Below are 53,778 nucleotides of genomic sequence, written 5' to 3' on the forward strand. Positions count from 1 at the left end.
AAGAAGCGTCTTCCGGCACGTATAAAAGCACCTTTAATCTGCCCTATTGGACCGAATATCACTTGGAGTCTTGATTTCATGCACGACACACTGGCCAGTGGAAAAACGATACGTACATTAAACGTTATAGACGATTTCAGCAGGGAGGCTCTTTCCATTACAGTGGATACTAGCCTACCTGCACAACGGGTAATCCGTGAACTGGAAAAACTGCTGGAGTGGCGTGGCAAACCCGAAAAGATCCGTTCGGACAATGGACCAGAGTTTATTGCTGAGTCCGTTCGGAGCTGGTGTGAAAAGCACAACATACAGTGGGAATATATCCAACCGGGCAAGCCTACGCAAAACAGCTTGATAGAACGGTTTAACAGAACTTTCAGACAGGATGTACTTGATAGCTATATGTTTGACAGTTTGCCTGATATAAGAAAATACGCAGATGCCTGGGCATGGATGTACAACAATGAAAGACCCCATTCTTCCTTGGGGCAGTTAACGCCGACAGAGTTCCTGTTGAAATATGGAAAACTCTCCGAGTTCCCCACATTCCAACAGGATAGCAATAGCAATTCTGATTGGAATTCTTTAGTTTTGGGTGTAGCTAGCTAAGGGAAGATTACATATGGACATAATGTTTTCTAGTTTATGTTTTAACCAAAGGAAAGGGTTCACTAGTGGGATATTTTTTGGTTAATTATAACCATTGGCAATATTTGCTGAATTAGGATAAATTTGCGCTAAATAAAAAGTCACGCTGCAATCATCAAATATAGGCGTAAGCACAAGGAAAGGACAAATTAATGGCCTAACCTAATACCTGTTAAATAATATGTTTTATAAATTACAACAAAATAAATTTATCCAATGGACGATTATTCATATCAGATACCTTGTTGCATTGGCATTCGTCCCTTCCGGATTTACAAAAGTAGTTGGTGAAAGATTTACTCAATTACCTACAACCAGTACCATAGGGCAGTTTTTTGAAGTACTTTATCTTTCCGGTATCTATTATAACTTTCTAGGTGTCATGCAGATAATTACTGCAATCCTTCTTATGACGCAGCGCTTCGCATTAATTGGAACATTTCTCTTTTTGGCCATAACAGCCAATATCTGGATGATTACAATTTCAATGCACTTTAAGGGTACTTGGATAATCACTAGTTTGATGATGCTTGCGGGTTTAATTCTCCTTTATTGGGATAAAAATAGAATCTCAGAATTGAATTCGGATTATGATTCACCAAAAAAAATGTATTCTCCAAAGGTATCAAGAATTTGGGTTAATGCAGGTATAATTTATATAAGCAGCCTACTCATCCTTTGCTTTGTTGGTTCGAAAAACGATATGCTATCTAAAACCATTTATGTCATCGCACTATTTATTTTAGTAGCCACTACGCTTTACTCCAATTTTGTTTTCTGGAAAAAATCAAATTAAATAGAATTAATCCTTTTGAATGACTTTCTGAAACCCAACGGAGTCATATTGGTCTTGAATGATCTGCTGGGGCGTTGGCTCTCTTTCATTACTAAGTAATCCTGATTGGCCCGCCTACAACTATGCTAAATACGGAGTTTACGAAATATCAAAAGCGGCTCTAAAAAGGTACACAATCCAGCTAGCATATGAACTCCGTGATACAAATATTAAAGTAAATGCCGTTTGTCTCGGACTTACGAAAACCGATTTTACATACTTTAATGGCGGCGAAGTCAATTAAAACATAAAATCCTCTTTACTGAATGTAAAGAGGATTTTTGTACCCGGAGCCGGAGTCGAACCGGCACGGTTTCCCACTGGTGTTTGAGACCAGCGCGTCTACCAATTCCGCCATCCGGGCATATCCGTTTGGGATGATGCAAAAGTAAGCAAAGTTTTTATTATTCCAAATTACCCTACCAATCATTTTTAAAACCCACTGATAATGAATAAGAAAATTTAAAAAAAACTTTTAACTGCCCTATCAATAGATTTAAAACGGCCTTTTTTACCTAATTTTAATTAGGAAACAATCAAATGATCATGGAAAAAGTAAAACTCGGAAATAGTGAAATTGAATTCAAACCACTTGTCTTTGGTGGAAATGTATTTGGGTGGACCATAGATGAGAAGCAATCCTTCGCTCTTTTGGATGCCTTTGTCGATATGGGATTCAGCCTGATCGATACATCTAATAATTACTCGCATTGGGTGCCGGGGCACAGCGGATCTGAATCAGAAACAATCATTGGCAAATGGATCAAAAAAAGAGATACGCGTGATAAAATTCAGATTGCTACAAAAGTCGGTGGACGCCGAATAGATAATAGCAAACCTAATCTGAAAAAAGAATATATCATTAAATCTGTGGAAGATTCGCTCTTGCGCCTGAATGTAGATACAATTGATCTTTATCAATCGCATCACGATGATCTGACAACACAAATCGATGAAACACTGGAGGCTTACCATCACCTGATCCAGACTGGAAAAATAAAATGGATCGGTGCATCTAATCTCAGTCCGGAACGTATTTCGGAATCCCTCCGGATTGCTGAAGAGCACAATTTGCCCGCTTATATTGCTATCCAACCGGAATACAACCTTTACGACCGAGTGAAGTATGAAGAACAGTACGAACAATTGGCCATTGACAATCACTTGGGTGTAATCAGCTACTATTCACTCGCCAGTGGCTTCCTCTCGGGTAAATACCGCTCTTTGGATGATATAAAAGAGGTAAAGCGCTACGATGCATTAAAAAACAGGTTTAATGCCCGCGGTCTACGTATTCTAGATGCCCTGGCTGAAATAGCCCATAGCCAACAAGCAAGCATGTCAGCCATTGCATTAGCCTGGATTTTACATAGACCTTCGGTCACAGCGCCTATTGTAAGTGCAACCAGTATCAAGCAGCTCGAAGAACTCAGCATAGCTGTCGAAATCAAACTTACACCTGAAGAGTGTTACCTATTGGACAAAGCAAGCTCTTAGTAAACTAAAATACAGGTAAATCAGGTTAATAACTTGAAAACAAATACATTAAACATTAAACAATCGCATTACCAAATAATATTTGGCCCAAAAGCATAGCGGACAATCAGACTGATTTAAATAGTACAACATATTATTCACATAAAACACATAAAACCCTGTCTAACAAGAATAAAAAAAGTGAAGCAAAATAATATTTTGCTGCACTTTTTGATTCAATCGGGCTTTATTGATTTTGCTTATTTATCTTTTGCATTCAACAGCGACAGGACGGCAACGGGCACCATTGCACTGATATCGCCTCCATTAAACCAGACATCCCTAACAATGGACGAAGAAATATGAGCTGTTCCGGATCTACTCATCAAGAAATAACTTTCCACCTCATTATTGAGCAGCAGATTATTCTGAGCAATGGCATTTTCAAATTCGAAATCACTGGTATTCCGGAGCCCACGTAATATAAAACGGGCTTCAACCTGCCTACAGAACTCCACGGTTAAGCCTTTATATTTATGCACTTCAACCCCACTTACGTTGTTAAAAACACGACTAATTGAATCTACCCGTTCGTCGTGATCTAACATTCCTTTTTTATTGGCGTTATAACCTACCGCAATAATAATTTTATCAAATAGCGGCATTGCTCTTTCAACAAGATCTTGATGAGCTAAAGTAAAAGGGTCAAATGATCCCGGAAAAACAGCAATTTTCATATTAGTTAGTCTTAGCGTAAAAAGAAAATGATGAATACCCGTATTTTCTAGTTTCTATAAAATTTGGATGATCTTCCATCTGCCTTGTTGACGGATGCTCAACAACAAGGAGCCCACCTTCACGCAGTAATTGTTGGTCAAAAATTAGTTTTGGCAATTGTGGCAATTTAGGAATATCATAAGGTGGATCGGCAAAAATAAAATCATAAGTATGCTTACAGCTAGCAATGAATTTAAACACATCGGCTTTCCTAGCTTTAATCTGCTCCAATTTCATCTTCTCCGCTGTATCATTGATGTATTGCACGCATTTGAAATGAAGGTCTATCGCATCTACATGCTCCACATCCCGCGATGCGAGCTCAAAACTAATATTCCCTGTTCCTGCAAAAAGATCCAGACATGCTAAACCATCAAAGTCCAGCCTGTTCTGTAAAATATTAAACAGCGCTTCTTTGGCGATATCCGTGGTTGGTCGCACAGGTAAATTTGATGGTGGATTGAGCCTTAAGCCACCTAAACGACCTCCGATTATTCGCATAGTATAGAATCAAATAATACATTATATGGCGCCAAATTTGATTCGACTTCCCTATCTGCCAATACAACTTTTGTTTTTAAATCCAATATTTCAATATCAGCAGTATAAGTCGAGATACGCTTATAATAAGATTCATTTGGGATTTCTCCTGAAAGAAGCACTTTGTTAATGGAATCGCCAAGGTTGAATTGCGTTAAAATATTAAGCACATAATAGCTGATATCATCCAGGGTATGAATTTCAAAACTATTATAGAGCTGGAAAACACCGTTTTTAAATAGGTAAAAATCAACCGTATTTTCAGCCACAAAATGAAGCCCTAAGACACTACCTCGAATCGAAACGCGCTCCTGTGCGCGGTCAAGCACAACAGCGAATTCGGGAAGTATCACAGCATCAGGAAACAACCTCCTCCATCTATTTAATAACAATCCATCAAACTGATATACAGCAATTAAATTAAGGTTATCTAAAGAATAGCTAAATGTATTTTCAAGATCAGATGTGCCTAAAAACTTCAGGTAATCGCCCATCTTTTCACTCAGAAAAAACTCTTTCGGAATAAATGTAAAAGTTTGATGCGGTATCACCACACGGACAAATCGAAACGGAAGACTCATAATTCGCGTGGCATCTAAAATCGGCTCCTCTGAAGGATACTCGATCAAAATCGGCGCAACCGCCTTTTTATCAACCACTGCCAAGACATCTTTCTGAAAGCCAGCCTTGACCAAAAGATTGTACTCTGGTAAATAATGAATATTGAATTGCTTTGAAATATAATTCATTCGCTGAATTGTAAAAATTAAAATTTCTTAAAGCAAAAATAGCTTTTTCTAGAGGATAAGACAAACCTTTTAAATAACTTTGAAGGTGTTCATCAAAAATCTGTTAATACAGCAATTTCCATGGCAGGCCACCGATCAGCAGTTGGAGGCCTTCGAATTACTGGAAGAATTTCTACTCGCTTTTGACAAGCAATCCTGCTTTGTCCTTCGAGGATACGCCGGTACGGGAAAGACAACGTTAATTTCGGCGCTGGTCAAAGTACTGCCAGCATTACGCAAAAAAGCTGTTCTGCTAGCTCCAACGGGTAGGGCTGCAAAAGTGATTACCTATTATTCTGGTCGCAAAGCACTGACAATCCACAAGAAAATCTATCGAAAAAAATCTGCTGTCTCATTTCAGCTGGATTTCACTTTAGCAGAGAATCTTCATGAAGATACGCTATTTATTATCGATGAAGCGTCAATGATATCCAATGCTCCTGTCAATGCCTTTTCGGGAAGTCTTTTGGATGACCTGATCCGCTATGTGCAATCCGGGAAGAACTGTACCCTACTGTTTGTCGGAGATACCGCCCAGTTACCACCTGTAGGACTCCTGGACAGCCCCGCATTAAACCCAAGTTATCTTGAAAGTGAATTTCATCTCTGCGTTTATCCGTTTGAGCTGACCTCCGTTGTCCGGCAGTCCAGAGATTCCGGTATACTGTATAATGCGACAAAAATACGCGAAGAGATAACCTCTGCAGAAGAAGATCAAGATGACTTTCCTTTTCCAAAATTCATAACTAAAGGATTTAAAGACCTTTACAGAATGACAGGTGAACGGTTAATAGAGGGTATAAATTATGCCTATGACAAATATGGACTCGAAAATACAATGATTATCTGCCGTTCAAATCGCTCAGCAAATTTGTACAACCAAAACATAAGGAACAGGATTTTGTTTCGGGACGAAGAACTGACCGGCGGAGATTATATTATGGTGGTGAAGAACAACTACTTCTGGCTGCAGGAAAACAACATGGGCGATGGGTTTATTGCCAATGGCGATATGGCCAAAGTACGAAAAGTAAGTAACATCCACGATCAGCATGGTTTTCGATTTGCAGATGTCACACTTGAATTTGTTGATATTGACGAAATAGAACCGATCACCTGCCGCGTGATCCTAGACAGCCTCTATACGGACAGTCCCAATCTGCCTTATGAGACCCAGAAGACACTCTACGAAGAGATTGCTTTGGATTATGCCGACATTATGGATAAAAAAGACCGCCTAGAAGCGATCAAAAAGGATCCCTATTATAATGCGCTTCAGATTAAATTTGCTTTTGCAATTACCTGCCATAAAGCGCAAGGGGGCCAGTGGCCAATTGTCTTTGTCGACCAGGGGTATATAAACGATGAGATGTTGGATCTTGAATTTTTAAGATGGCTGTATACCGGAGTGACACGGGCAACAAAGGAGCTTTTTTTGGTTAATTTCAGTGAAAACTTCTATCCATCATAGGATTATTACACGAATCATTCGCAAAAGAACCCCATTATAGATATTTTTACATCCAAAACCATTATTACACGATTATCTATATCATTATTTAATGCATAAGTTCTACTTTATCTTAGCAGCCAGCTTATTACCCTATATTGGCACTGCTCAACAGGCGAAAGAGGCACCTATAAAAGCCAACTATCAGTTGGCGGCAAAATTTTCCCCTGAAAAATTAAAGAAAATGATTTTTTCAACGAGTATCAAACCAAACTGGATCAATTTTTCTGATCGATTTTGGTATGATTATGCAAGCCCGCAGGGAAAAAACTGGTACATTGTTAACCCTGCCCTGAAAAAGAAAGAACTCCTTTTCAATAATGACGACATCGCCGCTCAAATTACTAAAATCGTAAAAAACCCTGTAGATGCGCAACATTTGGAATTACAAGGGCTTCGATTTACCAAAGATGAAAAGAAATTAAGATTTCAGGTTCAGAGTACGCAAGATACCGTCAAATCCAAAGATGAAATACAAAAACTCAAGAATAAGTCCGATACCACCAAAAAGAAACTATTTTATCTGGAATACGATCTGGCAACAAAGTCTGTGTTAGAAATCAGTGACTCGACAAAAGTAAAACCACCTTTGGGTTGGGCGAGCTTCTCCCCCGATACCAATACAGTTTACTTTGCAAAAGACTACAATTTGTATTGGATGGACAGATCCAATTACCTTAAAGCGGTAAAAAATGAAAAGGACAGCACCATTGTAGAACACCAGATTACAAAAGACGGTGTACAATATTATGCTTGGGGCGGCGATGAATACAGTACAACTACCGGTGACGAAAAAGATAAAGATAAAGAAAATGAACCTAAACGTAAGCGGGTATGGATCAGCTGGTCGCCAGATGGGCGTTATTTTACCTTGAGCAGAAAGGACAACCGTTCATTAAAACCTTTGTGGGTAATCAATAATGTTGGCTCATCCCGCCCAACACTTGAAACGTATAAATACCAAATGCCAGGTGAGGTCGATTCGACGGAAACTGAACTTTATATCTTTGATGCAGGAGCAAAAACTCCACGCCGCATCAATGTTTCCGCGTTTAAAAATCAGACCCTCTCAACCTGGACAAAAACTCCGGATAAAAATTCGTATAAGGAAGATTACTTTATCAACTACTGGTTAGGCACTAATGAAGAGTTTTACATTTCACGTTCTAGCCGCGACCTCAAACGGATTGACCTCCTAAAAGTCAATATAAATGGTACGGTAAACACCATTATCCAGGAGCGTTCCAATGTATATCTGGATGCTCAAAAACCATTCTTGATTGAAAATAAAAAGCAATTAGTCCACTGGTCAGAAAGAGATGGCTGGGGCCACTACTACCTTTACGACACGAATGGAAAATTGATCAATCAAATTACAAAAGGTGCCTTTCACACGGAGGAAATTACCGGTTTAGACCCTGCTTCAGGAACACTATACTTTACCGCATCGGGCCGTGAGAAAAACGAAGACCCTTATTATTTACATCAATACAGTATAAATACAAATGGCGCTGGCATGAAACTTTTAAACCCGGGGAATTTTGATCACCAGGTGGAAATGAGTGAATCTTCAAAGTATTTTGTCAATAATTCCTCCAGGGTAAACACAACGCCCGAATCTGTCTTATACAATAGCAATGGACAAAAAGTAATGACATTGGAAAAGGCCGATCTGTCGTTACTTTTTGCTGCTGATTACAAATTTCCGGAACCTTTTAAAGTGAAAGCTGGGGATGGAACCACGGATCTCTATGGGGTGATGTATAAACCATTTGATTTTGACAGTACCAGGACGTACCCCATTGTCGAATATGTTTACCCTGGACCTCAGACCGAAGCAGTCAATAAATCCTTTGGAAGAAGCATGGACCGAATCGACAGGCTAGCGCAGTTCGGTTTTATCGTCATCACGGTGGGTAACCGCGGTGGACATCCTTCACGTTCGCAGTGGTACCACACCTATGGTTACGGTAATCTACGCGACTATGGTTTGGAAGATAAAAAAGTAGCGGCAGAACAGCTTGCTGACCGCTATAAATATATTGACATTAACCGTGTGGGTATAACTGGCCACTCCGGCGGTGGATTTATGTCTACGGCCGCGATGCTTGTTTATCCTGACTTCTTTAAAGTTGCGGTGTCTGGTGCTGGAAACCATGAAAATCAGATCTACAACCGCTGGTGGAGTGAGCGTCATCATGGCGTCACAGAAAAAGTATCCGCAAAGGGCGATACCACATTCTCGTACCAGATCAATAAAAATACAGAGCTCGCAAAAAACCTAAAAGGTAGATTACTTATCGCTACCGGAGATATTGACAACAATGTACACCCGGCTAACTCCATTCGAATGGTCGATGCACTCATTAAAGCAAACAAAAGATTTGATTTCCTGCTGTTACCCGGACAAAGACATGGTTTTGGCGATATGACAGAATATTTCTTTTGGAAAATGGGCGATTACTTTAGCCAGTATCTGTTGGGCGATTCCAAAATGAACGAGGTTGACATGACCGAAATAAATCGAGAAAAACCACAAAAATAACGGTTGCATGACCTACGATGAAAAATTGGCATTTTTATCCGTTACCTTGAGATCTTTCGAGGTAACGGATTTTTCTTTGGATATTCTTCAAGGGATAACCCTGGCCGATCTGTTGAAAATCTCCTTAGAGAAAGATAAAAAGATAGCCTTTCGCGCCGCATGGGTTTTTGAAACCATCGTTTTAAAAAATACGGCACTGCTAAAACCGGTTCTTCCACAATTCCTGGATAATTTAAAAAAACAAAAGAATTGGAGCTGTCTTAGAAGTTACACGAAGGTTCTGCTATTTTTGACGTCGAATAAGAATAAAGAATATTCACTTGGGAATGAGGCAGAAGAAGAAATCATCGAGTACTCCTTCCAATGGATGATCGACCCTCCCTGTCCTGTCGCTGTACTGGTCAACTGCCTGGACATTTTAAATAACCTACGGAAAAAGCATCCTTGGATACAGGAGGAGTTACAGGCGCAGATAAGCTATTTTCAACGAACAAAACCTAGTCCGGCTTTAATGAGCCGGACCAATAAAATTATGCAGCAAAAAAACTAAAATATACTTTTCATTCGTTCTTAAAACAGTGTGTTTCCTTTCGAATGATTCACTCGGCCCAAGTGCTTATAAGCAGCTTCTGTACATTCGCGACCCCGCGAGGTCCGCATGATGTATCCTTCTTGAATCAGAAAGGGTTCATAGACTTCCTCAATCGTACCTTCATCCTCCCCAACTGCTGTCGCTACAGTTTTTAGTCCGACAGGTCCACCCTTGAATTTGTCAATAATGGTTGTTAAGATTTTATTGTCCATCTCGTCTAAACCATTCTCATCCACATTAAGCGCATGTAAAGCGTACTTTGCTATTTCTTTATCGATGCTTCCGTTACCCTTTATCTGCGCAAAATCCCGTGTACGGCGCAGTAAAGCATTGGCTATCCGGGGTGTCCCCCTGCTCCTCCGCGCAATCTCGTAGGCCCCTTCCTCAGATATCGGTGTGTTTAAGATATGAGCCGAGCGCAGCACGATAGTAGTCAGCAGTTTTGCATCATAATATTGTAGACGTGAATTAATTCCAAAGCGTGCGCGCAGGGGGGCTGTCAACAGACCCGAGCGCGTGGTGGCACCAATCAAAGTAAACGGATTCAGCGAAATCTGCACAGACCGTGCGTTTGGCCCTGTCTCCAGCATGATGTCAATTTTGAAATCTTCCATTGCCGAATAGAGATATTCCTCCACCAAAGGACTTAAGCGGTGGATCTCATCGATAAACAAGACATCTCCTTCTTCCAGATTTGTCAATAACCCCGCTAGATCACCCGGTTTGTCCAATACAGGTCCTGAAGTAATTTTGATACCAACTCCCATCTCATTCGCAATAATATGCGACAAAGTCGTTTTTCCTAAGCCCGGAGGGCCATGCAGCAAAACGTGATCCAGCGCCTCGCCTCTCAGCCTGGCCGCTTTCACAAAAATATTGAGGTTTTCTAAAATTTTAGCCTGTCCCGTAAAATCTTCAAAAGCCTGAGGCCGCAATGCCCGTTCAATATCACGGTCGGTATTACTGAGACGTTCTGCATTTGGATCTAAATTCTCATTCATGGTGGCAATATTTTTAATTTCTCTTATAGCGTTTCCCGATACTACCTAATTTTAATTGGATAACTCCGAAAAAAGCTTCCTTAAAGATACTGGTGCTCATCTTTGATGTACCTTCGGTCCGATCTGTAAATATAATGGGTACTTCAACCACTTTAAAGCCATATTTTATGGCGGTGAATTTCATTTCAATCTGAAAGGCATAACCCACAAACTTAATCTTTTCGAGTGGGATTGTACGGAGGACTTCTCTAGTAAAACACACAAACCCCGCGGTAGCATCCTGGATATTTATCCCCGTTATAAAACGAACATATACCGAAGCGAAATACGACATCAGCACCCGGCTCATCGGCCAATTGACTACATTCACGCCCTTGATATAGCGCGAACCTATACTCATATCAGCACCATCCACACAAGCCTGCCGTAAGCGAAGCAGATCCTCCGGATTGTGACTAAAATCTGCATCCATTTCAAAAATATAGTGGTAATGTTCGCGCGATAGCGCCCATTTAAATCCATGGATATATGCCGTTCCCAACCCCAGCTTCCCGATCCGCTCTTCAATAAACAAACGGCCGTCAAATTCATTAAGCTGTAAATTCTTGATGATGGTCGCCGTTCCATCCGGGGAACCATCGTCTACAATTAAAATATCAAATGCATGTGATAAGGAAAAAACTTTGCGAATGATTTTTTCAATATTTTCCTTTTCATTATATGTTGGAATGATAACTAAACTATCCGTCACTTTTTTATATTTAAGACCAGTAAAGGTAATCATTTGCGTTAAATTCTAGTGCAGGAATTCGATGAAATATACAGGATAATCAACATTGCTCCGATGAAAAAGCAGTAAACCCTTCAAGCTCAAACCAACACACAGGCATCATAAATAAACGACATCTAGTAGGTTGCTCGCCATAAAAAGAAAAGCCCGTTACTTTGGGAGTAACGAGCTTTCATTAACCAATTATAAACTTAAATTATGAGACTGCAAATATGATTAAAATTGCGCTCATTTACAAATTTATTTGCGTTTTCATGCAACATTTTCAATACAATACACCTTTTAAATGTGCTAAATCGTTAATAAAACACGCATACTACCGCAGATTAGCGATCTACTTCACCCAGAACAATATCAATAGACCCCAGAATCGCAATCAAATCAGCTATCAGCACGCCTTTTCCGAGTTCCGAAATCACCGATAGGTTATTAAAACTCGGTCCCCGCGACTTTACACGCAATGGAATATCTGATTTATCTTTTGTGACAAAGTAAAAACCCAATTCTCCTTTCGGATTTTCAGCACGGACGTAATAATCCTGCGCTTTCAAATTTACTTTTTTCGGAACCAGCGCTCTCGGATCAAATTCAGCTGTACGTTTAAAGTCTTTCTGTAATCGTTCAAGACATTGCTCAACAATGCGAACAGATTCTTTGACTTCGTCTACCCTAACTTTATAACGGTCCCAGCAATCGCCGATTGCGCCCATTTCACCTTTTCCGACAGGAATCTCAAAATCAATTTCTGGGTAAACCGAATAGCCATCTATGCGTCGCAAATCCCATTTTATTCCTGAAGCCCGAAGCATAGGTCCCGATACACCATAATTTATCGCAACGTCAGCAGGAAGTATACCTATTTTAGCCGTACGGGAGATAAAGATTTGATTCTGAGTTAAAATTTCATCCAGTTCGACCAATTTAGGTTTGAAGTAGGTAATAAATTCTGCACAGCGCTCTTCAAAGCCGACAGGCAAATCATAAAACAAACCGCCTACCCAGATATAGTTGTACAACATCCTGGAGCCAGAAGCCCACTCGAGCATATTCATAATGTGTTCACGGTCACGGAAGCACCAAAGAAACGGCGTTGTTGCACCGATATCAATACCATATGTTCCAATAGCAATCAGGTGCGACGCAATTCGGTTGAGTTCACAGACCAGTACCCGGATATACTCTATCCTTTTAGGTATTTTACGATCAAGACCAAGCATGCGTTCGACACCCATCACGAAAGCATGACTATTATTCATCGAGGCGAGGTAATCCAGGCGATCAGTAAAAGGAATTGTCTTTGCGTAATTTAACGATTCGGCATGCTTGTCAAAACAGCGGTGCAGATAACCCAAATGTGGAACAACCTCTTTCACAATCTCTCCGTCGGTAATCAGCTGAAGCCGGAGCACGCCATGCGTTGATGGATGCTGAGGCCCCATATTTAAGACCATTTCCTGGCTGGATATCGCTGTAAGGTGTTTTTCATACCGCACTAATGCCTCTTTATATTTTGGATTCGCCATTTCGATCATTTAATATGGATGCCATGATATGTTTCTGCCTCTTCATAATCCTTCCGCAGAGGATAACCTTCCCAATCGTCAGGTAACAGAATCCTTCTAAGGTCCGGATGTCCCTCAAAATAGATACCCATCAGGTCAAATGCTTCGCGCTCATGCCAGTCTGCCGTACGCCATACCGAATTAAGCGAAGGAATCTCAGGTAATTCGTCCAGCGAACGATGACCAGACAGCTCAACTTTTAAGACCAAACTGTGTTGATAAGGCAATGAATTGAGATGGTACACAACAGTAAAATGCGTTTGATAGTCCACCGCAGTAAGATTGCTCAAAAAATCAAAATACAAACCCTCCGTATCCCGCAGGAATAAACAGACGGCTACGATATCTTCCTTATCAATAAATAATGCAGGCTGCAGCCCATTGCGATCTTCTTTAAGAATAACTTGAGTTCCAAATCTGGAAACCAACATCGATTTAATTTCGTCAAATGTCATATTTACGGAGCTATACGCGTAATCTTCCAGGAATCAGACACTTTTTTATAAACGATACGATCATGCAGCCGGCTTGCACGTCCCTGCCAGAACTCGAAATAAATCGGTTTCAGTAGATAGCCGCCCCAATGTGAAGGTCTAGGTACAGCGTCGCTTCCAGTATATTGGTGTTCGAGTTGTTCCACCCTATTTTCCAAGAAACTGCGGTCGGGAATTTCGTGGCTCTGTGGGGAAGCCAGTGCCCCGATACGGCTCCCTTTAGGCCGTGATTGAAAATATTCATCCGAATCGGCCTCACTTACAAAATCAATAACACCTTCGATCCGGACCTGCCGTTGCAATTCAGGCCAGAAAAACAATAATGCAGCATGCGGATTAGCTTTCATGTCCTCCCCTTTACGACTCTCATAATTTGTAAAAAAGACTAAACCTTCTGCGACAATATCCTTCAATAGAACAACTCGCGAGGACGGCAAATGATGGGAAGATACGGTTGAAAGCACCATCGCATTGGGTTCGTTCACCTCGCTGTGGATAGCCGCATCAAACCATTTTTTAAACTGGTGGACTGGATCACGATCCACATCCGATTCAGATAGGCTACCTAATACGTAATCCTGTCTGATTGCTGCAATATCTTTATGTTGAATGGACATAGAAACCTATATTTATGTCCTACAAACTTACTAAAATCATTGCTTTTTCTCTATAAAGTTAGTAGAAATTGACAAAATCCCAATTTTGGCACAAATCTCGCATAGTTCTAATTAAAAAAGATTAGATCAACAACTCATTAAAATACGCGCTATATGTTTACCGAACTCGACCCACAAAAAGGAAGTCTGTTAATTTCCGAACCGTTTATGTTAGACCCAAGATTCCTCAGATCCGTGATATTGCTATGTGAATATAATACGGAAGGATCTCTCGGTTTTGTTTTAAATAATCAAACCAATGTGCGCATAGGCCAATTATTGGAATCTATACCGGATTGTAATTTCCCCATCTACATGGGTGGCCCCGTGGCTCAGGAAAGTCTTTTTTTTGTACATAACCGTTTTGATTTGTTGCTGAGTGGCGAAGAAGTTGCTCCTGGAATCTATTTCGGGGGCGATGAAGAGAAGCTTATCGAAGCCATCCAGACGGATAGCATTAAAGCTGACGAATTAAAATTCTTTATTGGCTATTCCGGATGGTCTGCAGGTCAACTTGACGCTGAAATTAAAGAAAATAGCTGGGCAGTACAGAACAAATACCACCATCAGCTTATTTTTGAAGGTAACGGTGAATTGCTGTGGAAGGATGCCATTATTGGACTTGGACCCAAATATGCACATGTTGCCAACTTTCCACAGAGCCCTAGCCTGAATTAGGCTAAGGGGCTTTCGCTTGCTGACAGTCTACATTAAGATACATTCAACGCAACACATGGACTTATGACAAAATAGGACGTTTCCTGCCATCATGTCTTATAGGAGCGATTTGGAACATAGATTGTATGTTGTAAACAAATCATAAAATTAAAAAATAGCGACATACAAATTATGAATCCAGAAAAAGGTAGTATTTCAATTCACACGGAGAACATATTTCCCGTAATCAAAAAGTTCTTATATTCCGATAATGAAATTTTCTTGCGTGAACTGGTATCTAATGCCGTTGATGCTTCTCAAAAAATCAAACGCCTGGCTTCTTTAGGTCAATATCAAGGTGAAACAGGTGAATTGATTGTAGACGTAAAATTTGATGAAGCTGCCAAAACCATCACTATTTCCGACAATGGTATTGGTATGACAGCAGAGGAAATAAAAAAATACATCAACCAGATCGCTTTCTCCGGAGCGACAGAGTTTATGGAAAAATTTAAAGAAGCAAATGATGCAAACGAAATCATTGGCCGTTTTGGTTTGGGCTTCTATTCCGCATTTATGGTGGCCGATACGGTGGAAATCGAATCCTTATCCTATCAGGATGGAGCAGAACCAGCCCATTGGACTTGCGATGGTAGTACATCTTACGAAATCTCTACAGGCACAAGAACCACTCGTGGTACTGATGTCATTCTACATATTAACGAAGAATCCACTGAATTTTTAAGCCAGGCACGTTTACAGACGATTTTAGATAAGTATGCTAAATTCCTTCCCGTTCCAATCCGTTTTGGTACAAAAACAAATTCTGAGCCGGATGGTGAAGACGAAGAAGGAAAACCAAAATACAAATCTGTTGCGGTAGACAATATTATCAATAATACTAATCCAGCATGGACAAAGTCACCGTCTGAATTAAAAGATGAAGATTATTTGGCATTCTACCGCGAGTTATATCCTTACTCCATGGATGAGCCTTTGTTTTGGATTCACCTCAACGTAGATTATCCATTCAACCTGACCGGTATCCTTTACTTTCCTAAAGTTAAAAATGAACTGGAGATCCAGCGTAATAAAATCAAACTGTACTCGAGACAAGTGTTCATTACCGACGAAGTGAAAGATATTGTTCCAGAGTTCTTGATGTTACTTCACGGTGTAATCGATTCTCCAGACATTCCGTTGAACGTTTCCCGTTCATTTTTGCAGGCGGACAGCAACGTTAAGAAAATCAATAGCTATATCACCAAAAAGGTGGCTGACAAATTGAACGAAATATTTAAGACTGACCGCAAAGGCTTTGAGGAGAAATGGACGGATATCGGCTTATTTATCAAATATGGTATGCTAAGCGATGAGAAATTTGCTGAAAAAGCAAATGACTTCTGTCTGGTAAAAAATACGAAAAACGAAAGTTTTACCATCAAAGAATATTATGAGAAAGTCAAAGATATCCAGGTAGATAAAGATGGAAACATTATCTACTTATATACGCATGATGCTGCCCAACAAGATGGATTTATCCAAACTGCATTAAACAAAGGTTATGATGTACTGACACTCGATGGTCCACTAGATACGCACTTTGCGGCTTATTTGGAGGAAAAGGGTGGCGAAAAGGTGCAACTGAAACGTGTAGATGCTGACGTTATCGATAAATTGATTCAGAAAGATGAAAAGGTCGACCTGGCTCTTTCGGAAGAAGAATCTAAAAAAGCGCTGGAAGTTTTCGAAAAAGCAATTTCACGCCAAGATATGAAAGTTGAAATTGATGCGTTAAATGAGGGTGATCTGCCTGTATCGGTAACAATTGATGAATTTATGCGTCGGATGAAAGAGATGGCTAAGACAGGTGGTGGTATGAATTTCTATGGTTCATTGCCCGACAATTATAAGGTAACTGTCAACGGTAACCATCCACTGATCAAAAGAATTTTATCAGCATCGGACGAAGAGGGCTCAAAACTAGCAAAACAGGCTTTTGATTTAGCACTTTTATCCAGAGGTTTATTGTCTGGGGCCGATCTAACATCTTTTGTGAAGAGAAGTGTAGAAATGATATAAGGGCATTCCTTTTACAAAAAAAGGCGGTTTCTTTCATAAGAACCGCCTTTTTTAATAAAAATTGGAAGTAAAATGTGGCTTTGGGCGTAGCGAAATGCTTATCCGCACCGCTATGCACGCATTTCGACGTTTTTTATCAAAATTTAATAAACTAATCTTCACCTAGTTGGCTTTAAACGCTGTTTTTTTTCAGTCAAATATTTGGAGGGAATAGGGTTTAATCGTACTTTTGTATCATCAAAATCACGGTAGGTATAGCTCAGTTGGTTAGAGCACTAGATTGTGGTTCTAGGGGTCGTCGGTTCGAGCCCGATTACTTACCCAAAAAGGCAGATCAAATGATCTGCCTTTTTTAATTCTACAGGTTTCAGCAAAACATATGCTCCTTGACCAGCTACCCAATATCCGAACAAACTTCAAAGACCCATCCTTCTCTATTTCAATCCAGGTACAGGATCCATTAGCCCCGGATGGCGCGGATCATAAATAGCCACAGCAACTTTAGAGTCTGCACAGCCATAATATAAAAACCATTTTTGTTTAAAAAACACCAACCCTTCAATAAAAACCGTCCCGTCGATATATTGCCCACTTTTTTCGAAAGGTTCCATGGGGCGTAAAAAAGGAACGTCCATTCGAGCTAATACGCTTGTCGGATCTCGCGGATCAAATAGAACCTGACCTGCGGAATAGCTCTTTTTAGCAAAACGCATATCTCCTTTCTCAGCATGATTCTTACCATTGTATAACAACAAAATTCCTTTATCAGTTAAAACTGCCGGAGGACCGCATTCAGTCAATGCGCTATCGAAATAGCCATACCTGGGCGTGATGAAGGCTTTCATCGCACCTCTATGGTCCATTACGGGTTCCCAGTCAATCAGATTATCGGATGTGGCACCATACACACCGTATTCCCCCCAGTACAACCAATATTTTCCGTTGATTTTTGTAATCACCTGCTTATTGCCTTTCAATACGGTCACAATTGAAGCCGATTTATGCGGTTCATTGATTAAATTGGGATTATTTTTCGATTGTTTAAAAATGGGGCCATACTTCACCCAGTGTTTCAGGTCGGTGGATATTGCTACACCGAGCCGAGGTACCTTTCGGTTCCACTGGGTGTAAAACATGACAAAACGCCCATCCTCTGTTTGCGCTATCCGAGGATCCTCCGTCCCGCCAGGCCATTCGTTATCCTGTTGGTCATCAGGAGCAGGGTAGAATACCGGTGTTTTGAGCCGTTCGAAATGAATGCCATCCGCACTGGCAGCGAGTCCCAGCCTGGAGGTACGGTGGCCAATCGCCTTTCCTGTCCGATCCTCGGCGCGATAAATGACATATACACTATCTCCCTTAACAACCGCTGCAGGATTAAAGGTATCGTTATCCTCCCATCGAATTTCCTTTCTCAGCATTGGATCATAAAATACCGAACTTGTATCAGGCTCAATAATTGGATTTACTCCTTTGGGTCGCTCAAAGCCCCCAAATACCCAATGTCCTTTTCTAAATTGGGCATCACGATGTACGTTACAGCCGCTTAAAACGACCACCAAAACAACGCCTGCAAATTTTACGATAGTATTCATAATTTCATTGATTTTTTAAACTTTATATTACTTTTACCAATAACCTGTAAAAGCGGAAATTATAATTGGTCTCACTCTGTTTGCAATAGCCTGTTAATCTTCAAATAAATAGAAAGCTGGATATTGCAATACATAGTATAAAAGTATATATTTATACCATGATCTCAAAACAGGAATGCCACTATTCATTACAGGTATTGTAGCACATCCGTTTTTCTTCAGCGCTCTCCGGTTTATCAACTTACGACAAAAGAATGGCGTAATCGGCTACCTAAAATACGTTAGAAATAAAAAGTCGGTGTGGGCGAGATAATAAAAAAAGTACTTGAGCTGTCTATAAATGAATTAATAACTGGCGTAATCTGCCTTAGTTTAAACACAATGAAATATACTCAAATTAACACAGGAATACTTAGTTTTGGCATGTCTGGACGTGTCTTTCACGCACCATTTATATATACAAATCCACATTTTAATCTTAGTGCTGTTGTGGAACGCTCGAAAAAGAACGCGCATCAATTCTATCCCGGAATCATAAGTTACGATACTATTGCGGACTTACTAGCTGACGAAACTATAGAACTGGTCATTGTGAACACACCAAATTATACCCATTTCCAATATGCCAAAGAGGCGCTAGAGGCAGGGAAACATGTATTGATAGAAAAGCCTGCGGTGGATGACACTACACAATTCGACACGCTTCTTGCCATCAGCAAAAAACAAGGTAAACACTTAATTTTCTATCAAAACAGACGGTATGACGGTCACTTTTTAGACATTAAAAAAGTGATTGACAGTGGCGAGTTAGGAAAGCTGATTGAAGTGCATTTTAGATTTGATCGCTATAAAATGGAATTGGGACAAAAATACTTCAAGGAAGATACGCAGTATATTTCCAATGGTATCACTTATGACCTAGGCCCGCACCTTATTGATCAGGCCATCTCCCTTTTTGGAAAGCCGGTTAAATTTACCAAGACAACATCCATTAACAGACCGGATTCTAAAGTTGCAGATTATTTTCACTACCAGCTCTCTTATCCAGCTGGATTGAATGTGTATTTAACGGGTAGTCTTTTGGTCGCTTCTCCACAACCAGCCTTTGTCATCCACGGTACAAAAGGGAGTTTTATCAAGAATATGACGGATGTGCAAGAACAGCAATTGATGGATGGTATGTTACCCGACAATCCATCTTATGGCCTTGAGCCAGCAGGTCTCGAAGGGAAACTCGTTACCATAGATGCTGCGAATCAAAAACATGAATCCTTCGTAACGCCACATAAAGGAGATTATAATCAGCTGTTTGAAGCCATTTATGAAAGCTTAAGAAATAATGTCGATTACCCTATCAAAGCGGATCAGATTAAATGGCAGATCGAATTGCTTGAAGCTGAAAATACCTAAGTTTCAATAAAAATCAAATGGCGGCACGGCTCAAGAAAAATAGCATGTGCTGCCATGTTAATTTGACGCCCAAAGGCATTCGTTCGGTTCGATATGGATCATCACATGACCAAGATCAGGAACATGTGCAACCAAATGGTCTTTGAGCTTATGCGCAAGCTCATGCCCTGCTCGTACCGTAATTTCACTATCGACAATAGCGTGCAGATCGACGTGATATTTAGCCCCCGATTTACGGACAAAACATTTTTCTGTCGCTTTGATCCCCTCAACTTTTAATGCCTCTTTCCGGATGTCATCAATGACTTCTTCGTAGACATTTTCATCCATGATCTCGCCAAGCGCTGGTCTGAAAATATGATAACAGTTGTAAAGTATGAACCCAGCGGCAAATAATGCAGCATAGTCATCGGCATTTTCGTATCCTTTTCCGAGCAACAATGCAATAGATATCCCAATAAAAGCCGCAACTGACGTTATCGCATCGCTTCGATGGTGCCAAGCGTCTGCACGCAATGATGAACTATTTGTTTCTTTACTTTTCTTCATAACGATCCTGTAAGAAATTTCTTTCCATACAATGATGCCGCCGAGAACGATTAAGGTCCAAGGTTTTGGCAAGTCATGTGGCGTTCCTATATTCTCAATACTTTCATAAGCGATTATAGTTGCCGAAACAATAAGAAAACCGACGACAATAAATGTAATAAGGGGTTCTACCCGACCATGACCATACGGGTGATTGTCGTCGGCAGGTCGTTGCGCATATTTTAAACCCAGAAGGACGAGAAATGAGGAGAAAATGTCCGCTGTTGACTCAATTGCATCCGCAATCAGCGCATAGGAGTTTCCGAAGAAACCCGCCAGCCATTTTAATAAGGCCAGTAATGCATTACCCACAATACTAAAATAAGTCGTTCTGACTGCAGTCTGCTCTTGAAGTTCGGACATCGCTATAAATTAACTTGACACCGCGAAATTACTGTTTTTCTTTTCAAATTCTATTCTCCATCTATAGAAAATAGCGATTGCAACAGTTGATCGTTAGCTGCCACTTGCGATATCCTGCAATGCTTTTTTTATCTCAGGAGTTCCATAGTCACGGCTTCCCTCCAGGCGTTCTACGATCTTTCCAGCTTTATCCAGGATGACTGTTGTCGGTATGGACTGTCCTAAGAATTCTGCAGGAATATCCCCCGCTGCTATATAAAGAGGTAGGTCATACTTATTTTCTGCCATAAATGCCGAAGACTTCTCGATGTCGCCATCAACATCTACCATGAGAAAAACAATATCCTTATGATCTTTAAGCGATTGCCTAAGCTGGTCAATCGAAGGAAGTTCATGGATACATGGAGGACACCAGGTCGCCCAGAAATTGATAAACACGACCTTACCTTTTAAAGCACTTAATGGAAGAACCTTACCCTCTTTATCTTTAAAAGATAACTCCTGGGTTGTAGGTGCACTAACTTCAGCAGGTTCCTCCACCTTTTCGGTCTTGACCTCATTTTTAGTACCTGGATTTCCACAGCCAAAAAATAAACCGGTCGATAACGCGACAAGTCCAAAAAAAATAGATCTGCTATTAAACCTTATACTCATTGTCTTTTGTTTCATTAAATTATTTTATTTACAATATAAATTGTACCTTGCTAAGCGTCAACCCTACCGTCCTCGGGGGGAAAATTTTCAAAGCATGAGCTAATTTAATCTTAATTATCCGTGACCACAAGTGGCGGCTACCCGCATGCAATATAAACTACTGAAAACAAAGCTAGTACTCAACAATAAAATCTCAAAACTCATCAGCAACTTCCACAGGGTTAATCAACAAACATAATGATTGTTTAACACCATAGAAATGATAACACAAAATTCACCTAAAGTTGATATAACTTTAGGGTGAAATTCAATCCGGATATTTCTATCGCGTTATTGAACAATTAAGCGGAGCAGGCCACTGCATCGAAGCCCTTTCTTTTAATAATTTCAACAACTTCTTCTTCCGAAACACCATCAGATTTTACTGTCAAGATCTTGTCTGCATTCGCAGTGTCAACACTCCATTCACAGATGCCCTCCATACTATCCAGATCAGCGCTTACTTTAGACACACAGCCCCCACAGTTAAGGTTTGTTTTAAATTGAAGTTCTTTGCTTTCCATGTTATTTAATTTTAATGTTATCAATCTATTTCATTATTTATACAAATATCCCTATAATATAATGGGTTGTACTTACAGTTTTTCTGTTTTGTTTTACAATATTTACCGTTTAAAACGAAGTCTACCGCTCAGCCATAATTAGCTATTTTTTCCAGCGAAGCCGCAAGCTATTACTGACGACACTTACACTGCTCAATGCCATTGCTGCGCCAGCTATCATCGGGTTTAAAAGAAAACCGTTGAATGGATACAGAATACCTGCAGCGAGCGGAATGCCAACCAAATTGTAAATAAACGCCCAAAACAAGTTTTGCTTGATCGTTGCGACCGTTTGTTTCGAAAGTCGGATTGCCTGTGGTATTTTCGTTAGATCAGAAGAAATAATGGTCATTTTAGCTACGTCCATTGCGATATCGCTTCCTTTTCCCATGGCAATACTGACATCGGCTGTTGCTAAGGCTGTGCTGTCATTGATACCGTCCCCTACCATAGCCACTACCTTCCCCTTCTGCTGCAATTTTTTAACAAAATCGGCTTTGTGCTCTGGTAATACCTCCGCTTTGTAATGCTGAAGACCTGTTTCTGAAGCGATAGCCCTAGCCGTAGCCTCGTTGTCACCAGTCAGCATGTATAGTTCAATTCCCATTGCTTGCAGCTCCTTGATGGCACGTACAGAAGTTTCCTTGATCCGATCTGCAATGGCAATGACCGCTAAAGCAGTCTGACTATCGGCAAACCAGATCACCGTTTTAGATTGATTTTCCCATTGCGTGGCATGTTCCATCAATTCCGTCGAAATTGTAATCCTATTTTCCTCCAACAACCTTCGGTTCCCCACATAATACGTTTCGATTCCTTCACTGCCCTTGATACCTTTACCCGTGATACTTTCGATAAAAGATATTGGTGTTGCTTTTACATTATTGAAATAAGCTACAACAGCTTCTGCCAAAGGATGTTCCGACTTTTTCTCCAAGCTCAACAAGATGCCCTTTAAATCATCCGTATTATCCTTCCAATACACATCAGTAACCACTGGTTTTCCCGCTGTAATGGTTCCTGTTTTATCCAAAACAACTGCATTCACCTTTTTGGCCAGCTCTAGACTTTCCGCATCCTTAATTAAAACGCCCTGCTCGGCTCCCTTACCCACTCCAACCATGATGGCTGTAGGCGTTGCTAAACCCAGTGCACAGGGACAGGCGATCACTAAAACCGTTACTGTAGCCAATAATCCTTGCGCCAGATGGTTTTCTCCACCCAATATAAACCACAATAGAAAAGTTAAAATAGCAATCCCAATGACAACCGGAACGAATACAGCAGCAATTCGATCAACCAGCTTCTGTACCGGAGCCTTACTTCCCTGTGCATCCTGTACCATTTTAATAATATTTGCCAGCATGGTTTCTTTACCCACTTTTGTCGCTCTGAACTGAAAGCTACCTTTCTGATTGATGGTCCCCGCGAACACGTGCTCATTTTCCACTTTTAAAATAGGCACCGGCTCCCCGCTTAACATACTTTCATCGACATAGGAATTTCCACGGATAACAATGCCATCGACAGCGATCTTCTCCCCCGGTTTCACCAGAATAATATCGCCCGTATTAACCGCTTCTATAGGAACCTGACGCTCAGTTCCATCCGCTAGAATTACCATAACCGTCTTAGGCTGTAGTCCCATTAGCTTTTTAATAGCCGATGAGGTATTGCCTTTTGCCTTTTCTTCCAGCAATTTGCCCAATAAAATAAAAGCAATGACAACTGAAGCGGCCTCAAAATATACATGTGCATGTAATCCGCGTTGATGCCAAAAGTCAGCAAAAAGCATGTTGAATACACTGAAAATATAGGCTATTCCTGTACTTAATGCAACGAGTGTGTCCATGTTGGCGGAACGGTGTTTTGCCTGCTTCCACGCATTGACAAAAAAATCCTTACCTAGCCAAAGAACCACTGGCGTGGAAAATAGCCACATGATAGGATTAGCGTAAGGCATATTCATAAAAAACATACCAATGATCACTACGGGAAGTGATAGCAACACTGCCCAACGAGTTTTGATCTTAAGCTTACGGAATTTCTCTGCGTGAATAGCCTCCAAAGTTTCCTGCTGTGTGGATTCCTCTTCGATTAACAGATCATAGCCACCAGCTTGGACCGCCTTTTGGATTTTTAAAGGATCTGTTACACCGGAAATATATTCAACAGTGAGATATCCTGTTGCAAAATTTACAGCTGCATTAACAACCCCCTGTTCATATTTCGCCATACTTTCGGCGCTACTGGCACAGGAGGCACAAGTCATCCCAAGAACTGGAAATGTTTTGGTCAATGTAGAAACACCATAGCCAAGGTCTTTGATCGCCTTTACACTGCTAATGACTGCTTCACTATCCTTCGGTACGATAGCAGCTCTGTGATTATTCAATTCCACCCGGTAGCTCGCTAGGCCTTTAACCCGGGCTAGTCCTTTTTCGACAATTGATGCACAATGTTCGCTTTCAACATCTTCCAAAGGTATATAGACTGTGTCTTTATAAATATCTGTCGCCATAACGGATTGTTTGATTTTATACAACAAATTTGGCCACAAAAAAGATGCAAATCATTACACAATTAAGGGATTGATTTGTAAGATTTACTCAATATAAAATAGGAAAGGTTAAATTCAACGTAAAAAATTAATCTCGTTGAAACTCTTCTTTACATGTCAACTTCTTCAACAAAACCGTAAATGATATAATCACCACGTTGTTCGAGTTTAATCGTTTCCACGTTATTCCCCATGGATGCTTTGGTTTCTTTATCCATAAAATTTTGAATCCGGTCAAATGCGACACCGATTTTTGTTTTCCCGTCCCCATAGATCTGATATTTCGCGGAGGTTTGCCAGCTTACTTTTTTTCTAAATAACCGTAAACCTTCTCTTTTCAAAAAACAGTGCATTTCATTAGATAAATTCATATTCTCATTTGTTTCGATCGCTCACACTACTCACCTATTTATTTGGTAGACGCTTTTATCGTTTAAGGAATTACCTTAAGACTTTTATTTAGCTTATCTAGTGATGCCACAAGATTTTAATCGCTAAAGAAATGGTTTTCCGAAGCTAAAATAGATAGGTCTAAGATAAACACCCCAACAGAATTCTACAATTAAGCTACCGCTATTTCATCGTACTCAAATGCGATTTCGTCGAATATGATAACAGCGTACAGTTGCCCTTCATTCACGCAAATCATCTTCTGACCGGTTACATCGAAAAGGTTTAACATCAATATAAACTTAAACAGAAATAGCAACAGACGCTATTTTTTCGTCGAATGGATTCTTTAGTTCGTCGGCTTCATTTCCCATTCCGTCGATATTTTTCGTCGTTCTCTTCCGTAGAAAGCACATTTGTTTACAATTTAAACGTATTACCTATGGAAAACATTGAAAATTTTTTAGCGGAAGATTTTGTACTGGATGTACAAACTGTCTGCGTGGTCGAACCGATCTCATTTTTTGATTTTGATGATATGGAACTGATAACAATTAGGACGGTTACATCTTCAAAAGTAATATAAAAGAGGATAAAGCTGTAAAGGCGTTCTGGTAGGCGCCTTTATAGCAATCGTCTTTGCGCCCCCCATATAAAAAAAACTAACCAAATACATGACTTCACCCCAACTCAAATGTTTTCTCATAGAGGATGAACCACTGGCAACAAAAAAAATGGTGGAATACATCCATATGTTTCCAGATCTTCAATTGATAAGAATGGTCGAAGACATTGAAAATCTAGCATTATTTAGGCAAGATCTAAAATCTGCGGACATCCTATTCTTAGATCTCATTGTTAGCGGCGGCAATATCAATACGCTTGCCGAATTGATCGTCGATATCCCTATCCTAATTATTACCTCAGCTTTGTCACGTTGGCAATATCCCGAATTTATCAAAAATAGGAAGCATTTTGCACTGCAAAAACCAATTTCGCCCGAAATGTTTCAGTCCTGTATAAAACAGGTCATGAAATACTAGTCCCATCTATCCATGTCATTATTCCAGTTATCCGATTATTTTCTGCTGCGCACACCATTACTTCCCACGACAGTTGCCGTTGATCTGTTAAGGATAAAAGAGGCAGATGTTATGGAAGAGAAACTTCGTCATCTGTTTCAAGGTGAGCGATTAAGAGAAGCACTATTTTTAGCAAGCCCGACCTTCTCGGTTGAAGTCGAAAAATGGATTGAATACAAAAAAGAGAGCAACCCAAAAATAATTACTTCGCTACTCAAATATGCGATTCGCATGAGCACAAGGAGTACGCCTTTCGGTTTATTCGCAGGTGTATCTTTGGGGAACGTTATCGCCTCCGAAAAAAAGGTGTCATTAATCAGGGGTAATATCCATAAAACTGTATTGAAACTGGATGCATCCATTCTGACAGGGATTATTGCACAGGTATCCAAAGACAAACGAATTTATAGTCAACTCTATTATCGCATTAATCCAACCCTATACGTAGATGGCAAATATTACAAATACTATCAAAAAGTAACCAATGGAAAAAAAGGATAGAATATACTGAAACGCATTAGGCTTACCCCTGTTTTGCATCGTGTCGTCGAATATTTCGAAAGCAATGAGCGAACTGCCCACTATCAATCATTGACCGATTTGCTGCAGCGTTTTGGGGCTTCAACAGCACATGCTACCCTATTTGTCAATAACCTCATCAGTCTCGGGATTATATCCTCCGAATTACAGCCCAATGTAATTGGTCGAGGTTATCTGGACAGTTTGATCAAGACTCTTGAAAGAGTGGATAAGGAGAAATATTATTTAAATGCTTTATCAAGGATACAAACACTGCTGCATAGTTCTCAATCTGCAGTTAACATAGAGAATGACATTGTTAAATTATTGCAGTCTATCATTCCAGACCTCGACAGGGCCAATTTGTTACAGGGAGACCTCCTTATTGAAATGAAAGACAACAAATTACCCAATACTGCATTAAATCACCTCAGAGATCAATTTCAGGAGTTACTACCACTTTGCACTTAGGCAAAGTTGGCAGATTTTGACCGGTTTAGAACTGCATTCTATGATAAATATGAAGATAGAATGATCCCATTGACTACGGCCTTGGATCCCGATACCGGTATTGGTTATGGCCGTCAGGAGGGTGTATACAATGTTACCGATGAAATACTTGGGGAAGTAAAAAATATAGCCGCAACCGGAGAAAAAAAATATGAGGACCACCATTATCAAGAGATGGTCATTAAAAAATTTGTAGAAAGTGCAAAAAGTCATTTCACTGAAATTCAGCTGACCCGTGAAGATCTAGATCATATTGCTAAACAGCGCAAACAGACTCCCAATGCCATTCCTTCCTCGTTCTATGCCATCGGCAATCTCCTTAGAAGTTCACGTGAGCAAAATTTATGCTTCAATCTGGGTACTATTGGTGGTTCGTCATCCGGAAACTTAATTTCCAGATTCGCACATCTGGATGAAAAATTGAATAACAAATTAAAGGAATCTGCCAACAGAGAGCAACAGCAATTTCCCAATGCAATACTCGCCGAGATATGCCATTATCCAGATAACAATGCTGCAAATATCATTTCTAGACCAGCACTCCGAAGAGCTTCCATTTGTCTGACCGCAACTATTGACAAAGAACAAGAACAAATTGACGTGAGTGACTTATATCTGTATGTCAAAAACAATCGCTTAGTCTTGTGGTCTAAAAAATGCAATAAAATGGTTATCCCCCGTTTGACGACAGCCCATAATTTTGGGCAGGGTATGAATATCTATAAATTTCTTGCAGATTTCCAATTCCAAAATAACAGGCTGGATCTCTCCTGGAATTGGGGAATTATGAAAGAACAGCCTAGGCTCCCGAGAATAAGCTACAAAAATATTATCTTATCCCGAGCGCAATGGCGAATTCAAAAACTCGCAAAATACCCAAGTGACCCCCACGATTTCGTGAAAAATATGCAGACAGCGCTCGATATCCCAACAATGGTTGTCATCAGCAGCGGAGATAATGAACTGCTGATAAATTTAAACAATCCTTTTTGCGCGGAAATACTATTGGATCACATCTGTAAAAGAGAGACGATTTTAGTCGAATATCTCCTGAATGATTATTCATCTATCGCGAGCGATAAAGATCAAAATGTTTTTGCCAATGAGATCATTATTCCAATAGAAGCAGCGCATGATGCTCGTGTAAATGAGTCAGCCCCTCAAGAAAATAACCTGAAAAGGTGCTTTCCCTTGGGCAGTGAATGGCTTTACGCCAAAATCTACTGGGGTTTACATTTTGCAGACCCCCTGTTAAAGGAAATTTTCCCCTTAATCATAACGACTATTCATCAGCAAAAAGCTAAAAAAAAATGGTTTTTCATACGTTATAACGATCCAGTGCCCCACATTAGATTTAGGGTAGAGCTTTCAGACCCAAGCCATTGTTCTTTCGTTGTATCCACTATAAATCACCTATTGGAACAATTTGTGCAAGAGGGTCTGATTTCATCAATATCCTTTGATACTTACAAACGCGAGATTGAACGATATACCCCATTATGTATCGAACTTAGCGAGGAGTTATTCTTCCGGCAGAGCGAAATCATATTAATGACAATTCAGCAAAGTAGTTCAATAAACGATCGCTGGCTTTTGGCTTTTCAACATATGGAATCGCTATTCGAAGCCGCAAAATTTACGATGATCGAAAAAAAAGATTTTTGCATACGTATGAATACCCTTTATCAGCAAGAATTTGACAATAATAAAAATCTCTGGGTTCATCTCAACAATAAGTTCAAAGATAGAAAAAACTGGTTCGCTAAACCATTAGACAAACTGGGAGAAACCAACGAGAGACTAAGTGCAGTCCAATACAGCATATTCTCCACCTTACGGAAACATACAGATCAAGAAGAGTTTCGGTCAACCCGGGCCTCGTTATTGTCAAGCTATATCCACATGTTTATTAATCGATTGTTTGTGTCGGATCAACGTTTGCATGAACTTGCGGTCTATCATTTTATGGTTTGCTATTATAAAATGCAGATCGGGAAACAGAAAGAGTTTATGAACCCGATAAATTAAACTTTTATATAAGTCCCATCTTGGCAAAAAGCTGATTCCGATATTGCAAACCTATACCGAGTTCTGTTCCATTTTTCAGAACTACTTTGCTTGCCTCAACCCCCTTGATTTGCTTGATATTGACGATATAAGATCGATGCATACGGGCAAACATATCCCAAGGTAGTTCTGCTTCCATATCTTTCATGGTAGACAATAAAGTTTGCATGCCTTCTACAGAATAGATCTGTATATAATCCCCCCAAGCTTTTAGGTAGAAAACATCCGTTGGGTCTATAAAAATAGTCTTATTCCGATCCTTTATCTTAATCGCCTTTCGTTCCCCATGTGCGGCCCTTCTAGAAAACAGCATAGCCTTCTGAACTTTCTCTATTGCCTTGATTAACCTTTCTTCTGTCAGCTGTGGCTTTAAAATATAATCGATTACATCCAGTTCGAATCCATCGACGGCATATTCATAATGGCCAGTTATAAACACAACAAAAGGCGGATGAACAAGTCCTTTGAGAAAAGTAATCCCATCCATCTCGGGCATATCAATATCTGACAAAATAAGGTCTATCTCATGCTTTTTCAAGATATCAATGGCCTGCGAAGGATTTTCAAATACACCCAATATTTCGATCAGTCCCAATTTGGAAACTAGTTTCTCCAGGCGACCTCTCGCAATTGGCTCATCTTCAATAAGGATAGTTTTAATTCTATTCATAAGTACTTCGCAATCCACAGCTTTGGTGCTACGGCTGTTCTTCAGGGAGTAAAGTTACGACAAGATTAACAGTAAACACACCCTCATCTGACTTTATTTCCAAAATGTGATGATGCGGATAGTGAAGTTCCAGTCGTTTTCTTACATTTTCTATCCCTAATCCACCGATATAATTTTCTGGTTTTGAAAGTTCTCTATACGCATTGGACACGTTTAAATGCACCTCATGGTCCTTCACTTTAATGTCTATGGATATCCATCCCGCCGAAGAGCTTAGGCGAGGTCCATGTTTAAATGCATTTTCTACAAACGGAAAGAAGATCAGGGGCACCATCATACAGTTCTCGTCATCGGCCGCTAGATTTAGATTGATCTGCACGGTCTCACTATAACGCAACTTTTCCAATTCAACATAATCCTTTAGCAGTTGAAATTCGCGACTAATATCCACCTTGGGCTGATTGCTCTCGTGAAGCAGGTACACCATAATACTACTTAAACGCATCATACTTTCGCCACCTCTTTCATCACGGTCGGATACCAGTACATAGATGCTATAAAGTGTATTAAGTAAAAAATGAGGGTTGATCTGGTATTTTAGGAAAGCGAGCTCCAACTGAACGTTGTTTAATTCCAATGCGGCATTTTTCAGTTCGAGCTTCGTTTTGGAATTTTTGACAGACATAAATGCCTGTACTATTTTTACGGTAAATGGTAGGGCCACTAAAAAAATAAAATCCAATAAATAATCGCTAAGGGAAGAAAGCCGAAAGGCTCCAAAGATTCCATTACTTTGTACTATTTCGAGATAACTTGCTAAACGAATATCTGGTGTCAAATATTTTAACGTTAATAGGGCGCCAAAATAACTTAGAAACGACCACCAGGCATAAATAAACAATAGCCATAACATACACAGCAAAAACTTTCCGGGAATAAACCAACGCGGAATAATAACATAAGCTGTCACATAAAATATGGTCAATAACGAAAATACGTCCTTTAGAAACAATATCCACGAATTATCAATGTCTATCCGTTGATAGGAAATAAATTGCATTCCAAAAACCAAAAACACAAATGGAGAATAATACGTTTTCCCGTATTGTAATTTTGGAAAAAACTGTTCATAGATAGCATACCTGTCAATAATATCAGTCTAATATAAAAATATCATTTAGTTTGTACGAATGTAAATCGTCAAGTAATGCAGCAAAAAGACATTTTTGAGACAAAAAGCTATTACTATCTTCCCTATATTTAACTTTACAGAACCGACAAAAGCAACAATTCGATGTCAACTACATTTACTCAGCTATGGTTATATAATAACTGGGCGAATACAGTACTACTGGAAAACCTGAAAAAAGAAAGCGAGAAAACGCCCCATTCTTGCCTGCGGCTATGGCTTTTCATAATAAGGTCAACGATATCCTCTTACACGTATTTAATCATGGCACTTACCATAGGGCGCAAATAGCGAGTGAAATGAGACGAAATGGCGTTGAGCCTATCAATACAGATTATATCACTTTTATCCGCCTAAAACAACACTAAAGGTATACGCTGCTTCCAATCTTACTATTATAATAAGATGCCGATTTTCTCGCAAAGATAAATGTCGTGCATCATGATCATTCCGCATGATAAACACATGGGAACTACCACAAATTTAAAACAAAAAATGAGTTACAAGCACATCTTTAAAGCATCTCTAACTTGGCCTCATACTGAACAGCCGAGTTTTCAGGGATTAAAAGTTTATCATAAAAACCATCACATCGCGATTGAGGGAAAAGCAGATCTTCACGTTTCAGCCGCAAAAGTATTCAAGGGCGACCCCGCATTATACAATCCAGAAGATTTGCTTCTCAGCAGCTTGGTTTCTTGCCATATGATGTCATACCTATATGTATGTTCGCAGAACAGCATTCAGGTTCTATCTTATACTGATAACGCTGTTGCTATCTTGGCAACTGAAATAGACGGCAGCGGCCGTTTCACAGCGGTTACATTATACCCTGAAGTGGTTATCGCAGATAATTCTCAAGTAGACCTTGCCTTATCACTACATACACAAGCAAACAAACTTTGCTTTATTGCCAATTCATGCAATTTCAAGGTAAAGCACCATCCGACATGTAAAGCCATCAATACAGAATCTTAGCGCAATCGAAAATAAAAGACTGATCACAAATTAGTAATTAAATAACATACAAGTTTTTAAGGATTTGATTATTTTTGGAACATAATGGAAAATTCCAAGAAAAAAGCAGCAATCGGATTTATATTTATCACATTACTCATCGATATTACAGGTTGGGGAATCATTATTCCTGTTGTTCCTAAACTTATTGAGGAGCTCATCCATAGTGACATCAGTGAAGCGGCTAAATATGGTGGCTGGCTTGGCTTTGCTTATGCTTTTACGCAGTTCATATTTTCTCCTGTCGTTGGCAATCTGAGTGATAAATATGGTAGAAGACCTGTTATATTGATTTCCCTTTTTGGATTCGCGGTAGACTATATCTTTCTCGCCCTTGCACCAACCATAGGATGGCTTTTTTTGGGGAGAGTTATTGCCGGATTGACTGGAGCCAGCTTTACAACTGCAAGTGCCTATATTGCAGATATATCAACCGATGAAGATCGGGCGAAGAACTTCGGCTTGATAGGTGCTGCATTTGGTTTAGGCTTCATCATCGGTCCCGTTATCGGTGGTTTACTCGGCCATTATGGCGCTAGAGTTCCCTTTTATGCCGCCGCAGGATTGTGCATGCTAAACTTCCTTTATGGTTATTTTATCTTACCCGAGAGCTTAGACAAAGAAAAACGCAGAGCCTTTGACTGGAAACGTGCCAATCCTGTTGGATCTTTTAAATTTCTCGGAAAGCATCCCGAAATATCCGGTTTAATCGTTGCCTTAATTTTAATCTATATTGCAGGACATGCTGTTCAGAGCAATTGGAACTTTTTCACCATGTACAAATTCAATTGGACTGAAAGAATGGTAGGTATTTCGCTAGGTGTCATTGGTTTGCTGATTGGGTTGGTTCAGGGTATTTTGATTCGATGGACAACACCCAAACTTGGTGAACAGAAAAGCATTTTTTATGGGCTTACCCTTTATGCGATTGGCTTACTGTTATTCTCATTTGCAAGCGAAGGATGGATGATGTTCGTATTCCTAATTCCCTATTGCCTCGGAGGTATTTGTGGCCCTGCCCTACAATCTGTGATAACCAAAAATGTTCCTTCAAACGAACAGGGTGAACTTCAAGGCGCATTAACCAGCCTGATGAGTGCAACATCAATAATTGGTCCTCCGATGATGACCAATCTTTTCTATTACTTTACTCATGATAACGCACCCTTTAAATTCTCCGGCGCACCATTTTTCTTAGCATTTGTTCTGATGTCAATAAGTGTAATAATTGTATATACCGCTTTCCAGAAGAAGCGGAAACAACAAATAAATCAGCTTTAAAAATATCGTCAATGGAATTTCATGACGTTGCGCCATCCTGCGAAAGTAGATTGACAAAAAACTATAGCGTGATTTATGGACAGTATATAAACAACTAGCTAAACACAGACCCAAAGATTATATTATATTGATCGATCACTCGCATGAAAACCACATAACTCGCTTATTCCTTGCTGTAGCTACACGAATTAGCGATGTAAATCAGCGCCCGCAGGACTAGTTCATCTTCGCTCGTTTATACCATTAATAATAGTCCCAACTTCAACATGGCTGCGACTGTAATCATGATAGTCCAAAAGCCGGCACTTTTATATAAACTAGTTCTGCTCTGCGCTGATTAAATACTTTTGCTTCTACATACAGCATAGCTGCCTGCCTTCGCTTTCAGATTGATGTATATTACATAAATTGATTTTATTATGTTAACAAATGTTGTCAATTAGTGTTCGTGACCCCCTGTATTACTCATTTTAGCATTGATAAAAAAAGCGCCCTTCACAACAATTTTTGTTCCTGCAGGAATCTCCATTACAGGAATAATCGCAGTATATCCCAAGGCAGACACGCCTTTTTGAATCTCAATTTTTTCAAAATTGATGTTCTTTGCCTGTTCCTCCCCGTGCTGGCCAGTTTCTTTCTCATCGCTGTGTGCATGTTTTGTTTCGCCCTGATCATGTGCATGCCCGTGATCATCGTGCTCTTCTTCATGTTCTTCAGGTTTCTTGTCTGTTTCCACAAATATGTAATACTTGCCGTCGGCCTCCACAATGGCATCATTCGGAACAGCCGGAGTCCGCACATTATTGACACCGATCATCCCCGTAATGTTCATCCCATCAATCAAGCCCACTTTGCTACCTACCACTGTACTGTGTACAGCGATGGTCTTGCTGTCGTTTTCAAAGGAAGAACCTATGGTAAAAACTTTGGCAGTATAGGTTTTATCGGGGTTGTTTGTCAGCTGGAAGTTGATGATCTGCCCCACTTTAACCAAGGGTAGATCCTTCTCAAACACCTGCAGATCTAAGTGCAGAAGGCTATTGTCAACAATCTCGATTACCGGAGAAGATACATCCACATAACTCCCTATTTTCGCAAAAACAGTACTCACCGTTCCATTGATAGGGCTTGTCACGGCCAATGAAGTGCGCATATTGGAAAGATTCAAACTATTGGGATTAATTCCCATCAACTGAATCTGTTGCTGCAAGGAAGCCTTTCGAGCCCGTAAACTGTTGAAGTCAGCTGTTGCGGCCTGCAGATTTTTACGTGCACCGGCATTGCCCTCATTCAATTCCTGTTGCCTTGCCATCTCTTGCTCAGCGAGGGTAATTTTGCTAGCAAGAGATACATATTCTTCCTGCAGCAGTACAAACTGCGGGTTGGTAATTGTCGCGATCACCTGCCCCTTACGCACATTGTCCCCCAACTGTACATTCAACGTCTTTACAACACCACCATAAAGCGCCGTCGCATTCGCTTTATTATTATTGGGTACACTCAAAAGTCCATTGGCCTTAATTGTAGCAGTTAGCTCCTTCTCTTCAATACCTCCAAAAACGATGCCCACAGCTTTAATTTGTGCAGCACTCAATGCCGCTACGGTAACCGGTCCCTCCTCGTGCCCCTCTTCGGCATTAGGCTCTTCCTTTCCCGCGGGTTGGCCTTTAGGCTCCGACTCATTAGAACCGCAACCGTAAAAAAAAGCTACGGCGATACATACGATAACTATTCTTATGAAAACTTTCATTGTTGACTTATTTGTTATTGAAGTAATTATATTGAATTGCTGATTGATTATACTGATTGAGTACTTCGAGATAATTCTGACGAATCCCAATGGCCTGACTTAAAAATTGACTTAATTCAGCGAAATTAATCTCCCCCGTTCTATAACCCAAAGTAGCTGCTTTAATAATCGCATCCGCTTGTTTCAAACCCGAAGACTCGTAAAATTGCAGCAATGCACTATGCTTATCAATCTCAGCAAGTGCGTTCCCTTTATTGGTTTGGAATACTTGCGTATCATATTCCAATTTACGCTGTTGAACTTCCATCTCAGCACTGGCAGCCTTCACCTTACTTTTATACGCGCCCAGACTAAAAACTGGAAAAGATGCGGAGACAGAAAATCCCGATAACGGATCTTTGGCTCCCCAAACACGTTGGGAGAAAAATCGACCCGAGAACTCCGGCTTATTGGTATTTTTCTGAACGCTGATATTCGATGAAGCGATATTTACATTTTGCTGCTGTAAAACAAGTAAAGGATGCGTTAGTTCTTCAGACGGACTGCTTGCTACATCGATCTTCGCTAAAGACTGATCTAATGGAAGCATCCATACATTACGATCCAGCAACATCATCAATTTCTGTTGCTGAATAACGATATCTTTTTTGTTTTGAGCTAGTTGTGCTTGTAGCTCTTTCAATTTTGCTTCTGCGGCGATCTTATCAAGTGCGGCTACGTCACCAGTTTTAAAACGTAATTCAGTTGCCTTAAACATACCCGTATAGATACTATCGAGCTCCATATATAATTTTTGGCGATCCTGGAGATACCAGAGCTGAAAATACGCCGTCCTTACATCTTTCGTAATCGCAATTTTCAGTACGTCTGTATTTAGATTCGCATATTTCAGTTGTTGTTTAAAATACTCTTTACGCGCCGTATAGAGTCCGGGCCAGGCAATGCTTTGCGTTACACCGATTTTCAGCAGACCGGCCTTATCCGATGGACGATAGTCTTCATTTTCTGCAAAGATCCCTGTCTTGGGTATTTCGGTTGCCGTTTTGACATTAAAACCTGCTCCCGCGATCTCGGCCTGATTGATCTGAAACTGGCGATTGCTCTTCAACGCAGTTTCCACAGCTTCTGCAACAGAAATACGTTCCTGGCCAATCACCACCTGAGATCCCAAGGTCATAAATAAGAAAATAAGTACTGTAACAAACGTCTTAGCACCGCTACTTCGTTTCATATTCCATTTAGAATTAAAAATTATATACAATAGTGGCAACACAAACAAGGTCAGAAAAGTTGCTGTTACCAGCCCTCCAATAACCACGGTAGCGAGAGGTTTCTGAACTTCCGCTCCCGCACTGGTGCTGATTGCCATCGGCAAAAAGCCCAATGAAGCCACGGTTGCCGTCATAAGCACAGGGCGTAAACGCGTTAAAGTCCCCTCTTTAACACGTTGAAAGATATCGCTAACACCCTCTTTTTTCAGCTGATTGAATGTACCGATCAGAACAATACCATTGAGTACAGCAACACCAAAAAGTGCAATAAAACCGATACCGCCACTGATGCTAAAAGGCATTCCGCGCAACATGAGTGCAAATACTCCACCAATGGCGCTCATTGGGATTGCGGTAAAAATCAACATCGCCTGTTTAAAGGAATGAAAAGTGAAATACAGCAACATAAAAATAAGTAGCAATGAAACAGGCACAGCAATCAGCAGGCGTGAACTCGCTTTTTGAAGATTCTCAAACTGGCCGCCATAGGTGAAATAATACCCTGCAGGAAGCTTTACATGTGCAGCTAATTTTTGTTGAATATCTTTTACCACAGTTTGAACGTCACGCCCTGCTACGTTAAAACCGATCACAATTCTTCTTTTGCCCGCTTCACGGCTGATTTGGGCTGGCCCCAACTTATAATCGATGGTAGCCACTTGAGAAAGCGGTATCTGTGTACCGGTATCTGTAGGAATCATAAGATTACGCACATCATCAATACTATTTCGATGCGTTGTATCTAACCTCACGACCAGATCAAAACGGCGTTCATTTTCATAAATCTGTCCAGTACTACGGCCCGCAAAAGCCGTACTCACCACATCATTGACATCCTGAATGGTCAGACCATAATTCGCAATCCGTGTACGGTCGTAAACAATATTGATTTGCGGCAGGCCGGATACACGTTCAACCTGTGTTGATGTTGCTCCTTCAACCGACTGAATCTGGGCTGCAACCACAGTAGCATATGCAGCTAATGAATCTATATTTTCGCCAAAAATTTTTACAGCTACATCTTGACGAACCCCTGTCATCAATTCATTGAAACGCATCTGAATAGGTTGGTTTTTTTCAAAGAATACCCCGGGAATAATTTCGAGCTTTTCAAGAATAGCCGCTCCTAATTCTTCATAAGACCGCCCAGACTTCCATTCTTTCCGAGGTTTCAATACAACCATTATATCTGTTGCTTCTGGTGGCATCGGATCTGTCGGAACCTCGGCGGCCCCTGTCTTGCCGACAACCATTTTAACCTCCGCAAACTCTTTGATAATACGGGAAGCCTGCATGGAGGTTTCAATACTCTGCGAAAGTGAGCTTCCTTGCGGTAAGATACAATGGAAAGCATAGTCACCTTCCTGCAACTGTGGAATAAACTCTCCACCCATATGCTTAAAACAGAAAACGGATAATGCAAAAATTGCAACGGTCAAACTCACGATCAGGTACTTAAATCGAAAAGCTTTTCGCAATAGTGGTTCATAAATACGCTGCAGTCCCGCAATCATGCGGTCACTGAATGTTTTCTTGTCGCTGTGCTTTTTCGGCAAAAACAAAGCACACATCATAGGGATATAGGTTAACGAGAGAATCAATGCGCCGAAAATAGCAAACCCAACTGTTTGCGCCATTGGGCGGAACATCTTTCCTTCAACACCCACCAATGTTAAAATCGGAATATAAACGATTAAGATGATAATTTCCCCAAAAGCTGCACTTGTACGGATCTTAGACGCGGATTCGAATACCTCATGATCCATCTCCGCTTGGGTCAATTTCTCTGTCGACTTCCGCAGGCCTAAATGATGCAGCGTAGCTTCCACCACAATCACAGCCCCGTCGACAATCAGACCGAAGTCTATAGCACCTAAACTCATTAGATTCGCACTGACACCAAAAACATTCATCAGTCCAAGTGCAAACAGTAGCGCCAGGGGAATCGCCGAAGCAACAATAAGACCTGCCCGCAAATTGCCAAGAAATAGCACCAGCACGAATATCACGATAAGCGCACCCTCGATTAAGTTTTTTTCAACCGTACTGATCGCACGTCCCACTAGATCCGTGCGGTCTAAATAAGGTTCTATGATGACATCATCGGGTAAGGATTGCTGAATAGTTGGCAGTTTCTCTTTCACCCTATTGACCACCTCATTACTGTTTTCACCTTTCAACATCATAACAACACCACCCACGGCATCCACCTCACCATTATAGGTCAGGGCGCCATAACGCACAGCATGACCGAAACGTACATCAGCAACATCTTTCACATAAATCGGTATGGAGCCTGATTTACGAATAGCAATATTTCTTACATCATCCAATGAGGTAGCCAGACCAATTCCGCGAATAAAATAAGCATTTGGCTTTTTATCGATATAGGCCCCTCCAGTATTCTGATTGTTTTTCTCCAAAGCTGTAAATATCTCGGGAATAGTGATATTCATCGCTTTAAGCCGATCGGGATCAACAGCTACTTCATATTGTTTAAGCTCGCCGCCGAAACTATTAACCTCTGCAATTCCCGGGGTTCCATAAAGCTGACGGGCAACGATCCAGTCTTGCATAGCTCGCAAATCTTTTGCATCGTATTTCTTGTCACTTCCCTTTTTGGGATGGATAATATATTGATATACTTCGCCCAATCCGGTACTTACTGGCGCCAATTCAGGTTTACCAATGCCTTGGGGAATTTGATCGACCGCTTCATTTAAACGCTCACCAATCAATTGACGGGCAAAGTAAATATCGACGTCCTCGTCAAAAACCACCGTAATGACAGACAATCCAAAACGTGAAATACTCCTGATTTCTTCTATTTTCGGAACAGTTGCAATACGCTGTTCAATCGGAAAAGTGACCAATTGCTCCACTTCCTGGCCTGCGAGTGTGGGGCAAGATGTAAAAATCTGAACTTGATTGTTGGTAATATCGGGGACAGCATCTATTGGTAGTTTTGTTGCGCTCCATACTCCCCAAATGATAAGTAACAAAGTCATTAAACCAATAACAAACTTGTTCTTAATGCTAAATTTTATAATATGATCTAACACAATTATACGTGATTAATACTTAAATAATCGCTCATTCTTATTGGAGTACACACAACAAGCGAACTCCAACAACAAAACCCGATAAAGAATAACATGCATTCTCTATCAATTCGGTTTTGAAATATTTAAAAAAAATTAAGCATTAACCTTCGGCGGTTGCCAGATGCTTCCACAATAGCTGGAAACAATTTTGGTATTGAGGACTGGTATACGATTGTCAAAATAAATAGAAACCGGAACGCCAGCTATTTCCGGAAATTGATAAGCATAAGCAGTTATATTTCCGCTACAACAATTGCAATAACAGAAAATTGAACACGCATCAGATGCATCATCACCATGGTTGTGTGTTTGATTGAGCTTTGCTTCCATAGCAGTCTCTTCACAGCGATTGTTCGAATCGCTGCACGGGACAAAGGAAAGTCCCAGAATATAGCCAATCAATATGAAGACTGTTAACCTCATGGATACACAAATCTAAGAAATTAAATTAAAATCCTCTCTCTTAACTGAAAAATCCTCTCGGTACTCATGAACATTTGCTATCGATCAAACCTATTTTGACTTCCTGACTTGGGGAAGTTATTAAACCATCACTGAACGATCACTGAAGAAACACTGTTAAAATGCAAAATTTGGTGCAGCGTTGATCTTTGGTTCTGCACCTTGATATGAACATAAAAATAATAAGCTACAAGCAAAATTGTAAACAAAAAAGGAGATGTTTCCTATGTTTGCATGATACAAACATAGGAGACATCTCCTTTTCTATTGTCGGCACACGCCTATTTCAAGGCCAAATCGATGATCTTTACTACAGAGCACTTAGAGAATAGACTGCAGACGCTGTGGGAAATCCGCTATCTTCGAAAGACTCAGCTGCTTCATGACCTGATACAAATGTGTTTTGAACATATTGATGGTATGTTTGCCGCCTGCTCCACCTAAAGCGCCTACACCATACATAAAAGGCCTTCCCATAAAATTGAATTCTGATCCGACAGCATGGGCACGCGCCAAATCAACACCCGAGCGAATCCCACCGTCCAACATGATTTTAATATTCTTTTTATATTCGGGATTACTAGCCAAACGAATTAATGAATTGATCGAAGACTCACTTGCGTCTAGCTGCCGTCCACCATGATTTGAAACAATCACACCATCAACCCCCAATGCGATTGAAGCCTGCATATCTTCATCTGTTGCAATTCCCTTCAGCACCAACGGGCCTTTCCATAGGTCGCGTATTGCTTTAATCTTTTCAACATCAACTTTACCCGTAAATGTCTTATTCATAAACTGTCCCAGTTGGGCCAAGTCAAGACCTTTTTCCATATAAGGTTTTAAAGTCGCAAAAGAAGGAATACCATATCTTAGCGTCTCAATACCCCAAGTTGGACATGCAAAAGTTTGCAAAATATTTGAAACGCTCATCTTAGGCGGCATGGACAATCCGCTTTTTATTTCACGATACCGAAGTCCGAACGCCGGTACGTCGACCAATACCACCAATACAGGACATTCAACAATCTGTAAACGCTTAATAATGTCATCTCGCAATTTATTCTCGCTAGGATGATAGAGCTGAAACCATGCTTTCCCATTTGACACTTCGGCAATACGCTCAATACTACTTGTCGAAACAGTGCTTAAAATATATGGAATATCATTTTCCGCAGCCGCTTTCGCAAGAATTTCCGGCGCATTCGGCCACATCAGTCCTTGAAGTCCAATGGGCGAAACACCAAATGGCGCGCTATAACGGCGACCAAACAATTCGACAGAAAGATCTATTTCATCGCTCGCTAATAGATATTGCGGTTTTAACAAAATGTTATCAAAATCGTTTTCATTTCTAGCAAGATTCAATTCTTCGTTTGCTCCTCCGGTCAAATAATCAAATGCAAATCGGGGAATCCTTTTCCTCGCTTTAATCTTTAGATCTTCCACAGAAGGATAACGCGTATTATATTCAAATTTTTGGCTCATGATTGATTTTTATTTACAAATAGTCTATAACTGCGCGCCAAACTTAGATAAAATGCATTTCAAATGCAAAATAATTATAACTATTATAAAAATTCAATCATGCCGTTGAAATAGAAATTATTGCTTTAAGCCGATATTATTATAAGGCTATGAGCCCATCGTTTTCTAAGCACAACACTCCACCTTAGCTCAATAATTTTTTCTGAAAACCAAAACGAACAAGTCCCGCCGTATTCTTGGATCCTGTTTTCTCGATCAACTGTTGCCTATGCCCTTCGACTGTCCTTTTGCTTAAATAGATCTGCTCTGCTATTTCAGCATTCGTATGTCCTTGTGCAATCAATTCCAATACGGAAAGCTCCCGCTCAGAAATGTCATATCTGGTCATTATGGCGCTTCGATCCACATCCATATGGGTATATTTCGATAAATTTCTAATAATTTCAATACTCAGTGATGCACTAATATATTGTTCGCCTCGGACAACCTGCTGGATTCCGAAAAGGATTTCCTCAACATTAGAATCTTTTGACAAATAGCCATCAGCACCAAGGTTTAAAATTTCCTGAACTACCTGGATATTATCTTCCATGGATAAAACGATGATTTTTATGTCGACATACTTCTTTTTTACTGCTTGAATGAGCTGGATGCCATCCATCTGGTCCATATGAATATCTGTTAAAATGATATCTGGCTTCGATGAACTGTCTAAATATTCCATGGCTTTTTCACCATTTTCTACCCCAGCTATTACAGTAATGTCCTGTTGTGCCTCTAATATTAGTTGGAAACCGGATCGCACCAATGTATGATCATCCACCAAAAGCAACTGTTTCATAGCTTTCTGTATTTTCGTTTTAGTTTAGTTGAGTAACAGATTTTTGAAAGAAACAGCTTTCAGACCAAAAATGTTTTAATAAAAAAATGTTTGAGTAATTACGAACACTCGCCAATAACTCGGTACATCAGAATTTAAGGAGCATCATTTTTTTTATTCTCTTCTAAAACTGCCTAGTGGAAAATGGAGAAATGCTGCGATCGAATTGGATTATATAGGATCTTGATTTTCGCATTAAATACACAAAATATAAGTATTCCAAACCATAAGATCGCCATCAATGTTCACTTAGTAAACAAATAAAAATCAAGTATCAGTATTATGGAACACACATTCGACTACGTACACGAACTGCTTAATAGACAAATGGCCTTACGAGCCAAAATTGAAGAGAGTCCAATAGCCGGGGATATTAAAATGATTTACGGCCAAGATTTTTATCAAGAGGAAGTAAGAGCGATGGGTTTGGCGATGATTCGTGACGGTTGGGACGTAGAGGGCGAGCAACTCATACAAGATTATGTAGCAGAGCACTATCCAACGCGAACTAATGATGAGCTCATTTGGATTAATAAAATGATGCACCATTTGGAGGCAGTTACTGATACTTTTATCGACAACCTACAAGCTGCGGGCTATAAATGGCTACAGGGTAATGTAGACATGCCTAATGAAAATGTACTTTTTTACCCTGTTCACGAAATTGACGAATTTGGAGCATTATCTACTAAATTAGGCATAAATAATCTGATAGACCTCAAGAATATTGACGAACTGAGAAATGTTCAGGGCTGGATTTATTACCGATATGGAAGTAAATAGCCTCCATTAGGCTGAAGTCACTTTTGAATCATAACGGATGGCTTCGGCTCTAACTCTCTCTAAAAAACTACTTCTAAAGCATTCTATTTTTTGCACATTCTTCAAACCTACTTGAATGGAAATTACATAGGCATCTGCTGTAATGTCTTTTGTTAAAATTTTTACATCAAGATTGGGATCAATCTCCTCAAAAGAAGAAATGATCTCTTTTAGCCATTTTTTCCAATCTTCGATGTTTCGGGCGGTAATGATAGTTAGCTGAAGGTTCAAGCGGATATCAGATTCGTCAAATGTCCAATTGACTAATCGGCCAGAAAGCAAGTCACCATTAGGTATAATTACTTGAGCACCCTGATCGGTCAGTAAGGTACTAGATCGGATTCCGACTTGCATGACTTGCCCTTTTTTGTCTGCAAGTTCTACATAATCGCCAACTTTAAATGGCCGCTCAAATACTAAAATAACACCCGAGACGAAATTGTTGATTATATTTTGCAAGCCTAAGCCTATACCAACACTCAATGCGCCTATAATGACGGTCAGTTTGTCAACTCCCAATCCGAGGATACGTATTCCTATAAGGAAGCCAATAATGAAAATTACGACGCGCACGAGCGGCAACAATGCATTAGGGCGCTGATTTCCTTTTGAATTCGGCCTATCTAGAAGATCCTTTAAGTTCTTTTGAATCCAGTTCGCGGACCATATCACTACAAAAGCTAAAAGAACATCTCCATATGTGTAGGTTACACTGCCGACGGTATGCGTGCTATTCAACAGCCGGTCACCTAACCGACGTAGCTCACTCGTAACATGCAAAGTGTTAGCCCAGATGATAATCCCTATTAAAATAGAAAAAAAACCAGTTATTCGGTGCAATGCCGCAATCAATTTTTGCTTATCAAAACGATTTATAAATTGGTCTTTTTTTGAGTTCTCATAAGAATTAACCACATCATGAGCGAGCATATCACGGAATGCACGCATGGATAATGTTTGCAAGAATCCTACAGCGACTGCAATATTGAATGTGCGTGCTAAGTTTAGAAAACCGAAAATATTAAATATAATCGCAGCGACACCAAAAGATAGTAATAGCCACCGCACAGTAGGTCCTACGTGCGTAAATGGTATTTTTCCATCCCTACTCCACCGTAGCGCCCAAAGTAAACGGATACCCACCAGATTGACAATTACAACAATGATCCGTGAAATCCAATCTGTGTCTAAAATTAAATTGCTGACCAAAACCGCAGTATAGTAAAAGAAAATGGAGTGCCAGACCTTAATTTGTACATCGGACGAGGCGGCACGTATCAGTACGTATAAAAATCCAAATACAAGTAGATAGGTCATTTCCAGCACAAACACTGGAATTCTAAGCGAGGTTAAGGGTAGTAGAATGAGAAAGAAAACGGCAAATTTCAGAATGGGAATCCACCAAGGTTGATTGCGATGTAAGGGTAAAGCTTCATCCACCCCTACTGCGCTCTTTCGCATTTTATATAACCAATAAAAATAGGCAAAGCTGAATATAATCAGCAGAAAGCGACCATCCCATCCAGTGTCATAGTAACTTTGCGAGAAGCCATCCTGTTCGAGATTCTTTTGTATAATATGTTTCCAATGAAACCAAGTGGTAATATTTAAAGCTGCTCGAACCACCTTCTCTTGTTGCTCGGTCTTATCACTAAGATCCTTCATATCCAACAGAAGTGATTCAATATCCCGCCCTAAAATAGCAGCACTGTCTTGAATTGCGTGCCAAGAAGTTGCAGTAGAATCCTGAGGTACCGTCTGTTTTTGCAGGATATTTACTTTCTTCTGTAAAGAAAGCAATGTGGGTTTTACAAATTGTATGTGCTGTTGTACTTGATTTGGCACGACTAATTCATTGTTTGTTCTTTGCCAAGCCACGCTCCGTTTTACACTGTCAAACTCCACATAAGAATGGTCAACCTCACTACGCCATTTTTCGAGAAAGTTTCTCGCCGAAGCAAGTGGGTTTTTGGGCAATGAATCGAGTAAAGCTATCGAATCCTTGGTTCTCAAAACAGAACCAACTTTTTGGGCGTACAATGTAGAAATGAATAAGCTGAGTTGAATCAACAAAATTAACTTTACTACGGTACAGTTTATCGTACCCTTAATAGTTAGCATACTCCTTACTTTTTTTAAATTATATGTTTACTAGAATTTTGCCTGCGAAGCCGCCGCTGTGAGTTATTGACAATACATTTTTAATCTGAAGGTTTATCCCTGTCTAAGTTATCCAACGGTATCCCCTGTTCCTTACTTTTATCATTTTCCTTGTTCATATCCTGCGGCCGGCTTCGATGGATGTTGTCCAATGGAAGGCCGCTTTGTTTGGTTATTGTGTCGGTTTTATCTTCTACTTCGCTATGCTTGTTCGCGTCACCGCACGCGGTCGACGCAGCTGCAATTAAAATTGCTAAATACGTGTATTTTACCATTATCTTCTATTTAATAATTTAACCTTCTGCTGTTCCGTTATGTAGTGGTTATCGTCCACTCAAATAATATCTAACGTATATACTCTTTAATTAATGAATATAATCTTTAGGTATAACGTATGCGGGAGGCATCTCAGGGGTAGCGATTTTTAAATTGAGTACTTCTACCTATTACTGATGTGCCTAATACGCTTTAAACACTGATCGACAAACTACTCGATTTAGTTAACTGTTATAAAAAAAAGCAGACTACATGATTCACTTAGATAATCCACCTGAAGATTGCCTTAGGTTCTTCCGGGATACCCTTCAACTTCTACAGCAGAGTAATAGCCAATTTATGGTGGGCGGAGCCTTAGCAATGTTCCACTATACGGGAATAATAAGGCCCACAAAAGATCTCGATATATTTTGCAAGAGCAGTGAATATCCAAAAATTCTTAAGCATTTTGCCGCCAATGGCTATCAGACAGAATTAACGGATGTTAGGTGGCTAGCGAAGATCTACAGAGACCCTTATTTTATCGATATTATTTTTGATAGTGTCAATCACTATTGTACGGTTCAGCAGGATTGGTTCGACAGAGGGCCAGAAGGAATCCTTTTTGACACGAAGGTGCGCTATATACCAGCAGAAGAGTTGGTGTGGTGTAAGCTCTATGTACAAAACAGGGAGCGACATGATAGCGCTGATATCAATCACATTTTGTTAAAACATGGAAAAAAGCTTGACTGGAATCATTTATTGGCACGCATGGATCAGCATTGGCATCTGTTGCTTGCACAAATACTTATTTTTCAATTTACGTATCCACATGATTATCGCGACATTATCCCAAAAGACCTGTTCGATGAGCTTCTCATGCGCGCATCAGGTCAGTATGAACTACCCCCATGCCTCGAAAAAGTATGCTTGGGACCGCTAATTGACCAAACGCAATACGAGATTGACATTAAAGAATGGGACTATAAATCGTATACTATAAAAACTGTTTGATATGACCAAAACAACGATAGCCGCCTTAGGTGATATACATATGAATGTAAATCAGCAGGGAAAATGGAAAATAGCTTTTGAAGAAATTTCAGAAAAGGCCAAAGTCCTACTATTATGTGGTGATTTAACCGACACTGGCGATGAAGAAGAAGCGGAGCTACTTGTCTCAGAACTGCAGTCCCTAAAAATTCCTGTGCTCGCAGTATTAGGTAACCACGATTATGAAAAAGGACGACAGAAACAGATCCGCCAGATTTTGATTGATAATAAAATTACAGTTCTGGACGGCGAAGCCATTGTAGTCGAAAATATTGGATTTGCGGGCGTGAAAGGTTTTGGTGGTGGATTTGACCGCTACATGTTATCAATGTTTGGCGAAGACGCCATGAAAAGTTTTGTTCAGGAAGCTGTCAATGAGTCTTTGCTGTTGGATCGCGCGTTGGCGCGGCTTGAACAAGAACATGCGGATATAAAAAAAGTCGCTTTGCTCCATTACGCACCTATAGCAGAGACTGTATTAGGAGAACCCGAACAGATCTATCCATTTTTAGGCTCTACACATTTAATGGAGCCGCTGCAACGTCGTAACGTCTGCGCTGCCTTCCACGGGCATGCACATGCTGGAAAATTCAAAGCTTTATCGCCCACCGGAATACCGATTTATAACGTAGCAGTTCCTGTCCTGAAAGCTCATCATGGAAACGATATTGCCTACGCTCTTATTGATATTTAGCGAGATAAGTGGTTCATTCGTTATTTTAAGATTGGGGATTTAAATTTAATCAAAGCAATTTAGGAACAGACTAGCCGAAATGTCCACGTTTAAATTATCTTATTTCAAACTTTAAATGATTTAGATCCGTTATATAAAAGTAAATAAAGAATATTAGTAAAATTTAATTACATGGAAAATTTAAAGAATAAGCGGATCGCCATATTGGTTGCGGATGGATTTGAAGAAATTGAATTAACAAGCCCTAAAGAAGCACTGGAAAATGCGGGTGCAAAGACGGACATTATATCGCCTGTTAATGGAAAAGTCAGAGCAAAGAGTGGAGATGAGTGGTCAAATGATTATCCAGTCGATGTTGCTCTCCAAGAAGCTGAGGAGGATCGATATGATGCATTACTTCTTCCCGGAGGAGTAATAAGTCCCGATAAATTGAGGACAAATAAAACGGCAATTGCCTTGATCAACGCGTTTTGGGAACGGGATAAACCAATTGCAGCAATTTGCCACGGGCCACAATTGTTGATTAATGCAGATTTGGTACGTGATAAAAAGATTACCTCTGTCGCAGCTATTCAGATGGATCTTATTAACGCAGGTGCATTATGGGAAGACAGTGATGTTGTAGTCGACGATAAACTCATCACAAGCCGCACACCCGATGATCTACCGGTTTTCAATAAAACTATCATTCAAGAATTTGCTGCGGATAGGAAGAATAAAGGGTAATAGTACGATCCGATAGCGTACTTAAACAGCCAACTATTAAATGCTGCAACATGTTCAGTCTATAAATAACAATAAACACGGACATTATGAATACGACAAAAAATTCAAGCAGTACGAATGCTAAAGGGCAGTCGCACAACAAAGGTACCGACAAAGGAAAAACATCAGTTACAGCGACTGGAAACAAAGCTTCTTCGTCCAAAAGTTCAAGAAATGAAAACGCAGACAAAACAAAAGCCGAACTCTTAGAAATGGCAAAGAAAATGGAAATCACTGGACGTCATGATATGACTAAAGACGAGTTAATCAAAGCCATTGACAAACATGGAAAAAAATAGCACTATTTTAAATGTATAGCGCTGATATTAAAAAGGCCCGCGGAATTGCGGGTCTTTTTTATTTCCTACTTTCTTTAGGCCTATCCGTAGGATCGTTCGGCATATCGTTAAGTTGATCGACCTGTGGATCTACCCCAGCCTCTGCATCACCTTGATCCTTATCGTTTACATCTCGAATTACTTCTCCATTGACCCCTAGTTTAACTTTTTTCTTCTTCTCCATTTCTGTTCCGACTACGCGATTTTCGTTCTTTGTTGCCATGTCTTTTTAGTTTATTATTGTATAATTATTCTATTTATATCCGCTAATACCACATCGAGATCAGATTTTTTAAATATTCAAGACTGCTATTTAACTTTCAACATCAGCCAGAAAGGCGATATCAACCAAGGTTTCAAGACTTAATTGGGAGCCAGTCCCTAACAAAGGACATTTCAAGCATATTTATGTTAGATCTCTCTGTTTAAATGAACTTATATAGTAGAGGAACAGCCTTCAACTTTATAAAGTTCTTTACAATGCTATTTTTTCAACAACAAAACAAGCACAATACTCTATCCGACAACAATAGATAAATTAAATTCGAAACACTTTCAATTTGAACGTTGTTCTTCAGCTAAGTGTATGCGACTGCATACTACGATTAAAAAATAAAGTGAATATGAAAAATTTAACAAAATTAATTGCCGTTGGACTAGTTTGTCTTGCCGCCTTCGGATGTAACAGCGCTAAGACCGATGATGAGAAATCAAAAGAGTTGATGCGGGACTCCGTCCCAAATGATACTACAACGATACAATATCGTGACACTACTTCTCCACAATCTAGAGGAGAAATCCCACCGACCCCTCAACCGGATACATCAACGACAAGATAAAAACGAATAATAATCTGTTACTGTCATTCCACTCACATTTGGATAACCGTCTATTTTCATTTTATCGGAAATGCACGTAATCGATTCATTACAGAGAGCTAGATCAATTCAATATTTTCTAGCTCTCCTATTTAAATTTATTTGAAAGTCAGATTGATTTTTGAAAATCCCAAACCCTGCAGAAGTGGCTTAAAAACCGTATTGGCATTCGCTTTGGTTTGCTGAAGAATGTCTGATTTTTTAACATCATCTGCAACCGCCTTTTCTGCGGCTTTATATGCCTCATCTACAAGTTCCGCTTCTCTTAAAAAAGCCATCTTGGTATCATATACCTTCGAGGCTTCATGGTCGATCTTAATATAGCAAATTTCTGGAGCCGGTAACCTTATAGCGACTGAATCTCCAATAACTTCAATATCTTCCGGAGTAAGCTTCGTCAGATTTACACAACCTACAGCATCCGCTTTGACAATTAATAATACACTTGCGTCAGGTAAAAATGTATTGACATTCTTATGTTCTACCACATCACTATAACGATATTTCACCAATTCTAATTTCCCCATAGCCTCAATACGATCCACTAATAACTGATGCTTACTTTCCACCAACGGACCACTATTATATTTATTGTAGACAAACCAAGCGCCCCCCGCCAAAATGGCTGCGGCGATTAAAAATTTAAAAAATTTTCCCATAAATTATACTATACAAATTAAAGACCAAGTTGCCTATTTATCTATTTAACCTCGAAATATTACCTGGATACTAGCATAAACTTCGCCAACTTGGTTAAAACAAAAACTATATGTTTTGATAGACAATTGTTTAATTAAAAAGTTTAAAAAACATTTGGAAAATATCAGGTATAATACTACTTTTGTGACATCAAAATCACGGTAGGTATAGCTCAGTTGGTTAGAGCACTAGATTGTGGTTCTAGGGGTCGTCGGTTCGAGCCCGATTACTTACCCAAAAAGCGGATCAATTTAAGTTGATCCGCTTTTTTTATTTCAAGTAGTATGATCAATAATTTTTCTTTCGCCTTCTAGCGCCACATAAAACCACCTATACGGAAAAAACGTAGCAACTTGTTGATCATGGTTAAAGCAGGCTTTTTAACTCTCCATTTTAATCCATCAATTCCTGTAGGAGCTGCATTGAAATCCTTTACTGTTGCCTGCCCTGTTTTCATATGTATCGGTGCCTCATCTCTTCGGTGCTTCTCCACAACCAAGATACTGTCATAATAGTGAAGCGAGCTTACCGAACGTGTAAATCCATTTACTTTCAACCCACGTTGTTCCGAATGATAAGCGTTGATATAATCGATGAAATTCTTACTATATTCAATAAAAGTTCCATTCCTTTTGTGCCCTCCACCGTAAAACACTTGATAAGATGTGTGCAGATCTTCACAGAGATATACACCCGTGTCTTTTACATGATCAAATAGTTCTTCAAAAGTCACAATCTGCTGTTTCATAGTATGGCCGCCATCATCGATTAAAATATCGATCGGTGGAATAGATTCTTTCACCTGACGCAGGAATTTTCGGTCGGACTGTGAGCCAATAAATATCTCCACATTCTCTTCTTCGAGTTCTTTACAGTGTGGGTTGATGTCAATACCGTATATTTTCGCGCGATCACCAAAATAGTTTTTCCACATCTGAAGGCTTCCACCCTGAAAAACCCCCACTTCTAAAACGACGATATCTTTGCCTTTGAAACGACTAAAATGTCTGTCGTATACATCGAAATAATGCATCCATTTATTAATCAATTTTGCATCATTATTTCGGAAATAAATTTCTAACTCGTTCATTTATTTTTGGTCTATTTTGATTCGTTCTTTATTTTTATGTGCTGAATTTATAGAAATATAACGAGAAAAACAATGATATATTTTTTGTTTTTAGCACACCGATTTGGATGATATGACTCTTAAACAATGCCACATTTATTTCTTTGGCTTTATCACTCAAATGAAAACGAATTCTATCGAAACAATTGAGGAAATGGAACACTTATCCTATAAAAAAAATCAAATTTTATTTTTCCTATGATATTCTTCAAATACTCTTGCTACCTTTGTCATTCAAATTAAATAAATATGCCAAAAGAGACAAAAGAAGGGCTTTATCAGGGAATTATAGAGAAAGATGACAATGGAAACTATTTTTGTGGCCCCTACTTACTGGATTATCAGACCGTAGAGACTTACTATAAATTGGGAGACCGTGTTAGCCTTAAAACCATCATTAAAAACACGAGTCGCAAAAGTATGGAGACTTACCCGCAGAAGTCGGTTAAATTTTCTTTTGCTTCTACGGAACATGAAAATGATTAATATTAATTCTGAAAAGGGGATCATTCGATGATCACTTTTCAGAATACCTTCCGACTAAGAAAGGCTGTCAAAGCGATCCTGGAGGTATGAGTTAAGGTAGGATTTCATACTTGAATCAAAACCATCGAAGAACTTTGTAGAGATCCTTCAATTGTTATTTTTATGAGTTATGTTGGTTGAGAAGACTCTAGCAAATAAAGCGTTTTCAAAATTACATATAAGCCAGTCAAATGTTGACTGGCTTGTATGTAATCTGCGGGAACTGCTAGTTCATTCTATACACTTTAAGCTGTTTTTGGAGTTTTTTACGTACCATATGAATTCTAGTCTTAACTGTACCTTCTGGCATATCAAAATAAGATGCGATTTCATGATATTTATAACCGTCCAAAAACAGACGAAAAATTTCATAATTTTCTGAAGTTAAGCTCGTCATCGCTTTTTCGATATCTTCAGCCATGAATTTATTGATTCCTTTATTATGTTCAGTAGTATTTGTACTTTCTAAAACCACGTACTGATCTTGAATTTCAGTAATTCGTTTTGCTTTTCGATACTTATTGATGTACGTATGTTTCATAATGACATATAACCAGCTCATCAATTTTGGATGTTGCACAAATTCATCTATTGACTTCAATGCTCTTATCCAAGTCTCTTGTATCAAATCTTCCTTTTCATCCGGATCAGCTGTAAATTTGGCAGCAAAATGATTAAGCAAACTTCTTTTTTCGTTAATGAGTACGTTTAAATTGTAATTGTTCATAACTTATCCTCTTTCTTTATTCAACTGATTGTTTAAAATGGTTTTACAAGAATAGAGTAACAAGAAGAGTGCTACACTTTAAACCCTTTTTAGCTTTAAAAAGAAATAACATTGGTCCGAGTAGAAATACGTTTTCCAACTCTTCGAAGCCTAATTCGCAAGCTTTAGCAGATTTATTACCTATAATTTAAGTGGCTATCAAAAAAAGAGCAATATTAAAAAAAGATAATAAGGTATTTATTTACTGTTGAAATGTTAGAAATACGTTGAGACTGTATCTTAACGATTCATTTTTAACAGCATAATGTACGCTCCGTATCGTAAACTGAACACTTAAATGATTTAAAATAATTTATCAAAACAAACTATACGTATGCGAATGATGTTCTACTGGAAAAACAAATCAAAAATTATGGGAAATTTATTGTACATCATCGCTGTCATTTTAGTTATCATTTGGGCAATCAGCTTTTTTGGAGGCTATGCTACAGGAAATATCATCCACGTCCTATTGGTTATTGCTATAATTGTTGTACTACTTCGTGTTATTCGTGGTGCCGCCTAGCGTAATAGCATAAAGCTGAAGAGTTAGAAAGCCGAACATGTCCTCGTTCGGCTTTTTTAACAACTGCGAATCAGTAATAACGATGCTTTATCTGAAAAACTGCTTTTTTTGACAACATGTTGGCGTTTATAACCCATTTAAATTAAATTAAATTGTCGGCAAACATTTCGTCTCACAGTTTTGTTCCAACTAAGATACAACGTTTTAAGGCACCGATCAATTTCAATAATCTTAATACAAAATTTATCAACTATGATACAAAATTCAGAAATCATGATACATGCCGCCCGATTAGGCAATATCGAAGTTCTACGTGAATTGATCTATCAGGATACTGATGTCAATACTCGGGATAGCAAAGGCTATACGGCATTGATAATTGCCTGTTATAATAATAAGCTTGCCGCTGCCCAACTATTATTGGAAGCTGGTGCCGATGTGAATGCTCAAGATAATGGAGGCAATACAGCGCTCATGGGAGTAGCTTTTAAAGGTTATTACGATATCGCTAAATTACTAATCAGTTATGGTGCAGATCTAAATTTACAACATGGAAACGGTGGCACTGCTCTGATGTTTGCAGCCATGTTTGGACGAAATGAAGTTCTTCAACTTTTGCTTCACCACGGTGCAAATACGAGTTTGCTTGACATGCGTGGACTATCGGTACTTGACTTAGCCGCGCAACAAGGCAACGATACCGGTTTAGCTCTTTTACAAAATGAAACTATCTCAAAATAAAGAAGCTGTCCGACAAGGG

At 39.7% G+C, this 53,778-nt stretch carries 51 protein-coding genes, 3 tRNA genes and 1 pseudogene (1 of these 55 only partly in view); 27 read left to right on the forward strand and 28 right to left on the reverse strand.

Annotated features, from left to right (window positions below):
* The 3 genes from B3139_RS12525 to B3139_RS12535 all read left to right on the forward strand — a co-directional run.
* Window positions 1–609, forward strand: a protein-coding gene (locus B3139_RS12525) for an IS3 family transposase (protein ID WP_293883573.1); it begins 554 nt to the left of the window's first position. Within the gene, window positions 1–609 belong to an annotated coding region that runs on past the window's edge; the region does not span the whole gene.
* 220 nt (window positions 610–829) lie between these two features.
* Window positions 830–1,444 carry a hypothetical protein gene (locus B3139_RS12530; protein ID WP_293883575.1) on the forward strand — a complete coding sequence of 205 codons (615 nt, stop codon included), beginning with the start codon at window positions 830–832 and terminating at the stop codon, window positions 1,442–1,444.
* 58 nt (window positions 1,445–1,502) lie between these two features.
* Entirely contained in the window at window positions 1,503–1,727 is a 225-nt protein-coding gene (locus B3139_RS12535) for an SDR family oxidoreductase (RefSeq protein WP_293883577.1), read from the forward strand.
* Window positions 1,728–1,767: 40 nt separating this feature from the next.
* Here the strand turns inward: B3139_RS12535 and B3139_RS12540 are convergent.
* Window positions 1,768–1,847: transfer RNA gene (locus B3139_RS12540), tRNA-Leu, on the reverse strand.
* A gap of 182 nt (window positions 1,848–2,029) precedes the next feature.
* Between B3139_RS12540 and B3139_RS12545 the strand changes: the two genes are divergently transcribed.
* Window positions 2,030–2,980, forward strand: coding sequence for an aldo/keto reductase (locus tag B3139_RS12545; protein WP_293883579.1), 951 nt, complete (start codon window positions 2,030–2,032; stop codon window positions 2,978–2,980).
* Window positions 2,981–3,219: 239 nt separating this feature from the next.
* Here B3139_RS12545 and coaD read toward each other — a convergent pair whose 3' ends face one another.
* The 3 genes from coaD to B3139_RS12560 are packed head-to-tail and all read right to left on the reverse strand — an operon-like array spanning window position 3,220 to window position 5,025.
* Window positions 3,220–3,696 (reverse strand): pantetheine-phosphate adenylyltransferase, encoded by a 477-nt coding sequence (gene coaD / locus B3139_RS12550; RefSeq protein WP_293883580.1) that lies wholly within the window; start codon window positions 3,694–3,696, stop codon window positions 3,220–3,222.
* Window position 3,697: 1 nt separating this feature from the next.
* On the reverse strand, window positions 3,698–4,237 hold the full coding sequence (gene rsmD, locus B3139_RS12555; protein ID WP_293883582.1) for a 16S rRNA (guanine(966)-N(2))-methyltransferase RsmD: 540 nt from the start codon (window positions 4,235–4,237) through the stop codon (window positions 3,698–3,700).
* Complete coding sequence (locus B3139_RS12560; protein WP_293883584.1) at window positions 4,228–5,025, reverse strand: DUF3822 family protein; 798 nt, start codon at window positions 5,023–5,025, stop codon at window positions 4,228–4,230. The genes rsmD and B3139_RS12560 overlap by 10 nt, the downstream gene beginning before the upstream one ends.
* 85 nt (window positions 5,026–5,110) lie before the next feature.
* On the opposite strand from B3139_RS12560, the gene B3139_RS12565 reads away from it, so the two are divergent.
* The 3 genes from B3139_RS12565 to B3139_RS12575 all read left to right on the forward strand — a co-directional run bounded on the left by B3139_RS12565 (window position 5,111) and on the right by B3139_RS12575 (window position 9,669).
* A complete protein-coding gene (locus tag B3139_RS12565; RefSeq protein ID WP_293883586.1) occupies window positions 5,111–6,535 on the forward strand; it encodes an ATP-dependent DNA helicase in 1,425 nt (474 codons plus the stop codon).
* A 91-nt stretch (window positions 6,536–6,626) separates the two neighbouring features.
* On the forward strand, window positions 6,627–9,119 hold the full coding sequence (locus B3139_RS12570; protein ID WP_293883588.1) for a S9 family peptidase: 2,493 nt from the start codon (window positions 6,627–6,629) through the stop codon (window positions 9,117–9,119).
* Window positions 9,120–9,126: 7 nt separating this feature from the next.
* Window positions 9,127–9,669 (forward strand): hypothetical protein, encoded by a 543-nt coding sequence (locus tag B3139_RS12575; protein WP_293883590.1) that lies wholly within the window; start codon window positions 9,127–9,129, stop codon window positions 9,667–9,669.
* Between the two features lie 20 nt (window positions 9,670–9,689).
* Here B3139_RS12575 and ruvB read toward each other — a convergent pair whose 3' ends face one another.
* The 5 genes from ruvB to pdxH all read right to left on the reverse strand — a co-directional run bounded on the left by ruvB (window position 9,690) and on the right by pdxH (window position 14,175).
* On the reverse strand, window positions 9,690–10,712 hold the full coding sequence (ruvB, locus tag B3139_RS12580; RefSeq protein WP_209580257.1) for a Holliday junction branch migration DNA helicase RuvB: 1,023 nt from the start codon (window positions 10,710–10,712) through the stop codon (window positions 9,690–9,692).
* 13 nt (window positions 10,713–10,725) lie between these two features.
* Window positions 10,726–11,463, reverse strand: coding sequence for a polyprenol monophosphomannose synthase (locus B3139_RS12585; RefSeq protein WP_293883676.1), 738 nt, complete (start codon window positions 11,461–11,463; stop codon window positions 10,726–10,728).
* Window positions 11,464–11,828: 365 nt separating this feature from the next.
* Window positions 11,829–13,025, reverse strand: coding sequence for an NADH-quinone oxidoreductase subunit D (locus tag B3139_RS12590; RefSeq protein WP_293883593.1), 1,197 nt, complete (start codon window positions 13,023–13,025; stop codon window positions 11,829–11,831).
* A 5-nt stretch (window positions 13,026–13,030) separates the two neighbouring features.
* Complete coding sequence (locus B3139_RS12595; protein WP_293883595.1) at window positions 13,031–13,519, reverse strand: NADH-quinone oxidoreductase subunit C; 489 nt, start codon at window positions 13,517–13,519, stop codon at window positions 13,031–13,033.
* Window positions 13,520–13,521: 2 nt separating this feature from the next.
* Window positions 13,522–14,175 carry a pyridoxamine 5'-phosphate oxidase gene (gene pdxH, locus B3139_RS12600; protein ID WP_293883597.1) on the reverse strand — a complete coding sequence of 218 codons (654 nt, stop codon included), beginning with the start codon at window positions 14,173–14,175 and terminating at the stop codon, window positions 13,522–13,524.
* 153 nt (window positions 14,176–14,328) lie between these two features.
* Here pdxH and B3139_RS12605 point away from each other — a divergent pair, with 153 nt between their 5' ends.
* The 3 genes from B3139_RS12605 (at window position 14,329) to B3139_RS12615 (ending at window position 17,275) form a co-directional block, all read left to right on the forward strand.
* Window positions 14,329–14,892: a YqgE/AlgH family protein gene (locus B3139_RS12605; protein WP_293883599.1), complete on the forward strand. Its 564-nt coding sequence runs from the start codon at window positions 14,329–14,331 to the stop codon at window positions 14,890–14,892.
* A gap of 171 nt (window positions 14,893–15,063) precedes the next feature.
* Entirely contained in the window at window positions 15,064–16,953 is a 1,890-nt protein-coding gene (gene htpG / locus B3139_RS12610; protein ID WP_293883601.1) for a molecular chaperone HtpG, read from the forward strand.
* A gap of 248 nt (window positions 16,954–17,201) precedes the next feature.
* Window positions 17,202–17,275: transfer RNA gene (locus B3139_RS12615), tRNA-His, on the forward strand.
* 112 nt (window positions 17,276–17,387) lie between these two features.
* Here the strand turns inward: B3139_RS12615 and B3139_RS12620 are convergent.
* Complete coding sequence (locus B3139_RS12620; protein WP_293883603.1) at window positions 17,388–18,548, reverse strand: glycoside hydrolase family 130 protein; 1,161 nt, start codon at window positions 18,546–18,548, stop codon at window positions 17,388–17,390.
* A 381-nt stretch (window positions 18,549–18,929) separates the two neighbouring features.
* On the opposite strand from B3139_RS12620, the gene B3139_RS12625 reads away from it, so the two are divergent.
* Window positions 18,930–19,958 (forward strand): Gfo/Idh/MocA family protein, encoded by a 1,029-nt coding sequence (locus tag B3139_RS12625; RefSeq protein ID WP_293883605.1) that lies wholly within the window; start codon window positions 18,930–18,932, stop codon window positions 19,956–19,958.
* Between the two features lie 57 nt (window positions 19,959–20,015).
* Here B3139_RS12625 and B3139_RS12630 read toward each other — a convergent pair whose 3' ends face one another.
* The 5 genes from B3139_RS12630 to B3139_RS12650 form a co-directional block, all read right to left on the reverse strand.
* On the reverse strand, window positions 20,016–20,909 hold the full coding sequence (locus B3139_RS12630) for a cation diffusion facilitator family transporter (protein ID WP_293883607.1): 894 nt from the start codon (window positions 20,907–20,909) through the stop codon (window positions 20,016–20,018).
* A gap of 93 nt (window positions 20,910–21,002) precedes the next feature.
* A complete protein-coding gene (locus tag B3139_RS12635; protein WP_293883609.1) occupies window positions 21,003–21,563 on the reverse strand; it encodes a TlpA family protein disulfide reductase in 561 nt (186 codons plus the stop codon).
* Between the two features lie 341 nt (window positions 21,564–21,904).
* Complete coding sequence (locus tag B3139_RS12640) at window positions 21,905–22,126, reverse strand: heavy-metal-associated domain-containing protein (protein ID WP_293883611.1); 222 nt, start codon at window positions 22,124–22,126, stop codon at window positions 21,905–21,907.
* A gap of 142 nt (window positions 22,127–22,268) precedes the next feature.
* On the reverse strand, window positions 22,269–24,686 hold the full coding sequence (locus B3139_RS12645) for a heavy metal translocating P-type ATPase (protein ID WP_293883613.1): 2,418 nt from the start codon (window positions 24,684–24,686) through the stop codon (window positions 22,269–22,271).
* Between the two features lie 149 nt (window positions 24,687–24,835).
* The gene (locus tag B3139_RS12650; protein ID WP_293883615.1) at window positions 24,836–25,096 is read right to left on the reverse strand and encodes a hypothetical protein; all 261 of its coding nucleotides are present in this window, start codon (window positions 25,094–25,096) and stop codon (window positions 24,836–24,838) included.
* Window positions 25,097–25,557: 461 nt separating this feature from the next.
* Here B3139_RS12650 and B3139_RS12655 point away from each other — a divergent pair, with 461 nt between their 5' ends.
* The 4 genes and pseudogenes from B3139_RS12655 to B3139_RS12670 all read left to right on the forward strand — a co-directional run bounded on the left by B3139_RS12655 (window position 25,558) and on the right by B3139_RS12670 (window position 29,254).
* Complete coding sequence (locus tag B3139_RS12655) at window positions 25,558–25,701, forward strand: hypothetical protein (protein ID WP_293883617.1); 144 nt, start codon at window positions 25,558–25,560, stop codon at window positions 25,699–25,701.
* Window positions 25,702–25,789: 88 nt separating this feature from the next.
* On the forward strand, window positions 25,790–26,158 hold the full coding sequence (locus B3139_RS12660; protein ID WP_293883619.1) for a hypothetical protein: 369 nt from the start codon (window positions 25,790–25,792) through the stop codon (window positions 26,156–26,158).
* 111 nt (window positions 26,159–26,269) lie between these two features.
* Window positions 26,270–28,219, forward strand: a pseudogene (locus B3139_RS12665) (lantibiotic dehydratase family protein); the annotation flags it as partial.
* A gap of 198 nt (window positions 28,220–28,417) precedes the next feature.
* A complete protein-coding gene (locus tag B3139_RS12670) occupies window positions 28,418–29,254 on the forward strand; it encodes a thiopeptide-type bacteriocin biosynthesis protein (RefSeq protein WP_293883678.1) in 837 nt (278 codons plus the stop codon).
* Window positions 29,255–29,258: 4 nt separating this feature from the next.
* Here the strand turns inward: B3139_RS12670 and B3139_RS12675 are convergent, their stop codons facing one another.
* Together B3139_RS12675 and B3139_RS12680 are read right to left on the reverse strand one after the other, a co-directional pair.
* A complete protein-coding gene (locus tag B3139_RS12675) occupies window positions 29,259–29,963 on the reverse strand; it encodes a LytR/AlgR family response regulator transcription factor (RefSeq protein ID WP_293883621.1) in 705 nt (234 codons plus the stop codon).
* Window positions 29,964–29,991: 28 nt separating this feature from the next.
* On the reverse strand, window positions 29,992–31,023 hold the full coding sequence (locus B3139_RS12680) for a sensor histidine kinase (protein ID WP_293883623.1): 1,032 nt from the start codon (window positions 31,021–31,023) through the stop codon (window positions 29,992–29,994).
* Between the two features lie 344 nt (window positions 31,024–31,367).
* Between B3139_RS12680 and B3139_RS21560 the strand changes: the two genes are divergently transcribed.
* The 3 genes from B3139_RS21560 to B3139_RS12690 all read left to right on the forward strand — a co-directional run bounded on the left by B3139_RS21560 (window position 31,368) and on the right by B3139_RS12690 (window position 33,450).
* Window positions 31,368–31,520 carry a DinB family protein gene (locus B3139_RS21560; RefSeq protein WP_414711827.1) on the forward strand — a complete coding sequence of 51 codons (153 nt, stop codon included), beginning with the start codon at window positions 31,368–31,370 and terminating at the stop codon, window positions 31,518–31,520.
* Between the two features lie 73 nt (window positions 31,521–31,593).
* Window positions 31,594–32,130, forward strand: coding sequence for an OsmC family protein (locus B3139_RS12685; protein ID WP_293883625.1), 537 nt, complete (start codon window positions 31,594–31,596; stop codon window positions 32,128–32,130).
* Between the two features lie 84 nt (window positions 32,131–32,214).
* Window positions 32,215–33,450: a TCR/Tet family MFS transporter gene (locus B3139_RS12690; RefSeq protein ID WP_293883627.1), complete on the forward strand. Its 1,236-nt coding sequence runs from the start codon at window positions 32,215–32,217 to the stop codon at window positions 33,448–33,450.
* Between the two features lie 439 nt (window positions 33,451–33,889).
* On the opposite strand, the gene B3139_RS12695 is transcribed toward B3139_RS12690, so the two are convergent.
* The 5 genes from B3139_RS12695 to B3139_RS12715 all read right to left on the reverse strand — a co-directional run bounded on the left by B3139_RS12695 (window position 33,890) and on the right by B3139_RS12715 (window position 42,366).
* Window positions 33,890–35,200 (reverse strand): efflux RND transporter periplasmic adaptor subunit, encoded by a 1,311-nt coding sequence (locus B3139_RS12695; RefSeq protein ID WP_293883629.1) that lies wholly within the window; start codon window positions 35,198–35,200, stop codon window positions 33,890–33,892.
* A 7-nt stretch (window positions 35,201–35,207) separates the two neighbouring features.
* Window positions 35,208–39,533 (reverse strand): CusA/CzcA family heavy metal efflux RND transporter, encoded by a 4,326-nt coding sequence (locus B3139_RS12700; RefSeq protein WP_293883631.1) that lies wholly within the window; start codon window positions 39,531–39,533, stop codon window positions 35,208–35,210.
* A 135-nt stretch (window positions 39,534–39,668) separates the two neighbouring features.
* Complete coding sequence (locus B3139_RS12705; RefSeq protein WP_293883633.1) at window positions 39,669–39,998, reverse strand: DUF6660 family protein; 330 nt, start codon at window positions 39,996–39,998, stop codon at window positions 39,669–39,671.
* A gap of 360 nt (window positions 39,999–40,358) precedes the next feature.
* Entirely contained in the window at window positions 40,359–41,525 is a 1,167-nt protein-coding gene (locus tag B3139_RS12710; protein WP_293883635.1) for an alpha-hydroxy acid oxidase, read from the reverse strand.
* 184 nt (window positions 41,526–41,709) lie between these two features.
* Window positions 41,710–42,366 carry a response regulator transcription factor gene (locus tag B3139_RS12715; RefSeq protein ID WP_293883637.1) on the reverse strand — a complete coding sequence of 219 codons (657 nt, stop codon included), beginning with the start codon at window positions 42,364–42,366 and terminating at the stop codon, window positions 41,710–41,712.
* A 321-nt stretch (window positions 42,367–42,687) separates the two neighbouring features.
* Here B3139_RS12715 and B3139_RS12720 point away from each other — a divergent pair, with 321 nt between their 5' ends.
* Window positions 42,688–43,188 (forward strand): hypothetical protein, encoded by a 501-nt coding sequence (locus B3139_RS12720; RefSeq protein WP_293883639.1) that lies wholly within the window; start codon window positions 42,688–42,690, stop codon window positions 43,186–43,188.
* A 6-nt stretch (window positions 43,189–43,194) separates the two neighbouring features.
* Here the strand turns inward: B3139_RS12720 and B3139_RS12725 are convergent, their stop codons facing one another.
* Window positions 43,195–45,348 carry a mechanosensitive ion channel family protein gene (locus tag B3139_RS12725; RefSeq protein ID WP_293883641.1) on the reverse strand — a complete coding sequence of 718 codons (2,154 nt, stop codon included), beginning with the start codon at window positions 45,346–45,348 and terminating at the stop codon, window positions 43,195–43,197.
* A gap of 80 nt (window positions 45,349–45,428) precedes the next feature.
* Window positions 45,429–45,662: a hypothetical protein gene (locus B3139_RS12730; RefSeq protein WP_293883643.1), complete on the reverse strand. Its 234-nt coding sequence runs from the start codon at window positions 45,660–45,662 to the stop codon at window positions 45,429–45,431.
* A gap of 253 nt (window positions 45,663–45,915) precedes the next feature.
* Here B3139_RS12730 and B3139_RS12735 point away from each other — a divergent pair, with 253 nt between their 5' ends.
* The 4 genes from B3139_RS12735 to B3139_RS12750 all read left to right on the forward strand — a co-directional run bounded on the left by B3139_RS12735 (window position 45,916) and on the right by B3139_RS12750 (window position 48,456).
* Window positions 45,916–46,659 carry a nucleotidyltransferase domain-containing protein gene (locus B3139_RS12735; protein ID WP_293883645.1) on the forward strand — a complete coding sequence of 248 codons (744 nt, stop codon included), beginning with the start codon at window positions 45,916–45,918 and terminating at the stop codon, window positions 46,657–46,659.
* Window position 46,660: 1 nt separating this feature from the next.
* Window positions 46,661–47,392 (forward strand): metallophosphoesterase family protein, encoded by a 732-nt coding sequence (locus B3139_RS12740; protein ID WP_293883647.1) that lies wholly within the window; start codon window positions 46,661–46,663, stop codon window positions 47,390–47,392.
* Window positions 47,393–47,563: 171 nt separating this feature from the next.
* Window positions 47,564–48,118: a type 1 glutamine amidotransferase domain-containing protein gene (locus B3139_RS12745; protein WP_293883649.1), complete on the forward strand. Its 555-nt coding sequence runs from the start codon at window positions 47,564–47,566 to the stop codon at window positions 48,116–48,118.
* An 86-nt stretch (window positions 48,119–48,204) separates the two neighbouring features.
* Window positions 48,205–48,456 (forward strand): Rho termination factor N-terminal domain-containing protein, encoded by a 252-nt coding sequence (locus B3139_RS12750; protein WP_293883651.1) that lies wholly within the window; start codon window positions 48,205–48,207, stop codon window positions 48,454–48,456.
* Between the two features lie 58 nt (window positions 48,457–48,514).
* Here B3139_RS12750 and B3139_RS12755 read toward each other — a convergent pair whose 3' ends face one another.
* Both B3139_RS12755 and B3139_RS12760 read right to left on the reverse strand, forming a co-directional pair.
* Window positions 48,515–48,718: a hypothetical protein gene (locus B3139_RS12755; RefSeq protein ID WP_293883653.1), complete on the reverse strand. Its 204-nt coding sequence runs from the start codon at window positions 48,716–48,718 to the stop codon at window positions 48,515–48,517.
* A 753-nt stretch (window positions 48,719–49,471) separates the two neighbouring features.
* Complete coding sequence (locus B3139_RS12760) at window positions 49,472–50,032, reverse strand: DUF4230 domain-containing protein (RefSeq protein ID WP_293883655.1); 561 nt, start codon at window positions 50,030–50,032, stop codon at window positions 49,472–49,474.
* Between the two features lie 201 nt (window positions 50,033–50,233).
* Here B3139_RS12760 and B3139_RS12765 point away from each other — a divergent pair.
* Window positions 50,234–50,307, forward strand: a tRNA-His gene (locus tag B3139_RS12765).
* 75 nt (window positions 50,308–50,382) lie between these two features.
* On the opposite strand, the gene B3139_RS12770 is transcribed toward B3139_RS12765, so the two are convergent.
* The gene (locus B3139_RS12770) at window positions 50,383–51,162 is read right to left on the reverse strand and encodes a class I SAM-dependent methyltransferase (RefSeq protein WP_293883657.1); all 780 of its coding nucleotides are present in this window, start codon (window positions 51,160–51,162) and stop codon (window positions 50,383–50,385) included.
* A 288-nt stretch (window positions 51,163–51,450) separates the two neighbouring features.
* Between B3139_RS12770 and B3139_RS12775 the strand changes: the two genes are divergently transcribed.
* The gene (locus tag B3139_RS12775; RefSeq protein WP_209581952.1) at window positions 51,451–51,687 is read left to right on the forward strand and encodes a hypothetical protein; all 237 of its coding nucleotides are present in this window, start codon (window positions 51,451–51,453) and stop codon (window positions 51,685–51,687) included.
* Between the two features lie 265 nt (window positions 51,688–51,952).
* Here B3139_RS12775 and B3139_RS12780 read toward each other — a convergent pair whose 3' ends face one another.
* Window positions 51,953–52,453: an RNA polymerase sigma factor gene (locus B3139_RS12780; RefSeq protein WP_209581955.1), complete on the reverse strand. Its 501-nt coding sequence runs from the start codon at window positions 52,451–52,453 to the stop codon at window positions 51,953–51,955.
* A 412-nt stretch (window positions 52,454–52,865) separates the two neighbouring features.
* On the opposite strand from B3139_RS12780, the gene B3139_RS12785 reads away from it, so the two are divergent.
* Window positions 52,866–53,018, forward strand: coding sequence for a lmo0937 family membrane protein (locus B3139_RS12785; RefSeq protein WP_115048587.1), 153 nt, complete (start codon window positions 52,866–52,868; stop codon window positions 53,016–53,018).
* A gap of 252 nt (window positions 53,019–53,270) precedes the next feature.
* Window positions 53,271–53,759, forward strand: coding sequence for an ankyrin repeat domain-containing protein (locus B3139_RS12790; RefSeq protein WP_293883667.1), 489 nt, complete (start codon window positions 53,271–53,273; stop codon window positions 53,757–53,759).
* The last annotated feature ends 19 nt before the right edge of the window (window positions 53,760–53,778 follow it).

The organism is Sphingobacterium sp. UBA1498 (genome assembly GCF_002325125.1).
Classification (GTDB): Bacteria; Bacteroidota; Bacteroidia; order Sphingobacteriales; family Sphingobacteriaceae; genus Sphingobacterium.

Coding starts and splice junctions, on each gene's coding strand:
- B3139_RS12655 (WP_293883617.1), top strand. CDS start 25,558: ATGGAAAACATTGAAAATTTTTTAGCGGAAGATTTTGTACTGGATGTA.
- B3139_RS12680 (WP_293883623.1), bottom strand. CDS start 31,023: ATGCAATTTATTTCCTATCAACGGATAGACATTGATAATTCGTGGATA.
- B3139_RS12620 (WP_293883603.1), bottom strand. CDS start 18,548: ATGAATACTATCGTAAAATTTGCAGGCGTTGTTTTGGTGGTCGTTTTA.
- coaD (WP_293883580.1), bottom strand. CDS start 3,696: ATGAAAATTGCTGTTTTTCCGGGATCATTTGACCCTTTTACTTTAGCT.
- B3139_RS12570 (WP_293883588.1), top strand. CDS start 6,627: ATGCATAAGTTCTACTTTATCTTAGCAGCCAGCTTATTACCCTATATT.
- B3139_RS12715 (WP_293883637.1), bottom strand. CDS start 42,366: ATGAAACAGTTGCTTTTGGTGGATGATCATACATTGGTGCGATCCGGT.
- B3139_RS12545 (WP_293883579.1), top strand. CDS start 2,030: ATGGAAAAAGTAAAACTCGGAAATAGTGAAATTGAATTCAAACCACTT.
- B3139_RS12660 (WP_293883619.1), top strand. CDS start 25,790: ATGACTTCACCCCAACTCAAATGTTTTCTCATAGAGGATGAACCACTG.
- B3139_RS12535 (WP_293883577.1), top strand. CDS start 1,503: ATGATCTGCTGGGGCGTTGGCTCTCTTTCATTACTAAGTAATCCTGAT.
- rsmD (WP_293883582.1), bottom strand. CDS start 4,237: ATGCGAATAATCGGAGGTCGTTTAGGTGGCTTAAGGCTCAATCCACCA.
- B3139_RS12645 (WP_293883613.1), bottom strand. CDS start 24,686: ATGGCGACAGATATTTATAAAGACACAGTCTATATACCTTTGGAAGAT.
- B3139_RS12790 (WP_293883667.1), top strand. CDS start 53,271: ATGATACAAAATTCAGAAATCATGATACATGCCGCCCGATTAGGCAAT.
- B3139_RS12675 (WP_293883621.1), bottom strand. CDS start 29,963: ATGAATAGAATTAAAACTATCCTTATTGAAGATGAGCCAATTGCGAGA.
- B3139_RS12735 (WP_293883645.1), top strand. CDS start 45,916: ATGATTCACTTAGATAATCCACCTGAAGATTGCCTTAGGTTCTTCCGG.
- B3139_RS12750 (WP_293883651.1), top strand. CDS start 48,205: ATGAATACGACAAAAAATTCAAGCAGTACGAATGCTAAAGGGCAGTCG.
- B3139_RS12775 (WP_209581952.1), top strand. CDS start 51,451: ATGCCAAAAGAGACAAAAGAAGGGCTTTATCAGGGAATTATAGAGAAA.
- B3139_RS12785 (WP_115048587.1), top strand. CDS start 52,866: ATGGGAAATTTATTGTACATCATCGCTGTCATTTTAGTTATCATTTGG.
- B3139_RS12530 (WP_293883575.1), top strand. CDS start 830: ATGTTTTATAAATTACAACAAAATAAATTTATCCAATGGACGATTATT.
- B3139_RS12575 (WP_293883590.1), top strand. CDS start 9,127: ATGACCTACGATGAAAAATTGGCATTTTTATCCGTTACCTTGAGATCT.
- B3139_RS12560 (WP_293883584.1), bottom strand. CDS start 5,025: ATGAATTATATTTCAAAGCAATTCAATATTCATTATTTACCAGAGTAC.
- B3139_RS12760 (WP_293883655.1), bottom strand. CDS start 50,032: ATGGGAAAATTTTTTAAATTTTTAATCGCCGCAGCCATTTTGGCGGGG.
- B3139_RS12745 (WP_293883649.1), top strand. CDS start 47,564: ATGGAAAATTTAAAGAATAAGCGGATCGCCATATTGGTTGCGGATGGA.
- pdxH (WP_293883597.1), bottom strand. CDS start 14,175: ATGTCCATTCAACATAAAGATATTGCAGCAATCAGACAGGATTACGTA.
- B3139_RS12605 (WP_293883599.1), top strand. CDS start 14,329: ATGTTTACCGAACTCGACCCACAAAAAGGAAGTCTGTTAATTTCCGAA.
- B3139_RS12755 (WP_293883653.1), bottom strand. CDS start 48,718: ATGGCAACAAAGAACGAAAATCGCGTAGTCGGAACAGAAATGGAGAAG.
- B3139_RS12590 (WP_293883593.1), bottom strand. CDS start 13,025: ATGGCGAATCCAAAATATAAAGAGGCATTAGTGCGGTATGAAAAACAC.
- B3139_RS12705 (WP_293883633.1), bottom strand. CDS start 39,998: ATGAGGTTAACAGTCTTCATATTGATTGGCTATATTCTGGGACTTTCC.
- B3139_RS12720 (WP_293883639.1), top strand. CDS start 42,688: ATGGAACACACATTCGACTACGTACACGAACTGCTTAATAGACAAATG.
- B3139_RS21560 (WP_414711827.1), top strand. CDS start 31,368: ATGGCTTTTCATAATAAGGTCAACGATATCCTCTTACACGTATTTAAT.
- B3139_RS12730 (WP_293883643.1), bottom strand. CDS start 45,662: ATGGTAAAATACACGTATTTAGCAATTTTAATTGCAGCTGCGTCGACC.
- B3139_RS12685 (WP_293883625.1), top strand. CDS start 31,594: ATGATCATTCCGCATGATAAACACATGGGAACTACCACAAATTTAAAA.
- B3139_RS12780 (WP_209581955.1), bottom strand. CDS start 52,453: ATGAACAATTACAATTTAAACGTACTCATTAACGAAAAAAGAAGTTTG.
- B3139_RS12725 (WP_293883641.1), bottom strand. CDS start 45,348: ATGCTAACTATTAAGGGTACGATAAACTGTACCGTAGTAAAGTTAATT.
- B3139_RS12595 (WP_293883595.1), bottom strand. CDS start 13,519: ATGACATTTGACGAAATTAAATCGATGTTGGTTTCCAGATTTGGAACT.
- htpG (WP_293883601.1), top strand. CDS start 15,064: ATGAATCCAGAAAAAGGTAGTATTTCAATTCACACGGAGAACATATTT.
- B3139_RS12695 (WP_293883629.1), bottom strand. CDS start 35,200: ATGAAAGTTTTCATAAGAATAGTTATCGTATGTATCGCCGTAGCTTTT.
- B3139_RS12770 (WP_293883657.1), bottom strand. CDS start 51,162: ATGAACGAGTTAGAAATTTATTTCCGAAATAATGATGCAAAATTGATT.
- B3139_RS12740 (WP_293883647.1), top strand. CDS start 46,661: ATGACCAAAACAACGATAGCCGCCTTAGGTGATATACATATGAATGTA.
- ruvB (WP_209580257.1), bottom strand. CDS start 10,712: ATGAATGAGAATTTAGATCCAAATGCAGAACGTCTCAGTAATACCGAC.
- B3139_RS12650 (WP_293883615.1), bottom strand. CDS start 25,096: ATGAATTTATCTAATGAAATGCACTGTTTTTTGAAAAGAGAAGGTTTA.
- B3139_RS12690 (WP_293883627.1), top strand. CDS start 32,215: ATGGAAAATTCCAAGAAAAAAGCAGCAATCGGATTTATATTTATCACA.
- B3139_RS12710 (WP_293883635.1), bottom strand. CDS start 41,525: ATGAGCCAAAAATTTGAATATAATACGCGTTATCCTTCTGTGGAAGAT.
- B3139_RS12630 (WP_293883607.1), bottom strand. CDS start 20,909: ATGTCCGAACTTCAAGAGCAGACTGCAGTCAGAACGACTTATTTTAGT.
- B3139_RS12640 (WP_293883611.1), bottom strand. CDS start 22,126: ATGGAAAGCAAAGAACTTCAATTTAAAACAAACCTTAACTGTGGGGGC.
- B3139_RS12625 (WP_293883605.1), top strand. CDS start 18,930: ATGAAATATACTCAAATTAACACAGGAATACTTAGTTTTGGCATGTCT.
- B3139_RS12635 (WP_293883609.1), bottom strand. CDS start 21,563: ATGAGTATAAGGTTTAATAGCAGATCTATTTTTTTTGGACTTGTCGCG.